This window comes from Nonomuraea sp. NPDC023979, assembly GCF_040639085.1.
Lineage (GTDB): Bacteria > Actinomycetota > Actinomycetes > Streptosporangiales > Streptosporangiaceae > Nonomuraea > Nonomuraea ceibae.
Window position 1 is genome coordinate 54,789 of sequence record NZ_JBEZZG010000031.1, and the last position, 55,878, is coordinate 110,666.

The 55,878-nt window shown below is 71.2% G+C and carries 54 protein-coding genes and 1 riboswitch (2 of these 55 running past the window's edge); of the genes, 26 read left to right on the forward strand and 28 right to left on the reverse strand.

The features are described from left to right. A protein-coding gene (locus tag AB0G11_RS37865; protein WP_357591464.1) for an alpha/beta hydrolase crosses the window boundary here: on the forward strand, positions 1 to 842 show its 3' portion. Its footprint begins 625 nt before the window's first position; only the last 842 of its 1,467 coding nucleotides appear in the window; its start codon lies beyond the left edge, outside the window; it ends in the stop codon at positions 840 to 842. 11 nt (positions 843 to 853) lie between these two features. Here the strand turns inward: AB0G11_RS37865 and AB0G11_RS37870 are convergent, their stop codons facing one another. From AB0G11_RS37870 to AB0G11_RS37885, 4 genes are all read right to left on the reverse strand, one after another. After that, positions 854 to 2,146, reverse strand: coding sequence for a DUF6596 domain-containing protein (locus AB0G11_RS37870; RefSeq protein WP_357591466.1), 1,293 nt, complete (start codon positions 2,144 to 2,146; stop codon positions 854 to 856). A 5-nt stretch (positions 2,147 to 2,151) separates the two neighbouring features. Further along, positions 2,152 to 2,499 carry a YciI family protein gene (locus AB0G11_RS37875; RefSeq protein WP_357591468.1) on the reverse strand — a complete coding sequence of 116 codons (348 nt, stop codon included), beginning with the start codon at positions 2,497 to 2,499 and terminating at the stop codon, positions 2,152 to 2,154. A 108-nt stretch (positions 2,500 to 2,607) separates the two neighbouring features. Next, entirely contained in the window at positions 2,608 to 5,649 is a 3,042-nt protein-coding gene (locus AB0G11_RS37880) for a hypothetical protein (RefSeq protein WP_357591470.1), read from the reverse strand. A gap of 77 nt (positions 5,650 to 5,726) precedes the next feature. Then, the gene (locus AB0G11_RS37885; protein WP_219506284.1) at positions 5,727 to 6,527 is read right to left on the reverse strand and encodes a DUF3027 domain-containing protein; all 801 of its coding nucleotides are present in this window, start codon (positions 6,525 to 6,527) and stop codon (positions 5,727 to 5,729) included. A gap of 191 nt (positions 6,528 to 6,718) precedes the next feature. Between AB0G11_RS37885 and AB0G11_RS37890 the strand changes: the two genes are divergently transcribed. After that, the gene (locus AB0G11_RS37890) at positions 6,719 to 8,224 is read left to right on the forward strand and encodes an MFS transporter (RefSeq protein ID WP_219506281.1); all 1,506 of its coding nucleotides are present in this window, start codon (positions 6,719 to 6,721) and stop codon (positions 8,222 to 8,224) included. On the opposite strand, the gene AB0G11_RS37895 is transcribed toward AB0G11_RS37890, so the two are convergent. Both AB0G11_RS37895 and AB0G11_RS37900 read right to left on the reverse strand, forming a co-directional pair. Beyond that, complete coding sequence (locus tag AB0G11_RS37895; RefSeq protein ID WP_219506279.1) at positions 8,221 to 8,616, reverse strand: cold-shock protein; 396 nt, start codon at positions 8,614 to 8,616, stop codon at positions 8,221 to 8,223. The genes AB0G11_RS37890 and AB0G11_RS37895 overlap by 4 nt on opposite strands. Positions 8,617 to 8,704: 88 nt before the next feature. Next, on the reverse strand, positions 8,705 to 9,325 hold the full coding sequence (locus AB0G11_RS37900; protein ID WP_219506277.1) for an HAD family hydrolase: 621 nt from the start codon (positions 9,323 to 9,325) through the stop codon (positions 8,705 to 8,707). Positions 9,326 to 9,424: 99 nt separating this feature from the next. On the opposite strand from AB0G11_RS37900, the gene AB0G11_RS37905 reads away from it, so the two are divergent. After that, complete coding sequence (locus tag AB0G11_RS37905) at positions 9,425 to 10,042, forward strand: TetR/AcrR family transcriptional regulator (protein ID WP_219506276.1); 618 nt, start codon at positions 9,425 to 9,427, stop codon at positions 10,040 to 10,042. Positions 10,043 to 10,045: 3 nt separating this feature from the next. On the opposite strand, the gene AB0G11_RS37910 is transcribed toward AB0G11_RS37905, so the two are convergent. Then, complete coding sequence (locus AB0G11_RS37910) at positions 10,046 to 10,783, reverse strand: hypothetical protein (protein WP_357591471.1); 738 nt, start codon at positions 10,781 to 10,783, stop codon at positions 10,046 to 10,048. 45 nt (positions 10,784 to 10,828) lie between these two features. On the opposite strand from AB0G11_RS37910, the gene AB0G11_RS37915 reads away from it, so the two are divergent. Continuing rightward, on the forward strand, positions 10,829 to 13,159 hold the full coding sequence (locus AB0G11_RS37915) for a helicase C-terminal domain-containing protein (RefSeq protein ID WP_357591473.1): 2,331 nt from the start codon (positions 10,829 to 10,831) through the stop codon (positions 13,157 to 13,159). Here AB0G11_RS37915 and AB0G11_RS37920 read toward each other — a convergent pair. Next, on the reverse strand, positions 13,137 to 13,817 hold the full coding sequence (locus tag AB0G11_RS37920; protein ID WP_219506271.1) for a hypothetical protein: 681 nt from the start codon (positions 13,815 to 13,817) through the stop codon (positions 13,137 to 13,139). The genes AB0G11_RS37915 and AB0G11_RS37920 overlap by 23 nt on opposite strands. A gap of 403 nt (positions 13,818 to 14,220) precedes the next feature. Here AB0G11_RS37920 and AB0G11_RS37925 point away from each other — a divergent pair, with 403 nt between their 5' ends. From AB0G11_RS37925 to AB0G11_RS37935, 3 genes are read left to right on the forward strand one after another with little or no spacing between them, the layout of a single operon-like run. Further along, the gene (locus AB0G11_RS37925; protein ID WP_357591475.1) at positions 14,221 to 15,720 is read left to right on the forward strand and encodes an AMP-binding protein; all 1,500 of its coding nucleotides are present in this window, start codon (positions 14,221 to 14,223) and stop codon (positions 15,718 to 15,720) included. Between the two features lie 26 nt (positions 15,721 to 15,746). Then, positions 15,747 to 16,106, forward strand: a complete 360-nt coding sequence (locus tag AB0G11_RS37930; protein WP_357591477.1) for a hypothetical protein — start codon at positions 15,747 to 15,749, stop codon at positions 16,104 to 16,106. Positions 16,107 to 16,165: 59 nt separating this feature from the next. Further along, positions 16,166 to 17,818, forward strand: coding sequence for a DNA repair helicase XPB (locus tag AB0G11_RS37935; RefSeq protein ID WP_219506264.1), 1,653 nt, complete (start codon positions 16,166 to 16,168; stop codon positions 17,816 to 17,818). Positions 17,819 to 18,017: 199 nt separating this feature from the next. Here the strand turns inward: AB0G11_RS37935 and AB0G11_RS37940 are convergent, their stop codons facing one another. Next, complete coding sequence (locus AB0G11_RS37940) at positions 18,018 to 18,356, reverse strand: hypothetical protein (RefSeq protein ID WP_219506262.1); 339 nt, start codon at positions 18,354 to 18,356, stop codon at positions 18,018 to 18,020. A gap of 124 nt (positions 18,357 to 18,480) precedes the next feature. Between AB0G11_RS37940 and AB0G11_RS37945 the strand changes: the two genes are divergently transcribed. The 3 genes from AB0G11_RS37945 to AB0G11_RS37955 all read left to right on the forward strand — a co-directional run bounded on the left by AB0G11_RS37945 (position 18,481) and on the right by AB0G11_RS37955 (position 21,563). After that, positions 18,481 to 20,481: an AAA family ATPase gene (locus tag AB0G11_RS37945; protein ID WP_357591479.1), complete on the forward strand. Its 2,001-nt coding sequence runs from the start codon at positions 18,481 to 18,483 to the stop codon at positions 20,479 to 20,481. Positions 20,482 to 20,560: 79 nt separating this feature from the next. Further along, positions 20,561 to 21,091: a YbhB/YbcL family Raf kinase inhibitor-like protein gene (locus tag AB0G11_RS37950; protein WP_219506258.1), complete on the forward strand. Its 531-nt coding sequence runs from the start codon at positions 20,561 to 20,563 to the stop codon at positions 21,089 to 21,091. Positions 21,092 to 21,134: 43 nt separating this feature from the next. Then, positions 21,135 to 21,563: a GNAT family N-acetyltransferase gene (locus AB0G11_RS37955; RefSeq protein ID WP_357591481.1), complete on the forward strand. Its 429-nt coding sequence runs from the start codon at positions 21,135 to 21,137 to the stop codon at positions 21,561 to 21,563. A gap of 350 nt (positions 21,564 to 21,913) precedes the next feature. Here the strand turns inward: AB0G11_RS37955 and AB0G11_RS37960 are convergent, their stop codons facing one another. Then, the gene (locus tag AB0G11_RS37960; protein ID WP_357591483.1) at positions 21,914 to 22,816 is read right to left on the reverse strand and encodes a LysR family transcriptional regulator; all 903 of its coding nucleotides are present in this window, start codon (positions 22,814 to 22,816) and stop codon (positions 21,914 to 21,916) included. A 91-nt stretch (positions 22,817 to 22,907) separates the two neighbouring features. Here AB0G11_RS37960 and AB0G11_RS37965 point away from each other — a divergent pair, with 91 nt between their 5' ends. Then, on the forward strand, positions 22,908 to 23,258 hold the full coding sequence (locus AB0G11_RS37965) for a DoxX family protein (RefSeq protein ID WP_357591485.1): 351 nt from the start codon (positions 22,908 to 22,910) through the stop codon (positions 23,256 to 23,258). Between the two features lie 7 nt (positions 23,259 to 23,265). Here AB0G11_RS37965 and AB0G11_RS37970 read toward each other — a convergent pair whose 3' ends face one another. Further along, positions 23,266 to 23,667, reverse strand: coding sequence for a MerR family transcriptional regulator (locus tag AB0G11_RS37970; RefSeq protein ID WP_219506250.1), 402 nt, complete (start codon positions 23,665 to 23,667; stop codon positions 23,266 to 23,268). A gap of 58 nt (positions 23,668 to 23,725) precedes the next feature. Here AB0G11_RS37970 and AB0G11_RS37975 point away from each other — a divergent pair, with 58 nt between their 5' ends. Beyond that, positions 23,726 to 24,019: an NAD(P)-binding domain-containing protein gene (locus AB0G11_RS37975; RefSeq protein ID WP_357591487.1), complete on the forward strand. Its 294-nt coding sequence runs from the start codon at positions 23,726 to 23,728 to the stop codon at positions 24,017 to 24,019. Beyond that, on the forward strand, positions 23,944 to 24,624 hold the full coding sequence (locus AB0G11_RS37980; protein ID WP_357591488.1) for an NAD(P)-dependent oxidoreductase: 681 nt from the start codon (positions 23,944 to 23,946) through the stop codon (positions 24,622 to 24,624). The genes AB0G11_RS37975 and AB0G11_RS37980 overlap by 76 nt, the downstream gene beginning before the upstream one ends. Positions 24,625 to 24,652: 28 nt before the next feature. Here AB0G11_RS37980 and AB0G11_RS37985 read toward each other — a convergent pair whose 3' ends face one another. The 6 genes from AB0G11_RS37985 to AB0G11_RS38010 form a co-directional block, all read right to left on the reverse strand. Further along, entirely contained in the window at positions 24,653 to 25,087 is a 435-nt protein-coding gene (locus AB0G11_RS37985; protein WP_357591490.1) for a nuclear transport factor 2 family protein, read from the reverse strand. Positions 25,088 to 25,274: 187 nt separating this feature from the next. Continuing rightward, positions 25,275 to 26,903: a chaperonin GroEL gene (groL, locus tag AB0G11_RS37990; protein ID WP_219506245.1), complete on the reverse strand. Its 1,629-nt coding sequence runs from the start codon at positions 26,901 to 26,903 to the stop codon at positions 25,275 to 25,277. Positions 26,904 to 27,197: 294 nt separating this feature from the next. Beyond that, the gene (locus AB0G11_RS37995) at positions 27,198 to 27,398 is read right to left on the reverse strand and encodes a cold-shock protein (protein WP_090947280.1); all 201 of its coding nucleotides are present in this window, start codon (positions 27,396 to 27,398) and stop codon (positions 27,198 to 27,200) included. A 247-nt stretch (positions 27,399 to 27,645) separates the two neighbouring features. Continuing rightward, positions 27,646 to 27,921 carry a MoaD/ThiS family protein gene (locus tag AB0G11_RS38000; protein ID WP_043633550.1) on the reverse strand — a complete coding sequence of 92 codons (276 nt, stop codon included), beginning with the start codon at positions 27,919 to 27,921 and terminating at the stop codon, positions 27,646 to 27,648. Between the two features lie 24 nt (positions 27,922 to 27,945). Then, entirely contained in the window at positions 27,946 to 29,175 is a 1,230-nt protein-coding gene (gene thrC, locus AB0G11_RS38005; RefSeq protein WP_219506243.1) for a threonine synthase, read from the reverse strand. Positions 29,176 to 29,188: 13 nt separating this feature from the next. Then, positions 29,189 to 29,329, reverse strand: a riboswitch (SAM riboswitch). 85 nt (positions 29,330 to 29,414) lie between these two features. After that, the gene (locus AB0G11_RS38010) at positions 29,415 to 29,969 is read right to left on the reverse strand and encodes an RNA polymerase sigma factor (protein ID WP_219506241.1); all 555 of its coding nucleotides are present in this window, start codon (positions 29,967 to 29,969) and stop codon (positions 29,415 to 29,417) included. 66 nt (positions 29,970 to 30,035) lie between these two features. Between AB0G11_RS38010 and AB0G11_RS38015 the strand changes: the two genes are divergently transcribed. After that, positions 30,036 to 31,460, forward strand: coding sequence for a trehalose-6-phosphate synthase (locus tag AB0G11_RS38015; RefSeq protein ID WP_219506239.1), 1,425 nt, complete (start codon positions 30,036 to 30,038; stop codon positions 31,458 to 31,460). A gap of 4 nt (positions 31,461 to 31,464) precedes the next feature. Here the strand turns inward: AB0G11_RS38015 and AB0G11_RS38020 are convergent, their stop codons facing one another. The 3 genes from AB0G11_RS38020 to AB0G11_RS38030 are packed head-to-tail and all read right to left on the reverse strand — an operon-like array spanning position 31,465 to position 33,200. Beyond that, on the reverse strand, positions 31,465 to 32,049 hold the full coding sequence (locus AB0G11_RS38020; RefSeq protein ID WP_357591492.1) for a hypothetical protein: 585 nt from the start codon (positions 32,047 to 32,049) through the stop codon (positions 31,465 to 31,467). A gap of 35 nt (positions 32,050 to 32,084) precedes the next feature. After that, positions 32,085 to 32,858, reverse strand: coding sequence for a trehalose-phosphatase (otsB, locus tag AB0G11_RS38025; RefSeq protein WP_357591494.1), 774 nt, complete (start codon positions 32,856 to 32,858; stop codon positions 32,085 to 32,087). 39 nt (positions 32,859 to 32,897) lie between these two features. After that, entirely contained in the window at positions 32,898 to 33,200 is a 303-nt protein-coding gene (locus AB0G11_RS38030; protein WP_219506231.1) for a DUF3263 domain-containing protein, read from the reverse strand. A gap of 117 nt (positions 33,201 to 33,317) precedes the next feature. Between AB0G11_RS38030 and AB0G11_RS38035 the strand changes: the two genes are divergently transcribed. From AB0G11_RS38035 to mycP, 3 genes are all read left to right on the forward strand, one after another. After that, complete coding sequence (locus AB0G11_RS38035; RefSeq protein ID WP_357591496.1) at positions 33,318 to 34,124, forward strand: SAM-dependent chlorinase/fluorinase; 807 nt, start codon at positions 33,318 to 33,320, stop codon at positions 34,122 to 34,124. 82 nt (positions 34,125 to 34,206) lie between these two features. Continuing rightward, a complete protein-coding gene (locus tag AB0G11_RS38040) occupies positions 34,207 to 34,833 on the forward strand; it encodes a hypothetical protein (RefSeq protein ID WP_219506225.1) in 627 nt (208 codons plus the stop codon). Beyond that, positions 34,830 to 36,023: a type VII secretion-associated serine protease mycosin gene (mycP, locus tag AB0G11_RS38045; RefSeq protein ID WP_357591498.1), complete on the forward strand. Its 1,194-nt coding sequence runs from the start codon at positions 34,830 to 34,832 to the stop codon at positions 36,021 to 36,023. Before AB0G11_RS38040 ends, mycP begins: the two co-directional genes overlap by 4 nt. A gap of 13 nt (positions 36,024 to 36,036) precedes the next feature. Here the strand turns inward: mycP and AB0G11_RS38050 are convergent, their stop codons facing one another. From AB0G11_RS38050 to AB0G11_RS38070, 5 genes are all read right to left on the reverse strand, one after another. Continuing rightward, positions 36,037 to 37,053: a dipeptide ABC transporter ATP-binding protein gene (locus AB0G11_RS38050; RefSeq protein WP_219506222.1), complete on the reverse strand. Its 1,017-nt coding sequence runs from the start codon at positions 37,051 to 37,053 to the stop codon at positions 36,037 to 36,039. Beyond that, complete coding sequence (locus AB0G11_RS38055) at positions 37,037 to 38,074, reverse strand: ABC transporter ATP-binding protein (RefSeq protein WP_308125795.1); 1,038 nt, start codon at positions 38,072 to 38,074, stop codon at positions 37,037 to 37,039. The genes AB0G11_RS38050 and AB0G11_RS38055 overlap by 17 nt, the downstream gene beginning before the upstream one ends. 12 nt (positions 38,075 to 38,086) lie before the next feature. Then, entirely contained in the window at positions 38,087 to 39,043 is a 957-nt protein-coding gene (locus AB0G11_RS38060) for an ABC transporter permease (protein WP_219506220.1), read from the reverse strand. Further along, a complete protein-coding gene (locus AB0G11_RS38065; RefSeq protein WP_219506218.1) occupies positions 39,036 to 39,980 on the reverse strand; it encodes an ABC transporter permease in 945 nt (314 codons plus the stop codon). Before AB0G11_RS38065 ends, AB0G11_RS38060 begins: the two co-directional genes overlap by 8 nt. Positions 39,981 to 40,103: 123 nt before the next feature. Further along, complete coding sequence (locus AB0G11_RS38070; RefSeq protein ID WP_219506217.1) at positions 40,104 to 41,744, reverse strand: ABC transporter substrate-binding protein; 1,641 nt, start codon at positions 41,742 to 41,744, stop codon at positions 40,104 to 40,106. A 471-nt stretch (positions 41,745 to 42,215) separates the two neighbouring features. Here AB0G11_RS38070 and AB0G11_RS38075 point away from each other — a divergent pair, with 471 nt between their 5' ends. From AB0G11_RS38075 to AB0G11_RS38085, 3 genes are all read left to right on the forward strand, one after another. Further along, positions 42,216 to 43,151, forward strand: coding sequence for an ABC transporter permease (locus AB0G11_RS38075; protein ID WP_219506215.1), 936 nt, complete (start codon positions 42,216 to 42,218; stop codon positions 43,149 to 43,151). Next, on the forward strand, positions 43,144 to 44,010 hold the full coding sequence (locus AB0G11_RS38080; protein ID WP_219506213.1) for an ABC transporter ATP-binding protein: 867 nt from the start codon (positions 43,144 to 43,146) through the stop codon (positions 44,008 to 44,010). Before AB0G11_RS38075 ends, AB0G11_RS38080 begins: the two co-directional genes overlap by 8 nt. A 178-nt stretch (positions 44,011 to 44,188) precedes the next feature. Next, positions 44,189 to 44,344, forward strand: coding sequence for a hypothetical protein (locus AB0G11_RS38085; RefSeq protein ID WP_219506210.1), 156 nt, complete (start codon positions 44,189 to 44,191; stop codon positions 44,342 to 44,344). Positions 44,345 to 44,596: 252 nt separating this feature from the next. Here the strand turns inward: AB0G11_RS38085 and AB0G11_RS38090 are convergent, their stop codons facing one another. Continuing rightward, positions 44,597 to 45,541, reverse strand: a complete 945-nt coding sequence (locus tag AB0G11_RS38090; protein WP_219518512.1) for a hypothetical protein — start codon at positions 45,539 to 45,541, stop codon at positions 44,597 to 44,599. Between the two features lie 405 nt (positions 45,542 to 45,946). Next, positions 45,947 to 47,263 carry a lysine 2,3-aminomutase gene (locus tag AB0G11_RS38095; protein ID WP_219518516.1) on the reverse strand — a complete coding sequence of 439 codons (1,317 nt, stop codon included), beginning with the start codon at positions 47,261 to 47,263 and terminating at the stop codon, positions 45,947 to 45,949. A gap of 171 nt (positions 47,264 to 47,434) precedes the next feature. Here AB0G11_RS38095 and AB0G11_RS38100 point away from each other — a divergent pair, with 171 nt between their 5' ends. The 5 genes from AB0G11_RS38100 to AB0G11_RS38120 all read left to right on the forward strand — a co-directional run bounded on the left by AB0G11_RS38100 (position 47,435) and on the right by AB0G11_RS38120 (position 54,585). Further along, positions 47,435 to 48,004 carry a DUF1707 domain-containing protein gene (locus AB0G11_RS38100; protein WP_308126229.1) on the forward strand — a complete coding sequence of 190 codons (570 nt, stop codon included), beginning with the start codon at positions 47,435 to 47,437 and terminating at the stop codon, positions 48,002 to 48,004. Between the two features lie 61 nt (positions 48,005 to 48,065). After that, positions 48,066 to 49,085: a phosphate acyltransferase PlsX gene (plsX, locus tag AB0G11_RS38105; protein WP_357591500.1), complete on the forward strand. Its 1,020-nt coding sequence runs from the start codon at positions 48,066 to 48,068 to the stop codon at positions 49,083 to 49,085. A 38-nt stretch (positions 49,086 to 49,123) separates the two neighbouring features. Next, positions 49,124 to 51,409, forward strand: coding sequence for an HAD-IC family P-type ATPase (locus AB0G11_RS38110; protein WP_357591502.1), 2,286 nt, complete (start codon positions 49,124 to 49,126; stop codon positions 51,407 to 51,409). Then, positions 51,406 to 53,133 (forward strand): arginine--tRNA ligase, encoded by a 1,728-nt coding sequence (gene argS, locus AB0G11_RS38115; RefSeq protein WP_357591503.1) that lies wholly within the window; start codon positions 51,406 to 51,408, stop codon positions 53,131 to 53,133. Before AB0G11_RS38110 ends, argS begins: the two co-directional genes overlap by 4 nt. Before the next feature lie 120 nt (positions 53,134 to 53,253). Beyond that, positions 53,254 to 54,585 (forward strand): hypothetical protein, encoded by a 1,332-nt coding sequence (locus AB0G11_RS38120; RefSeq protein WP_357591505.1) that lies wholly within the window; start codon positions 53,254 to 53,256, stop codon positions 54,583 to 54,585. 329 nt (positions 54,586 to 54,914) lie between these two features. Here AB0G11_RS38120 and AB0G11_RS38125 read toward each other — a convergent pair whose 3' ends face one another. Next, positions 54,915 to 55,298 carry a cell division protein SepF gene (locus AB0G11_RS38125; protein ID WP_219518525.1) on the reverse strand — a complete coding sequence of 128 codons (384 nt, stop codon included), beginning with the start codon at positions 55,296 to 55,298 and terminating at the stop codon, positions 54,915 to 54,917. Positions 55,299 to 55,464: 166 nt separating this feature from the next. Here AB0G11_RS38125 and AB0G11_RS38130 point away from each other — a divergent pair, with 166 nt between their 5' ends. Then, positions 55,465 to 55,878: the 5' portion of a PhzF family phenazine biosynthesis protein gene (locus tag AB0G11_RS38130; RefSeq protein WP_357591507.1), read on the forward strand. 351 nt of this gene lie beyond the right edge of the window; the window shows 414 of its 765 coding nt (coding positions 1–414); its start codon is at positions 55,465 to 55,467; its stop codon lies beyond the right edge, outside the window.

The following is a 55,878-nucleotide window of genomic DNA, read 5'->3' on the forward strand; positions in this document are numbered from 1 at the left end:
CACACCTCGGCGCCGTGTACGCCACCAAGTTCCCCGGCAACGTCGGCCGCTTCGTCCTCGACAGCGCCTACGACCCGTCCGTCACCTTCGAGGAGCGGGCCGTCATCCAGGCCACCGGCTTCGCCGACGCCTTCGACGCCTTCGCCGACGACTGCGTCGCCCAGGGCTGCGACCTCGGCAAGACCCCCGCCGCCGTGCAGCAGACCGTCGAGAAGCTCCTGGACGGCCTCAAGACCAAGCCGCTCAAGGTCGGCGACCGCGAGCTCACCTACGGCCTCGCCCAGCTCTCGATCATCACCCCGCTGTACGCCAAGGCCACCTGGCCCATCCTGGAGCAGGGCGCCGCCGCGGCGCTCAAGGGCGACGGCGCCATGCTGCTCACGCTCGCCGACTCCTACACCGGCCGCAAGGACGACGGCACCTACTCGACCATGATGACCAGCCTCCAGGCGATCAACTGCGTCGACAGCGCCGAACGGCCCACCAAGGCCGAGACCGCCGCCATCAACGAGAAGGTCAGCAAGATCTTCCCCATCCTGGCCGCCGACGGCGCCAGCTCCGCCTGCGCCCACTGGCCCGTCGAGGGCACCGACGACGCCAAGCGCATCGATGCCACCGGCTCCGCGCCCATCATGGTGATCGGCGGCAAGGGCGACCCCGCCACCCCGTACCAGTGGGCGGTCTCCCTCACCGAGAAGCTCAAGACCGGCGTCCTGGTCACCTACGAGGGCGAGGGCCACGGCGCCTACCTGAGCGGCAGCACCTGCATCACCCGCGCGGTCGACTCCTACCTGCTCAAGGGCACGATGCCCGGCTCCGGCACCACCTGCCCCGCCGCCTGACCCCTCCCTGTCTACGAGCCGGCGTGCTCGACCTCCCGCAGTCTGCGGCGCAGGAGGGCGCGGTCGGGGGCGGTGCCCGCCAGGGCGAGCGCCTCGCGATAGGCAGCGGCGGCCTCGGCGTGGCGGCCGAGCCGATGCAGCAGGTCGGCCCGCGCCGCCGGGTAGGGGTGGTGGCCGCGCAGCAGCGGCTCCCCGGCCAGCTCGTCGAGCAGCGCCAGCCCGGCCCGGGGCCCGTCGCGCATCGCCACGGCGGCCGCCCGGTTCAGCGCCACCACCGGCGACGGCGTGAGCGCGAGCAGCACGTCGTACAGCGCCACGATCTGCGCCCAGTCGGTGGCGGCGACGTCGGCCGCCTCGTCGTGCAGGGCGGCGATGGCGGCCTGCACCCCGTACGGCCCCGGCGGGCCGCCGGTCAGCGCCACCGTCGCCAGGGCGGCCCCCTCCTCGATCATCGGCCGCTCCCAGCGCCCCCGGTCCTGCTCCTCCAGCAGCACCGGCTCCCCGCCGGGCCCGGTGCGGGCGTCACGCCGGGCGTGGACCAGCAGCATCAGGGCGAGCAGCCCGGCGACCTCCCGCTCGGCGGGCAGCAGCCGGCGCAGGATCCGGGCCAGCCGGATGGCCTCCTCGGCCAGGTCGAGCCGTTGCAGGAGCGGCCCCTCGCTGGCCGCGTAGCCCTCGGTGAAGATCGAGTAGATCACCTGGAGGACGCCGGGCAACCGCTGCGGCAGCTCGTCCACGTCCGGCGCCCGGAACGGGATGCGCGCCTCGCGGATCTTCTTCTTGGCCCGGGTGATGCGCTTGGCCATCGTCGGGGACGGCACCAGGAAGGCCCGCGCCACCTCGGACATGGTCAGCCCGGCCAGGCAGCGCAGCGTCAGCGCGGTCCGGTCCTCGGCGGCGAGCGCCGGGTGCGAGCAGGTGAAGAAGAGCTGCAGCCGCTCGTCGGGCAGGTCGTCGTCGAGCCCCGCGGCCGGGGCGGGCCCGGCCCGCTCGGCCTCGATCTGGAGGATGGCCAGCCGGGCCGCGTACGCCTGGTCGCGCCGCAGCCGGTCGACGGCCCGCCGCCGGGCGGTGGTCATCAGCCACGCGCCCGGCTTGGGCGGCACGCCGTCGACGGGCCAGCGCTCCAGCGCCGCCTCGATGGCCTCGGAGGTGACCTCCTCGGCCAGGTCGAGGTCGCCGAAGCGCCGGGCGAGCGCCGCCAGCAGCCGGCCGCGCTCCTCCCGGAACACCGCCTCCACCGACGCCATCGGCCCCAGCCCGCCCCCGCCAGGTCCGGCCGGGGAGCCGGTGCCCGCGCTCATGGGAGTCAGACCCCGAAGTCGGCGACCGGCCGGACCACCACGGAGCCGTCGCGCGCCCCCGGGCAGCGGGCCGCCCAGTCGAGGGCGGCGTCGAGGTCGGGCACGTCGATGACGTAGAAGCCGCCCAGCAGCTCCCGGGTCTCGGCGAACGGCCCGTCGGTCACGGTGCGCTCACCGTCGGCGCCGACCCTGACGGTCGTGGCGGTGACCATGTCGGCCAGCGACTCCCCGGAGACCCAGATCCCGGCGTCCCGCACTTCCTTGTCGTAGGCCATCCAGTCCTCGGGCGTGCAGCCGGGGGCCTGGCCGCTGTCGTCGGCGGTGTTGGCCATGATCAGCATCATGTACTTCATGTTCGAACTCCTCGATGTCCCGTCGTGTCAGGTGCGGCAGGACCGCCGCATGCCATAACCACGAACGGGACACCGCCAGAAGGACACCTACCCGGAAAAACTTTCCGGCTACGACAGATCCGCCTCCGCCAGCAGCAGAGGAACGGCGGCCGGGTCGCGGAGCAGCGCCGCCACGGCGAGGCGGTCGTTCCACTGGCCGGTGGCCCAGGCGAGGCCGCGGGCCAGCCCGTCGACGCCGGTGCAGTGGACGGTGCCCTCGAAGAAGCGCCACGTGCACTCCGCGCCGTCGACCAGCAGCTTCTCGTGCTCGACGTACGTCTCGGGCGCCGTCGGCAGCAGGGAGCGCACCTGCGGCGGCACCGGCCGCGTCTCTCCGGACGAGGTGACCTCGCCGGAGGTCAGCTCGCCGGCGAGCGGCAGGTCGAGCAGCTCCGACAGCGACTCGGCCAGGTCGTACGGGGCCAGCACCAGCGGATGACGGGTCACCAGCTGGAGCAGGTCGGGGGCCTCGACCACGACGACGTCCTCGGCGTCGGCCACCACGATGTCGCCGCCGAGCACCGCCCGCAGCCTCGGCGGCGGCGCCACCCGGGACGGCTCGACCCCCGCCAGCGCGACCCACAGCGCCCGCAACTGGGCCCGGTCGACCACGATGGACTCGTCGGCCATCAGGTCGAGCAGCTCCTCCGGGCCGCCGTGGGAGTCGAGCAGCTCGGCCAGCGTGGTGCGCACGCCGAGCATCGCCAGCGCGCCTTCGTCCAGCCCGGCGGGCGCGTCACCGTAGAGGCCCTGGAGCAGCGGGTCGGCGCCCGGCAGCCGCAGCTCGCGCGGCTTGCGCCCGCCGAGCACCGGGTGGCCCGCCAGCCACCACGCGGTGTAGGAGGGCACCTCGACGCCCTCGACGCGCAGCGGGTGGAGCGCAGCGCGCAGCGGCGGCCTGGTCAGCAGCGTCAGCGCGGCCGGCCAGTCGGCCACCAGCTCCAGGTCGCGCACGGCGGCGAACTCCGGCACCACCGGCGGCACGTCCAGCTCGGGGAGCAGGTCGAGGACGTGGTCGAGCCATTCGTCCTCGCCGTCCAGGTCGTGGTCGCAGTCGTCGTGGTCGAGCAGCACGTCGGAGTCGTGCACGACGGCGAACCCGTCGAGCACCCCGGCGGCGGCCAGCACGCGCGGCCCGTAGGTCTCCTCCAGCTCGCCCGCGGCCACGCCGAGATGCGTGTCGGGCTCCAGCAGCCCGGCCAGCGCGCCGCCGGACAGCATCAGCTCACCGGCCGGGTAGAGCTCGCCGTCAGCGCCGCGCAGCGCCAGCGCGCCCAGCCACGGCGCCTCGCCGGGAGCCAGCCCGGCGGCCTCGACCAGCGACAGCACGGCACGCGCCACCGGCTCCGGGTCGGGGCTGTCGAGCGACTGGCCGACGGCGGCCTTGGTGAGCGGGTCTTCGAGGATGGTGCGCGGGCTCGCCTCGGCCGCGCCCAGCCGCAGCAGCACCGGGTGCGCGGCGTCGGGGTGCACGATCCGCAGCCCGAGCGGCGCCAGGTCGAGCCCCGCGTCGAGGCGTACGGAGCCGGGCTCCAGGATGAGCGTGCCGCGCGGGCCGCGCACCAGGCGGCCGTCGGTCAGCGGGACGGGCAGAGCGCCGAGCGACTCGGGGTCGTCGGCCGGCAGCACGTCGTAGAGGGAGCGCCACCACGACGGCTCCCTGCCCTCGACGACCTCGCCCGACAGCAGGTCGACCACGTCGGCGAGCTCCACGCGGCGCACGCCGAGCGAGGCCATCGCCGGATGGCGGGCGGGCCAGCCGGCGGGCAGCAGCCCGGGCACGAAGTCGGCGACGGCCGCCAGCAGCTCGCCGGACCCGGCGACCACGGCGGCCTCCTTGCCCGCGACCACCCAGCCGTCGGCGCCGGGCTCCTGCGCCGGGTGCTCGACCTGCCATTCGGCGTCGGGCTCGTAGACCTCGGCGTCGGCGAACGACGGCGTCTGCACGGCGGGCGCCGGGGCGGACAGCGCGGGCAGCAGCGGCGTGCCGGGCAGCCGCCGCAGCACGGCCCGCCGGATGCGGGCGTCGAGCTCGCCCTTGCCCATCAGCGCGGGCACCAGGTCGAGCAGCTTCGGGGTGCGCGGCAGCTCGCGCATCAGCCGGACGTAGGCGTCGGCGACCCGCTCGACCAGGAAGTCGGTCAGCGGCCCCGGCGCCACGTGACGCCGGTCGGTGGCCATCGGGAACGACGCGATGAGCAGCGCCGGCAGGTCGAGCGGCTCGTCGCTGGGCGTGGGCGCGTGCACGACCGGGGGCACCGTCGCGGGCGGCGCGGCGGGCTCGCCGCCGGCCGTGAGCGGCACCGCCCAGCGAACCGACCAGAACGGCCGGGCCCGCTCCTCGGTGGGACGGTCGGCGAACAGCTCGGCCACCTCGTCAGGGCCGAACTCACCGGAATCGGACACCACGTGCCAGCCGTCGGCCGACACCGTCCGGACCGTGCCGTCGAGGTCGATCTCGATGGCCGCCAGGGCCGGCATGCCGAGCGGGAGCGCCGGGCTCGTCTCCTCCAGCATGCGGCGCACCGCCACGGCCGACGCCTCGTCACGCAGCGGGAGCCGTACGAGCGTGTCGAAGCCCTCGGGGACGTCGAGCGGGTCGGCGGCGAACGGCAGGCGCAGCAGCGGCACGTGCCCGGAGCGCGAGGCGAGCTCGCCCGCGAGCTCCGGCACCGCGCCCACCAGCGCGGCCGTCTCGGCGCGCGACCAACGGACGGCGCCCGTCTCACGCGAGCCGATGGCGGGCTCGTCGCAGACGGACACCACGGCGGCGAACCCGACGCCGAACCGACCGGCCGCGCCCGCCTCGTCACGCTTGCCGGAGACGCGCAGCGTGGACAGGCCCTCCACGCCGGTCGCGTCCAGCGGCGCGCCGGTGTTGGCGGCCGTCAGCACGCTGCCGCGCAACGTCAGCCGGAGCACCCCTGGCACGCCTGCCCGCAGCGCCGCGTCGGCGGCGTTCTGCGCCAGCTCCACGATCAGCCGGTCGCGGTAGCCGCCGAGGGCGAAGTCCTCCTCGGCGTTGGCGTCCTCGCGGAACCTGGCGGGCGAGGCCGTCCACGCGGCGAGCACGGCGGCTCGCATCCGGTCGGCGCCAAAGGTGTCGGTCATCGATCACGATCCCGGGGTAGAGAGTTGGGGGCCACCGTAGGCTAGCGGCCCGCGCCGACACTCCCCGCCAGAAACGATCAGGAGTGGCCGAGCTCCTCGGAGGCGGATTCGTCGACCGAGCCGGCCTCTTCCTCCATCAGGTCGTAGCCCAGGTCGTCGAGGATGGGCGTGGCCTGCTCCACGGGCGGCGGCATGACCGCGGCCTCGGAGTGGGCGCCGCAGCCGTGGTCGGCGGCCACCACCTTGCCGTCGTCGGGCGCGTACTCATTGGCGCACACCCCGAACGTGCGCCGGAGCCCACCCGCGAGCGGCCAGTAGAAGCCGCAGGTGGAGCACTGCGCGGGCGCGGCGTGTGCGATCGGAGTGTGCGGCCCGTGCTCGCCCGAGTGCCAGCGTCTGGCCGCCCGGTCCTTGCCGACGGCCGAGAGCACACGTGCCCGGCCCAGGCCGTACTCGAAAATCATCTGGTGTTCGACGTCGTCGTCGGTCTCGGTGAAGCCCGGCTCCAGCCTGTCGTCGTCCTCGGCGGTCGGCAGCAGGTCGCCCACGCCGAGGTCGCCGGGCCGCAGCCGCTCGCTCCACGGCAGCCACTCGGGCGCCAGCAGCGCGCCGGCGCCGGGCAGCAGGACGGCCTCGCTGACCGTGACCTTCTTCGCCCGCGAGGCGCGGGTGACGGTCACGGCCCAGCGCCAGCCCCGATAGGCGCGGTCGAGGCAGGCGAAGTAATGGGTGACGATCCGGTCGCCCTCGCTCTCGAAACCGAGGTGCTCGCCCGGCTCGCCCGGACGCGCCAGCTCCTCGGCCGCGGTGCGCGCCAGATCGACGGCGGCGACACAGGCCTGGTCGGGGGCGGAGACGCGGGTCCTGGCACGGGTCATCGGCCCGCCTCCGCCGAAAGGTGCTGTTCGCTCACACTTCATTCTCACCCATGCCCGGACCTCGCGGGGCCGACTGACGCGGATCCGGGCACGAGATCCGCGCCCACCAGGACCCCGAGCGGGTGGGAGGGGACCCTTGTGGAGGGGATCCGGCGCGGAGATCGCCAAGGAATCGGGTAAGACTGGTAGGCGTGGAGGGAGGCTGGGAGCGAGCACGGGAGATCTCGCGGCGCGTGGGGCGCGGCGTCGCCGGCGCGGGCCGTGCGACCGCGCGCGCCGCGAAGGCGACCGCGGGCGGCACCGCGCGAGCCGGCCGGGCCACCGCGGGCGGGGCGCGCAAGGTCGGCCGGGCCACCCGGCGGCTCACCCACGCCAACGGCGCCGACCGCACCGGCCTGGGCCGCCTGATCGAGCTCACCGCCGGGCACAGCGCGGGTGACACGCTCGTCACGGTCGCGCTGGCCAGCACCGTGTTCTTCGGGCTCCCGGTCGGCGAGGCGCGCGGGCCCGTCGCCCTCTACCTGGTCATCACGATGCTGCCGTTCGCGCTGCTGGCGCCGTTCGTGGGGCCGATCCTGGACCGCTTCAGGTCCGGCCGCCGCTACGTGATGGCCGGCACGCTGTTCGGCCGCGGGCTGCTGTGCTTCGCGATGGCGGCGGCGGTGGGCCCGCAGGACCTGCCGACGCTGTTCGCCGGGGCGCTGGGCGTGCTCGTGCTGTCGAAGGCCTACAACGTGTCCCGCGCGGCGATCATGCCGAGCGTGCTGCCCGCCGACATCACGCTCGTCTCGGCCAACGCGCGGGTGGCGCTGTTCTCGCTGGTGACGGCGGGCGTGATGGTGCCGGTCGGCGCGGGCCTGACCGCGTGGCTGGGCAGCGCCGCGATCCTGCGGGTGGCGATGGTCGCGTTCCTGGTGGCGGGGGTCTTCGCCGTACGGCTGCCGCGGCACGTGGATTCGCCGGACCTGGAGGAGGAGACGCCGGCGGAGGGCCGGGCGCCGCGCTGGCGGACGCTGTTCAACGTGGGCCCGGCGGTGGCCGAGGCCGTGTGGGCGAACGTGGCCATCCGGCTGTTCTCCGGGTTCCTGCTGTTCTTCCTGCTGTTCCTGGTGCAGGACGGCGGGGTGCCGTGGCTGGCGGAGCCCGACCCGTTCTTCGACGTGCCGAAGACGATCGCGGTGCTGGCGGCGGCGGCCGGGCTGGGCGGCCTGATCGGGGCGGTGGTGGCCAACTGGGCGCGCAACCACGCTCCGGGCGCGCTCGTGCTCGTCACGCTGGCGCTGACGGTGGTCACCATGATCGTGTCGGCGGTGTTCTTCGGCCTGTGGGCGGCGGTCGCGATCTCGCTGGTCACCGCGTTCGCCCAGGAGCTGGGCAAGCTGGCCCTCGACGCGATCGTGCAGCGGGAGATCGGCGAGGAGATGCGCTCGTCCACGTTCGGCGTGGTCGAGGCGATGCTGCAGCTCGCCTGGGTGTTCGGCGGGCTGGTGGGGCTGGTCCTGTCGCTGACCGAGAGCAGCACGGCGGGCCTGGTCACGCTGGCCGTGACGCTGACCGCCGTGCTCGGCTGGCTGGTGGTGACCCGGCGCCGCCGCGTCCGGGCCGCCAAGCGGGCGGTCCGGGTCCGGCATCCCGAGCCGGAGCCGCGGACCGAGCCGCTCGACAGGACCAAGCCGCTGACGAACCCGAACGGCTAGGCGTCCAGGTCGTCGGCGACCGCCCGCAACACCTGCGCGATCTTCTTGGCGTGGGCCGCCTCGGGATGCTTGCCACGCTGGTAGGAGGTGGACACGCCGTCGAGCAACTTGATCAGGTCCTCGACGATGACCACCATCTCGTCCGGCTTCTTGCGCTTGCCCTTGGGCTTGGTCTTGGCCAGGGTCGGCGGCTGGTCGAGAATGCGCACCGAGAGCGCCTGCTGACCGCGGCGGCCCTCGGCGACGCCGAACTCGACTTTCTGCCCCGGCTTGAGTGGCCCGGCATTGGCAGGAAGCGCGGAGGAATGCACGAAGACCTCACCGCCGTCGTCGCGGGTGAGGAAGCCGAAACCCTTGTCGGCGTCGTACCACTTGACCTTGCCACTCGGCACAGGAGGACCTCGTTCAAACAGTCGTGATAGGGATGGACGTAGGTTATGCCCCGTAGAGCGACGGGGCGACCGGGTAAATGCCGATGAATTACACGAGTTCGGCGTGCGGGCGCCATCCGGCGAACCAGGTGGCGAATTCCGTCAGGTCGCCCAGGGCGACATCGGCGCCGTGCTCGCGCAGCTCTCCCGCGCTGTAGGGGCCGGTCGCGACCGTGACGCTGAACGCGCCTCCGGCCCGCGCCGCCGCGATGTCCGCCACATGGTCACCAACATAAGCCGCCGCGCCGAACCTCGCGAGCGCCGTTCCCTTGGCCGCGCCGAAGACGGAACCGGCCACCTCGTCGACGTCCAGCCCGAGGTGCCGCACGGTGCTGGTGGCGTCGCGCTCGTTCTTGCCGGTCACCACGATGACGCGGCCGCCGCCCGCGCGCACGCTCTCGATCGCCTCGTGCGCCCCTTCCATCGCCACGTGCGAGGGCACGCCGACGTCCTGGTAGATCTCCCGGTAGAGGTCGGCCGCGGCCGGGATCTCCTCCGGCGGCAGCCAGTAGGCCAGCTCCTGTTCGAGCGGCGGGCCGAGCCGCGTGACGACCAGCGCGCTGTCGATCGGGACGCCGAGCCGCGAGGAGAGCTCGTCGTAGACCGCCGCGATCCCCGCTCGCGTATCAGCCAGTGTCATGTCCAGATCAAAACCCACCGATGTCGCCACATGTGAAGGATGCCAAAGAACGGGGTGATACGTGTAACGGCGGTTGTTGTGGGACCGTAGGAAAGGAATTACTTATCTGCCGGAGGTAGCGGGAAACAGATGGCCACGAGCACGCGTGAGCGGATCATCGACGAGTCGTTGCGGCTGTTCGCCGAGCGCGGCTACGCCGCCACGTCCGTCGCCGAGATCGAGGCCGCCGCCGGGCTCTCCCCCGGCGCGGGCGGCCTCTACCGGCACTTCAAGTCCAAGTACGAGGTGCTGGCCGCGGCGATCAACGAGCACGCGGCCAGGACGAGCGGCCAGATCGCCGAGAGCCTGGCCGAGCTGAACGGCATGGAGTCCTCGGCCGGACTGGAGGAGCGGCTGTCGCTGCTGTGCCGGGCCGGGCTGGCCAAGGTGCGCGAGGAGTCGGAGCTGACCCGGGTCTTCTTCCGCGACCTCAGCCAGTTCCCCGAGCTGGTGGCGGTGGTGCGGCAGGGGCTGTTGCAGCCGATGTTCGACGCGATCGTCAGCTGGTTCGAGACCCAGCCGGAGTATCGCGACGTCAAGCTCGACTGGGCGGGTATCGCCGCCGTCCTGGGCGGGTCGGTCGTGCAGTACCGGCTGTTCCAGGAGACGGTGGGCGAGACGCCGGGCCATGCCGAGAAGGACCAGTTCGTCGCGGCCTGGGTGCGGCTGGCGGCGGGCCTGACGCCCACCCCCGCGCCCGTCACCTGAGGCTCAGCCGCGGTCGAGCAGCCGGAGGAACAGCCAGCACACCCCCGCCCCGGCGCCGATCATGAACATGATCCCGCTGGTGTTGAAGAACTCCCGCACGAACGCCTCCAGCCCCGGCCGGTCGCCGACCCGCAGGCCGCCCACGACCACGCCGCCCGCCGTGTAGCCGAGCATCGGCGCACCGGCGCCGATCAGCCGGTCGCGCAGCGTCCAGGTCTCGCTGGACATCACCAGCGCCGCCGCCACCCCCCAGGCGATCGCCGGCGGCCGGAAGATCGCGACGGCCGGCAGGTCGAACGGCACCAGCAGCGCGGCCACCACCAGGACCACCAGGGCGGCGGCCTCGCGCGGACGGTCCTTGACCACGGTCCTGGTCACGGTCCTGGCCGCGCGCCGGTAGTGCGCCACGCCCGGCGGCACGGCGTCGTCCACGGCCCTGAGGAAGGCCGCCGTCGTGCCGGACCGCGCGGCTCCCGTACCCGCTCCAGGCGAGGCCGGGGACGGCGCGGAGGCGTCCGCCAGGCGGCGCGCCTCGCGCTCCACCAGCGCCGCCGGATCGCCGAACCGGGCCAGCACCCTGGCCACGTCGCGGGCGTTCTGGCTGCCGCCGCGCTCCTCCTCGATGCGGGCGCGCAGCCGCCTGGTGAAGTCGAGCCGCTGCTCCGGCCTCAGCACGCCGTACGCCGCGTCAGCGGCCTTGCTGACGTAGTTGAGTATGAGCTGGTCCGCTCGCTCCATCACGCCAAGCAATGCTGCCTCAACGAGCAGGGACATACCATGGCAACGATGGAGTTCACGGAGTGGATCAGGGGGCGTTCCGACGAGGAGCTGCGGGCGCTGGTGTCAGCGCGCCCCGAGCTGATCACCCCGGTGCCGGCCCACCTGGAGGGTCTGGCCTCCCGGGCGGGCAGCCCGTCGGCGATCGCCAGGGTGCTCGACCGGCTCGACCGGTTCCGGCTCGCCGTCGTCGAGACGCTCGCCGTACAACCGGGCCCGATCAGGAAGACGGCGCTGCGCGAGCTGATCGGCGGCGCGCTGGCGGCGGGCAAGCCCGAGCCCGCGCTGACCGCCGCGCTCGACCACCTGCGCGGCCTGGCACTCGTGTACGGGCCCGACTCGGCGCTCGACCTGGCCCCGGGCGTGCGCAAGGCGCTCGACGACCCGGCCGGGCTGGGTCCGACGGCCGAGGCGGCGTTCCGGCACCATCCGCCGGAGCAGCTCGACGAGATGGCCGACGACATCGCGCCCGGCACCGAGGGGCCGGGCCGCGAGCGGCTGGCCGCCGTGCTGGCCGAGCCCGCCGCCCTGGTCGAGGCCGTCTCGCCGGAGGCCAGGGCCGCGCTCGACCAGCTCGCCTGGGGGCCGCCGACCGGCCGGGTGCCCAACGCCAGGCGCGAGGTGCGCATCGGCTCGGCCCGCTCGCCCATCGAGCAGTTGCTGGCGCGCGGCCTGCTGGCGGCGACCGGCGAGGAGAGCGTGGTCCTGCCCCGCGAGGTGGGCCTCTACCTGCGCGGCGGGCGCGTGCACCGCGACCTGCTGGCCGTGCCGCCCGCGCTCGACGGCGCCGCCCGTGACCCGAAGCTGAGCGACGGCACCGCGGCCGGGCAGGCGTTCATGTTCGTCCGGGCGGTCGAGGAGCTGTGCGAGCGGTGGAGCATCGACCCGCCGGGCGTGCTGCGCACCGGCGGCCTCGGCGTGCGTGACATGAAGCGCACCGCCACCGAGCTCGACCTGCCCGAGTGGGCGGCGGCGCTGGTCGTGGAGGTCGCCCACGCGGCCGGGCTGGTCGCGGCGGGCGGCAACGTCGACGGCGAGTGGCTGCCCACGCCCGGCTACGACCTGTGGCGGGTCAAGGGCACCGCCGAACGGTGGGTGACGCTGGCCTCGACCTGGCTGCACATGGACCGGGTGCCCGGCCTCGTCGGCGAGCGCGACGACCGGGACCGGCCGCTCAACGCCCTGCACACCGATCTGCGCCGCTCGTCGGCCCCGGCCGTACGGGCCGCCACGCTCGGCGTGCTCGCCGCCGCGCCCGGCCTGGCGCCCTCGCGCGACTCCGTGCTCGAACGCCTCGCCTGGGAGCAGCCGCGCCGCCGGGGGCCGCTGCGCGAGCAGCTCACCGAGTTCGCGCTGCGCGAGGCCGAGCAGCTCGGGCTGACCGGGCTGGGCGCGCTGTCCGGCCACGGCCGGGCCCTGCTCACCGGCGACGACCCCGCCTCGGCGCTGGCCCCGCTGCTGCCCGAGCCGGTCGACCACGTGCTGCTCCAGGCCGACCTCACCGCCGTCGCCCCCGGCCCGCTCACCAGCGAGCTCAACCGGTGGATGACGCTCGCCGCCGACGTCGAGTCCAAGGGCGGCGCGACGGTCTACCGGTTCGCCGAGAGCTCCATCCGGCGGGCCCTGGACGCCGGGCAGGCGGCCGAGGATCTGCTGGCCATGCTCGAACGCCACTCCGCCACCCCGGTCCCGCAGGCGCTGTCCTACCTGGTGACCGACGTGGCCCGGCGGCACGGGCGGATGCGGGTCGGCACGGCCAGCGCGTACGTCCGCTGCGACGACCCGGCGCTGCTCGACCAGCTCACCGCCGACCGCCGCTCGGCCGCCCTGCGGCTGCGCCGCCTGGCGCCCACCGTGATCGCCTCCCGCTCGTCGCGGGCGGCCCTGGTCGACTCGCTGCGCGCCATGGGGTACGCGCCGGTCCCCGAGTCGCTCGACGGCGACGTGATCATCACCCAGCTCGACAGCCGGCGCACCGAGGGCGGCCCGCCCGTCCGCCCGCTGAGCTCACCCAACGGCCTCGACCCCGAGGTGGCGGTGGCGGCCGTCCGCGCCCTGCGCGCCGGTGACGCGGCCCACCTGGCGCGCCGCGAGCCCGTCGACTCCCCCGGCGGCCAGCTCCCCCGCACCCCGGCCACGGCGACGATCTCCGCCCTCCAGGACGCGATCCGGCAGGGCGTGCGGGTGTGGATCGGCTACCTCGACTCCCAGGGCAACGCGACCTCCCGCATCCTGGAGCCGGCGCGCATGGAGGGCGGCTATCTGACCGCCTACGACGAGACGAGAGCGGCGGTGCACCGGTTCGCGCTGCACCGGATCACCGGGGTCTCGGGGATCTGACGTCGGCCGGCCCGGCGGGGACGAGCTCGGCGATCGGGGTGTCCAGGCGGGTCACCTGGGTCGCGAGCGCGACGATGGCGGCCGGTGAGGTGAGGGTGGCGGCGTGGTCACGGCCCGCCGCGAGGTCGGCCGCGCATCGGTGCGGCGGCGTGCCGAAGGTCGCCAGGCAGAGGTCGTAGAGGTCGCCTCCCGGCGGCGGCGCCCAGGGATGCTGCAGGTCGGTGGGGTGTGTGTGGGTGACGACGAGATACGCGCCGATTTCGGCCAGGGCGCGGGCCAGCGGGGTGAGCGGCTGCCCGGCGTGCGGCCAGTCGGGCAGCAGGTAGGCGCGGCCGGGGTCGAACGGCATCCGCGCGAGCAGGTCGGGCACGGTCGTGGCGGGCGACAGGATGGTGATGCTGCCCTCGGCCAGCGGCATCCGCGACAACAGGGCGATGGCGCCCAGCCGCCTGCCGGTCGCCTCGGGGCCGACCAGCGCGAGGAGGTGGCGTTCGGCCAGGCGGCGCACCGCGGGCGGGAAGCAGGCGGGCTCCAGGTAGGTGCGCAGCAGGTGCGCCACGTCGCAGGGCGTCAGCCGGGCGGCCGTCACGTCTGTGAGCGGCGGGAATCCGTCGGCGAGCGTCGTTTCGCCCTGGCGGGGTTCGGTGTCGTTCGTCACTGGACACCTCTGGAACTTTCACGGAAAGTCGCGACCGGTGCGGCGGTGTAATTTTCCTTCGTCAGTAATCGCGGGCCAACGGATTGTTCCGGTTTCCCGTCGGAGGGGCGTGACCAGGCACCTTCGGCGGCGGATGGGTGCTGGACCATGTCGATCATGCTCTCCCTTGCTCGGGACAGTCAGGGTTTGACAAGTACGGAGTTGCCTACCTGCGCCACATTATCCCCATAAGTCACCTCAAAAGTGGATCGGGCCCCCACTGGGCACACGAATCACGCCAGAGGCGGATTTATGCCTATTTAAGGGCAGGCGGACCGCACTCCACAATGACCAGTCAGGAAAGCCGTCCGGTCGATGCGGACAGGGTTGACTCCATGCCGAGGCGCGCAGCAAGTTGGGACCTGTGACCGAGCAAACGCTGGGCCGGTTGGCCGAAGAGTCCTGGAACCGGTTCGAGGACTACGACTCGCTGTTCTACGAGGGGAACTGGCACCGCAGCCACAGCCTGGCCGAGCGGGCCAGGAAGGTCTGCGGCGGCTTAGTGGCGGCCGGGATCCGGCCCGGCGACCGGGTCGTCGTCATGATGGCCACCTCGCCCGACGTGCCCGTCGTCTGCCAGGCGCTGTGGGCAGCCGGGGCGGTGGTGACGCCGGTCGTGTTCCTCGTCGGAGCCGCCGAGCTGCGCCACATCGTGCGCGACAGCGGCGCTCGCGCGATCGTCACCTCCCCTGAGCTCCTGCCCACCGTCGAGGCAGCCGAGGTGGACGTACCCATCCATGTCGGCACCGCCGAGCTCGAACGCGCGGCCGAGCACGGGCCGGTGCGGCGCGACCCCGGCGACCTCGCCGCGCTCATGTACACGGGCGGCACCACCGGCCGGGCCAAGGGCGTGATGCTCAGCCACGCGGGCCTGTGGCAGGTGGCCAAGGCTTCCTACGACATGTCACACCAGCCCGGGATCAACCGCGCCATCGTCCCCGTCCCGCTCTCCCACGCATACGGGCTGATCGTCACCGTCGCCGGGATGCACGCCACCGAGCCGCCCCAGGCCGTGCTCATGCGCTGGTTCGACCCCGGGCTGTTCCTGCGGCTGGCCGCCGAGGAGCGCGTGCAGTACGGCACCGTGGTGCCCGCCATGCTGCGGATGCTGCTGGCCGAGCCGCTGGACGAGCACCCGCTGCCCGACCTCGCCTTCCTCACCTGCGGCGCGGCGCCGCTCGGCCGCGAGACGCTGGCGGAGTTCGAGCGCCGGATGCCCGGCGTGCGCGTCCTGGAGGGCTACGGGCTGACCGAGACCAGCGCCGTCACCACCTTCAACCCGCCGGACCGCCCCAAGGCCGGCAGCGCCGGGCTGCCCCTGCCCGGCTACACGATCACGATCCGCGACACGGACGGCGAGGCCGTCGAGCCCGGCGACGTGGGCGAGATCTGCGTGGCCGGCGAGGCGCTGATGCTCGGCTACTGGGGCGAGCACGAGCCCGACCCCGACGGCACCGCGCTGGCCGGCGGCGAGCTGCGCACCGGCGACCTCGGCTGCGTGGACGACGACGGCTACCTGTACGTGGTCGACCGGAAGAAGGACCTGATCATCCGGGGCGGCTTCAACGTCTTCCCGCGCGACGTCGAGGACGCCCTGAACGCCCACCCCGACGTGGTCATGTCCGGCGTCGTCGGCCGGCCGGACCCGCGCCACGGCGAGGAGGTCGTGGCCTTCGTCCAGCTCGGGCCGGGCGCGACGGCGACCGCCGACGAGCTGATCACCTGGGCCCGCGACCGGGTCGGCCGGGTCAAGTATCCGCGCGAGATCACGTTCGTCGACGCCATCCCCGTCACCAGCGTGCTCAAGCTGGACCGCAAGGCCCTGAGGGCCCGCATTCGGGCAGGGCACCTGACCAATCCGTGATAAATGTTGACCGGACAGGAGGTGGCATGAGCCAGCAGGATCAGCCCGGCGGCTATCCGTACCAGCCCTACGGCGCAGACTACGGCTCGCAGCCACCTCCCGAATACGGCTATGGCTACGGCTATCCACCGCCGCCTCCGCGCAACCAGCCCAGCGCCAACGCGATCGTCTCCCTCGTCCTCAACCTGCTGGCCGTGGTGAGCTGCTGCAACCTGCTCGGCATCCCCGGCGCGATCCTGGCCGGCCTGTCGATGCGGGCCTCGGCCTCCCCCGAGTCCGCCCGGTCCATGGTCGTGTGGAGCTGGGTGCTGTTCGGGGCCGGGTTCGTGCTGACCGTCGGCCTGTTCGTCTTCCTCGGCGTCAACGGCTATCTAGAGGACGACTAGCCAGTCCGGGGACTGTATTGGCCTTCGCGCGTGTTGGATAGGCGTCAACCGTAGAAGGGATGCTGGTGAACGACGGCCCGCTCATCGTCCAGTCCGACAAGACGCTGCTGCTCGAAGTCGACCACGAGAAGGCCGACGCGTGCCGGAAGGCCATCGCGCCGTTCGCCGAGCTCGAACGGGCGCCCGAGCACGTCCACACCTACCGCGTGACGCCGCTGGCGCTGTGGAACGCGCGTGCCGCCGGGCACGACGCCGAGCAGGTCATCGACGCGCTGATCAGCCACAGCCGCTACCCGGTGCCGCACGCCCTGCTGGTCGACATCGCCGAGACCATGGCCCGCTACGGCCGGCTGCGCCTGGAGAAGGACCCGGTCAACGGCCTGGTGCTGACCTCGACCGACCGGGCCGTGCTCGAAGAGGTGCTGCGCTCGAAGAAGATCCAGCCGATGCTGGGCGAGCGGCTGGGCGGCGACTCGGTCGTCGTGCACCCGAGCGACCGGGGCAACGTCAAGCAGGCGCTGCTCAAGCTGGGCTGGCCGGCCGAGGACCTGGCCGGTTACGTCGACGGCGAGCACCACACGATCAAGCTCGCGCAGGACGGCTGGTCGCTGCGCCCCTACCAGCAGGAGGCGGCCGACGCGTTCTGGCACGGCGGCTCCGGCGTGGTCGTGCTGCCGTGCGGCGCGGGCAAGACGATCGTCGGCGCGGCCGCGATGGCCCACGCCCAGGCGACGACGCTCATCCTGGTCACCAACACGGTCAGCGCCCATCAGTGGAAGCAGGAGCTGCTCAAGCGCACCTCGCTGACCGAGGACGAGATCGGCGAATACTCCGGCTCGAAGAAGGAGATCCGCCCGGTCACGATCGCCACCTACCAGGTGATGACGACCCGGCGCAAAGGCGTCTACAGCCACCTGGAGCTGTTCGACGCCCGCGACTGGGGGCTGATCGTCTACGACGAGGTGCACCTGCTGCCCGCGCCGATCTTCCGGATGACCGCCGACCTGCAGGCCCGCCGCCGCGTCGGCCTGACGGCGACGCTGGTGCGCGAGGACGGCCGCGAGGGCGACGTGTTCTCGCTGATCGGCCCCAAGCGCTACGACGCGCCCTGGAAGGAGATGGAGAACCAGGGCTGGATCGCCCCGGCCGACTGCGTCGAGGTGCGGGTCACGCTGAGCGACGAGGAGCGGCTGGCGTACGCGATGGCCGAGGCGGAGGAGCGCTACCGGTTCTGCGCGACGACGCCGTCCAAGACGCACGTGACGGAGGCGCTGGTCCGGCGGCACCTGGGCGAGCAGGTGCTGGTCATCGGCCAGTACATCGACCAGCTCGACGAGCTGGGCGAGCACCTGAACGCGCCGGTCATCAAGGGCGAGACGCGGATCAAGGAGCGCGAACGGCTCTACCAGGCGTTCCGCGACAAGGAGATCCAGGTCCTGGTGGTGTCGAAGGTGGCCAACTTCTCCATCGACCTGCCGGAGGCGGCGGTGGCCATCCAGGTGTCGGGCACGTTCGGGTCGCGCCAGGAGGAGGCGCAGCGGCTCGGGCGGGTGCTGCGGCCCAAGTCCGACGGGGGCGGCGCGCGCTTCTACACGGTGGTGAGCCGTGACACGGTCGACCAGGAGTTCGCGGCGCATCGTCAGCGGTTCCTGGCCGAGCAGGGATACGCGTACCAGATCATCGACGCCGACGACGTGCTGGGCGGGGTGTGAGCCCGGCCGCTCCGTAAGAGCGGCCAGGCCAGGTCTAGTGCCTCACGTCCACGAGACTCCGCGGGCCGTCGACAATCGAACCACCCCCCTCACTGCGTCCTCTCATCGGCGCTGCCAGTCCGGCAGCGACATACCCTGATGATCCGACAAACGCACCTGGTATGCCCGGATTTTTCGGTATTTCCCAGCTTCGTTACAGCTAGGTGCGGAGCAGCAGGCCGCCGAGGAACAGCACTCCTTCGGCCGCGATCCACGCCGCGGCCCCCGCTCCCATCAGCCTGCCGAACAGCCGCGGGTCGCGCCGGGCCGCTCCGGCCAGCCAGGCCGCCAGCGTGCAGCCCGCGGCGGCGACGGCGAACAGCCCCGACACCGCGGACACCCCGGCGAGCCGGCGCGAGCAGTCGGCGGCGAGCTCGGTCCCCGAGCAGAACGCCTGCAGCCCCCAGCCCGCGAACACCGACAGCCCCCACAGCGCCGCCAGCAGGAAGCTCGCGACGGTGGGAATGATCGGCGAGATGCCGAGCCGGACGCGCGCCACGCCGGTTTCCTACCCCCTCGCGCGCCCGGCTAAATGCTTTTGAGGCCCACCGGCACGGCCACTAAACTGGCGGATTCGCTGCCTGTTACCACCACCTCCGACCACCACCGGGAGGCGCTTTCGCATGCCCACAGACCAACTGGCTCCCGACATACCCTCCGACGTGCTCGCGGCCGAACAGGCCCACCTGGCCGAGTCCCGCGCCGCGCTGAAGGCCATGCGCGCCCACGCGCAGTCGCTGTCGGCCGACGCCGCCGGCGACTGGGTGTCGCAGCAGATCCTCCAGTCGCTGCTCGACCAGCGGGTCGCCGCGCTGGCCGACCACCCCGACACACCGCTGTTCTTCGGCCGCCTCGACCGGGGCGCCGACGACGACCTGCCGCCCACCATCTACGTCGGCCGCCGCCACGTCCACGACGGCGGCAGCCGGCCCCTGGTGATCGACTGGCGGGCCCCGGTGTCGCGGGCCTTCTACCAGGCGAGCCCGGCCGACCCGATGGGCGTCGTGCTGCGGCGCCGCTTCGGTTATCACGGCGGGGCGCTGACCGCGTTCGAGGACGAGCCGCTCGGCCAGGGCGGCGACATCGGCCCCTCCAGGATCCTCACCGAGGAGATCGAACGCCCCCGCACCGGCCCGATGCGCGACATCGTGGCCACGATCCAGCCCGACCAGGACGAGATCGTCCGCGCCGCGCTCGCCCAGACCGTGTGCGTGCAGGGCGCCCCCGGCACCGGGAAGACCGCGGTCGGCCTGCACCGGGCCGCCTACCTGCTGTTCACCCACCGCGAGCGGCTCGCCAGGTCCGGTGTGATGATCGTCGGGCCGAACCGCGCCTTCCTGTCCTACATCTCCTCCGTGCTCCCCGCGCTCGGCGAGGTCAAGGTCGACCAGACGACGGTGGCCGGGCTGCTCGGCGAGCACGCCGCCGCCGAGGACCCCCTGGTCGCCGCCGTCAAGGGCGACGCCCGCATGGCCGCCGTCCTCGAACGCGCCCTGTGGCTGCACATCGTCAAGCCCGAAGAGGGCCTGGTGTTCACCAAGGGCGCCTACCGGCACCGGGTGGCCGACTACGAGGTGCGCGAGATCGTCGCCTCGCTGCGCGGCACCACCCGCTACGGTCCCGGCCGGGCGGCGCTGGCCCAGCGGCTGGCGCACCTGGTGCTCGTACGGATGGAGCAGCGCGGCGAGTCGCCCGACGACCGGGTGCAGGACGCGGTGGCCCGGTCGAAGCCGGTCAAGCAGCTCGTCGACGCGGTGTGGCCGAAGCTGACGCCGGAGCAGGTGCTGTATCGGCTGCTGTCGGACGCGGAGTTCCTCGCCAAGGCCGCCAAATCCGATTTGTCGCCCGACGAGCAGCAGATGATCCTTTGGCGGAAACCGTACCGGAGCTGGAAGTCCGCGAAATGGTCCGCGGCCGACGCCGCGCTCCTCGACGAGCTCGCCGACCTCGTCGAACGCACGCCCTCACTCGGCCACCTGGTGGTCGACGAGGCCCAGGACCTGTCGCAGATGCAGCTCCGCGCGCTCGGCCGGCGCTGCCGCAACGGCTCCGCCACCGTGCTCGGCGACCTCGCCCAGGGCACCACCCCGTGGTCCACCAGCTCCTGGGAGGACGTGCTGCGCCACCTCGGCCAGGACACCGGCGAGGTCACCGAGCTGACGCTCGGCTTCCGCGTGCCGCGCGAGGTCCTCGACTACGCCGCCCGCCTGCTCCCCTCCATCGCCCCCGGCCTGGCCGCCCCCCGCTCCCTGCGCCCCGGCGCCGGCTCACTCTCGGTACGGCCCGGCGGCGAGCTCCGCCAGGCCGTGACCGAAACCCTGGCCAAGGAGGGCTCGATCGGCGTCATCGTCCCCGACGCGCAGGTGGCGTCCGCGTCCGCCGCGCTCGACGGCGTCGCCCACGCCGTCCTCGACCCCGACGCGGCCGACGAGCACCGCCTGCTGATCGTCCCGGCGACGCTGGCCAAGGGCCTGGAGTACGACCACGTGATCGTGGTCGAGCCCGCCGACATCGTCGACGCCGAGCCCCGCGGGCTCGCCCGCCTGTACGTGGTGCTCACCCGTGCCGTGACGTCCCTGACCGTCCTGCACGCCAAACCCCTGCCCGCCCAGCTCACCGGCTGACACGGCGCGCGGGGCAGTGGCAGCGGCGCCGATCGCTCCTAGGATGACGGGGAAAAGCCATCACCCCTAGGAGGAAACCGTGCCGGCACCGCTGCCACACGAACACCTGCCGTCCGCCCCGGCGCTCGTCGTGCAGAGCGACGACATCACCGACGGCGACCGGCTGAACGACCTCCACGTCTTCAACGACTGGGGCATGACGGGCCAGAACCTGTCCCCCGCCCTGCGCTGGTCCGGCGCCCCCGACGGCACCAGGAGCTACGCCGTCACCTGCTTCGACCCCGACGCCCCCACCGGCAGCGGGTTCTGGCACTGGGTGCTGTTCGACATCCCCGCCTCGGTGACCGAGCTGCCCACCGGCGCCGGCACCGGCCCCGAGTTCAAGGGCCTGCCGCAGGGCGCCGTCCACGCCCGCAACGACTACAACACCAAGGAGTACGGCGGCGCCGCGCCCCCGCCCGGCGACCCGCACCGCTACGTCTTCACCGTGCACGCGCTGTCGGTCGACAGCCTCGGCGTCGACAGCGACACCTCCCCCGCCGCGGTCGGCTTCAACATCACCGCCAACACCCTGGCGCGCGGCCACATCATCGCCCATTACGGCGTCTGACCGGCTCTGATCGGTTCGCGGCCATTTGATAAGTTCGCGAACCATGAGAGACCTCGGGGTGGACATCCGGTTCGGCGGCCCGGGCGACGTGGAGCCCGTCCTGGACTTCTGGCTCCACGCCGCCGAAGGCACCGACCGCCGCGACTCCCCCGACAAGGTCACCGCCCTGCTCGAACGCGACCCGGAGGCGCTGCTGATCGCCGAGCTCGACGGCGCGCTCGCGGGCACCCTCATCGCCGGCTGGGACGGCTGGCGGGCACACCTGTACCGCCTCGCCGTCCACCCGGCCCACCGCCGCAAGGGCATCGCCACCGCGCTGCTCGCCGCCGCCGAACGCCGCTTCACCGCCTTCGGCGCCTTCCGGGCCGACGCCATGGTGCTGCACGACAACACCCTCGCCCACCCGGCCTGGTCCGCCGCCGGCTACTCACCCCAGCCAGAGTGGTCCCGCTGGGTCAAGCCCCTGCCCTGACCGCCCCACCGCCCGGACCGCCCCGCAGGGTCTCCGGCCCCCACCCCCAAGGTCCTCGACCCACGCGCTTCGCGCGCCGGCGGCTCGGGCCGCGTCCAAACGGGGGCAAGCCCCCGCACCCCCGGCAAGGGGCCTCCGGCCCCCTGCACCCCCGAGCGTTACGTACTTACCGCAACCACCAGAACGCCGGCCGAATCGGGACGTCCCAGCGATGCCCCGCCACATGCGGAGCAGGCAGTCCCAGGGCCTTGCACGCGACCACCGAAGCAGCCGCCCGAGAGGGAAGGCGCTGATCTGGCGAAGGCGCCGGCTCTTGTCCACCCTCCCACGGACATGGCCGGTGTGGACGGTCATCCGCAGTCGCTTCGCCTGACCGCCAGGCAGCAGCGGACGAAGTCCTGGACGACGGGGTTGGCGTCGTCGGCCGGGGTCCAGGCGACGCCCACGCGGGTGGGGCTGACGCCGCTGACGGGGCGGTACGTGACGCCTGGGCGGGCGTAGAAGCGGGCGGCGGACTCCGGGGCCAGGGCGACGCCGTAGCCGTTGGCGATGGCGCTGAGCCAGTCGTCGGGCTGGTCCGTGACGGCGCCGACGCGCACCGGGTGGCCGTCGCGCTCGTCCGCCGCCAGCCAGTAGTCCCGCCACGGGCCCGTTTCCACCGGAGCCGCCACGAACGGCTCGTCCCACAGCTCCTCGAAGGCGATCACGTCGCGGGCAGCCAGCGGATGGGCCGAGGGCAGCGCCACCCAGCGGGGCTCGGAGAAGAGCACTTCCACGCGCAGCGCGTCCTGGCCGGGGAACGGCAGGCGCAGCAGGGCGACGTCGACGTCCCCCGTGGCGAGCCCGGCCGTCGGGTTCGACCAGGCGGCCTGGCGCAGGTCGGCCCGCCAGCCCGGCCTGGCACGGGCGAACTCCGCCACGATGCGCTGGGTGGCCTCGTTGGCGGCGCTGGCCAGGAAGCCCACCCGCAGCACGCGGGCCGCCCGGCCGGCCGCCTGCCTGGTGCGCCGCAGCGCCACGTCCCAGTCGGCCAGCAGGGCGGGCGTCCGCTCCGCCAGCGCCAGGCCCGCCTCGGTCAGGGACATCCCGGCCCGGGAACGATGGAACAACTCGGCGCCGAGCAGCGCTTCGAGCTGCTTGATCTGCTTGGTCAGCGCCGGCTGCGACACGTACAGGCGAGCTGAGGCCCGGGTGAGGCTGCCTTCCTCCGCCACGGCGACGAAGTAGCGCAGCAACCTCGTGTCCACATCCATGCCCCCAGGTTATAGACGCAGGTATTGGACGCCGGTGGGGGCGCGGGACAAGGCTGGGATGCGGGAGGAAAGGAGGAAAGGGGGAAAGGCAATGTACGTCGCCTATGTGGTCGTCACGGTGGTCACGATCGTGATCAACCTCTGGGCCGCCGTCGCCGACTTCGCCCGCGCCGAGACCGTCCTGGCCAACGCCGCGGCTGTCGGCATCTCGCCGTCCTGGATACCGCTGCTGGGCCTGCTCAAGGCGGCCGGGGCCGTGGGACTGCTCCTCGGGCTGGTGGGGGTGCCGTTCGTGGGGGGCGCCGCCGCTCTGGGGCTCGTGCTGTTCTTCGTGGGGGCGGTGGCCCTACATGTCCGGCAACGGGTGTTCGGGAACATCGGCTTCCCGGGGGTCTTCCTCGCGTTCGCCGTCGCGTCCCTCGTGCTGGGGGCCGCCGGGTGACGCCCGGTCAGGTGGCCGGTGCGATCGCTTCGCACTCCGACGGGTCCACGGGATCGAGCGCCGAGGTGGTCGCGAGGATGGCGTCCAGCCGGTCACGGGCGGCAAGGAGGTCGGCCGCGGCGGCGCTGAGCCGCTCACGCTCGCGCAGCAGGTCGGGGATCATCCCGCCACAGGCCGGCGCCAGCATCTCGCCGTCGTCGACCATGCACGGGAGCACCTCGCCGATCGTCGTGGTGCTGAGCCCGGCGGCGAGCAGGAGCCGGATGCCCCGCACCGTGGCGGCGTCCTCCTCGCGATACTCCCGATAGCCGCTGGGCCGGCGCAACGGCCGGAGCAGGCCCTGTTCCTCGTAGTAACGCAACGAGCGCACACTGGCGCCCGTGAGCCGCGACAGTTCTCCGATCCGCATGTGACGACCGCCACTTCGAGTTGACTCTCACGCCGATGTGAGAGTCCAGCCTATGTGTATGACAGAACAGCATCCATCCGGACAGAACAGCACCGCGGTCACCGTCGTCGGCCTGGGCCCCATGGGCTTGGTCCTGGCGGAGACGCTTCTCGGCAAGGGCCTGACCCTGACGGTCTGGAACCGCACCCCCGGCAAGGCCGACGCCCTCGCCGCCAAGGGGGCGCGCCGCGCGGCCACCGTCGCCGAGGCCGTCGCCGCCAGCCCCGTCACGATCCTGTGCCCAACGACTACCCGACCACGCACCGCGTCCTCGACGCCGCCGGTGCCGCCTTCCAGGGCCGCACGCTGGTGAACCTCACCTCCGGGACGCCCGCTGAAGCTCGCGACACGGCGGACTGGGCGGCCAGGCGCGGCGTCGGCTACCTCGACGGCGCGATCATGGTGCCCCCGCCGCTCGTCGGCGAGCCCGGGTCGGTCTTCCTGTACGCCGGGCCGCAGGACGTCTTCGACCGCCACCGGGAGACGCTGGCGCTCCTGGGCGACCCCCGCCACCTCGGCGCCGACCCCGGCCTGGCCGTCCTGTTCAACACCGCCATGCTGGAGATGATGTACGCGACCGTGAACGGGTTCCTGCACGCCGCCGCGCTGGTCGGCTCGGCGGGGGTGCCGGCGGCCGAGTTCTCCGAGCTCGCGCTGGGCTGGTTCATGCCCGCGGTGCTCAACCCCGCCTGGCTCGCCCAGCAGGCGCCGAGCCTGGACGAAGGGGCGTATCCGGGGGATCTGGGGACGCTGCAGATGAACTTCAACGCGCTGGAGCACATCCTCCGGACCAGCGCCGAACAGGGCGTCCATTCCGAGCAGCCCCGGTTGATGAAGGAGCTCGCCGAACGGGCGATCGCGGAGGGGCACGGGAGCGAGAACTACTTCGCCATGTTCGAGATCTTCAAGCAGGCGTGAGGGCGGTCCCCGGTCCCCGCGCCGCCTCTCAGACCGCAGGGTGACGACGGCTCCCCACAGGCGGAGGGCAGGCGTCGGCGATGGCCTGGGGGTCCCAGTAGAAGGGCCGGCATTCGAGCATGCGCCCGTCCCGTACGGTGATCAGCTGCATGATCAGGGCGTCGACGTCCCGCCCTGTGGCGCGGGCGCGGAAGCGGACCCGGTTGCGGACGACCACCGTGCTGTCGTCGCCCCAATGCTCCTGCTCCAGGAATTCCATCGACTCCCACACCTCGCTGAAGGCGGCGAGAAAGCGTTCCATCCCGTCATGCCCGCGCCAGGTTCCCGTTCCGGTGAAAGGCAATCCCGGCGCCTGGTGCAGCACCACTTCAGGGTCGAGGTGTACGGCGACGTCGTCGTACGACGCCTTGCCGAATCCGCCGGCGGCGACGTACGCGGCCTCGGCGGCGTAAAACTTCTCCATGACTGCCCAAGCGCTCATTGCCCCAGAGTTCCACCCGGACCGGAACCTGGCTGGCGTGGATCAGACCTGTTTGTCGCGCACAAGAGAAGAAGCCGCCCCTATTTAGGGACGGCTCCGATAAACACATCAGCCCGAGCCGGAAATCCGGACCGGGCTGACGCTATCGCCACGTGGAACGCGATCGGACCTAGAAGTCCATGTCGCCGCCGCCGGGCATGCCAGCGGGAGCGGCCGGGGTCTTCTCGGGCTTCTCGGCGATGACGGCCTCGGTGGTGAGGAAGAGCGCCGCGATGGAGGCGGCGTTCTGCAGCGCCGAGCGCGTCACCTTGGCCGGGTCGAGGATGCCCGACTCGAACATGTTGACGTACTCGCCGGTGGCCGCGTTGAGGCCCTCACCCGGGGTGAGGTTGCGCACGCGCTCGACCACGACGCCGCCCTCGAGGCCGGCGTTGACCGCGATCTGCTTGAGCGGCTCCTCCAGGGCCTTGCGGACGATCGCGGCACCGGTGGCCTCGTCGCCGGTCAGCTCCAGCTTGTCGAAGGCCTTGGCGCCGGCCTGCAGCAGCGCCACGCCACCACCGGGGACGATGCCCTCCTCGACGGCCGCCTTGGCGTTGCGCACGGCGTCCTCGATGCGGTGCTTGCGCTCCTTGAGCTCGACCTCGGTGGCCGCGCCCGCCTTGATGACGGCGACGCCACCGGCGAGCTTGGCCAGGCGCTCCTGGAGCTTCTCGCGGTCGTAGTCGGAGTCCGTGCGCTCGATCTCGGCGCGGATCTCGTTCACGCGGCCGCTGATCGCGTCGGCGTCACCGGCGCCGTCGACGATCGTGGTCTCGTCCTTGGTGACGACGACCTTGCGGGCGCGGCCGAGCAGGTCGAGGGTGGCGTTCTCGAGCTTGAGACCGACCTCCTCGGCGATGACCTGGCCACCGGTGAGGATGGCGATGTCGCCGAGCATGGCCTTGCGGCGGTCACCGAAGCCCGGGGCCTTGACGGCCACGGAGCGGAACAGGCCGCGGATCTTGTTGACCACGAGGGTGGCCAGGGCCTCGCCCTCGATGTCCTCGGCGATGATGAGGAGCGGCTTGCCGGACTGCACGACCTTGTCGAGCAGGGGCAGCAGGTCCTTGTTGGCCGAGACCTTCGAGTTGACGATGAGGATGTACGGGTCCTCGAGCACGGCCTCCATACGGTCGGAGTCCGTCACGAAGTACATCGACGTCATGCCCTTGTCGAAGCGCATGCCCTCGGTGAGCTCGAGCTCGAGGCCGAAGGTGTTGCTCTCCTCGACGGTGATGACGCCTTCCTTGCCGACCTTGTCCATCGCCTCGGCGATGAGCGAGCCGATCTCGGGGTCGGCGGCGGAGATGGAGGCGGTGGAGGCGATCTGCTCCTTGGTCTCCACGTCCTTGGCCAGCTTGGACAGCTCCTCGCTGACCCGCTCCACGGCCGCCTCGATGCCCTTCTTCAGGGCCATCGGGTTGGCGCCGGCGGCCACGTTGCGCAGGCCCTCACGGACGAGCGCCTGGGCGAGCACGGTGGCGGTGGTGGTGCCGTCGCCCGCGACGTCGTCGGTCTTCTTGGCGACTTCCTTGACCAGCTCGGCGCCGATCTTCTCCCACGGGTCCTCGAGCTCGATCTCCTTGGCGATGGAGACACCGTCGTTGGTGATCGTGGGGGCGCCCCACTTCTTCTCCAGCACGACGTTGCGGCCCTTGGGCCCCAGGGTCACCTTGACGGCGTCGGCGAGCTGGTTCATACCGCGCTCGAGACCGCGCCGGGCGTCCTCGTCAAACGCGATCATCTTGGCTGCCATAAGGCTAGACCTCCCAGACACAGGGTGGCTGCTGCGATCGAGCCGACGCCCGCGACGGCATGTGGGCCCGCAGCTCCTTCGGCGGACCCCATCGTCTCGATCCCAGGGTTGGCACTCTGCGACAGAGAGTGCCAACGAATTGTTTAGCACTCTACCCGGTCGAGTGCAAGCCGACAGCACCCCGCCCCAGGTCACGTCGGTACGGCGGGCCCGTGAGCCCGCCGTACGTGAGGGGACGAGAGGTGGCGGTTCGCACGTACTGCGCTGACGTGCGAGCCGCCCGTGCTCACCACGTCAGACCGAGCGGACGGACTCCGCCTGCGGTCCCTTCTGGCCCTGCGTGATCTCGAACTCGACCCGTTGGCCCTGCTCGAGAGACCGATACCCGTCCATCAAGATTGCCGAGTAATGGACGAATACATCCTTACCACCGTCTACCGCGATGAAGCCGTAGCCCTTGTCCGCGTTGAACCACTTGACGGTGCCCTGCGCCACTTCCGACTCCTCTTACTGGGCTCATAGATCCCGCCCATTCCTCCGCGAGACCCACAATCGCCTGACTAATGGATATCAGCCGTACGATCGCACTCGACCATACCTGTGGGAAGGCGTTTGGCAACAGAGTCAATCGGCAAATCGGGTATTTCACCTCACGCTAACTGGTTCAACCTTGTATTTCACAAAAGAGAAGGCGCCCGCATGGGGCGCCTTCTAGAGGGTCGTTCTGGAGATCGGGGGGTTCTCAGCCGCCAGCGACCGCCGGGATGATGGAGATCTGAGTGCCCTCAGGGGCGGGAGTGTCGAGCCCCTCGGCGAAACGGACATCCTCTTCGCCAACGTAAACGTTGACAAAACGACGAATCTTGCCCGATTCATCAAGAATGCGCGCGCCGATGCCCGGGTAGTCGGAGTCGAGCTTGGCAAGCACGTCACGCAGCGTCGCGCCCTCTCCACTCACCTCCGCGTTACCGCCGGTGTAGGTGCGCAGGATGGTGGGAATCCGCACAGAAACGCTCATGGTAAATCTCGCCTTTCCTGGTTGTCAGACAGTCGCGCGGAACGCGTCGAGAGAGGGCCGGATCACGGCCGTGGGGGTGACGTCGGTGACCGCGTCGAGCGTCTTGAGCCCGTCACCAGTGTTGAGCACCACGGTTTCGGCCTCGGGGTCGAGCTGGCCGGTCTCGACGAGCTTCTTCAGCACGCCGACGGTCACACCGCCGGCCGTCTCGGCGAAGATGCCCTCGGTCGAGGCCAGCAGTTTGATCGCGGCGACGATCTCGGCGTCCGTGACGTCCTCCACCGCCCCGCCGGTGCGGCGCGCGATGTCGAGCACGTAGGGGCCGTCGGCGGGGTTGCCGATGGCCAGCGACTTGGCGATGGTGTCGGGCTTGACCGGCTGGACGACGTCGTGGCCGGCCTTGTAGGCGGCCGAGACCGGCGAGCAGCCGAGCGCCTGCGCCCCGAACACCTTGTACGGGCTGTCCTCGACCAGGCCGAGCTGGATGAGCTCCTTGAAGCCCTTGTCGATCTTGGTGAGCTGGGAGCCGGAGGCGATCGGGATGACGATCTGCTCGGGCAGCTTCCAGCCGAGCTGCTCGGCGATCTCGTAGGCGAGCGTCTTGGAGCCCTCGGCGTAGTAGGGCCGCAGGTTGACGTTGACGAATCCCCACTTGTCGCCCAGCGGGTCGCCGATGAGCTCCGAGCAGAACCGGTTGACCTCGTCGTAGGTGCCGTCGATGCCGATCAGCTTGCCGCCGAACACCCGGGCCATGGCGATCTTCGCCTGCTCCAGGTCGGCGGGGATGAACACGCAGGCCTCCAGGCCGGCCCTGGCGGCGGCGGCCGTCACCGCGCCGGCCAGGTTGCCGGTGGAGGAGCACGACAGCGTGTGGAAGCCGAAGTTGCGGGCCGCCTCGACGGCGATGGCCACCACCCGGTCCTTGAAGGAGTGGGTGGGGTTGCCCGAGTCGTCCTTGACGTACAGGGACTTGATGCCCAGCGCCCGGCCCAGGTTGCCCGCCTTGACGAGCTTGGTCCAGCCGGGGTTCATGTTGGGCTTGGACGCGACGTCGACCGGCACCGGCAGCAGCGAGCGGTAGCGCCAGATGTTGGCCGGGCCCGACTCGATGTCGGCGCGGGTCACGTTCCCGAAGGAGTAGGCCGCCTCGAGCGGCCCGAAACACTCCAGGCAGGCGAAGCTGGGGCCCAGCGGGTAGCGGGTGCCGCACTCGCGGCAGGAGAGAGCGACGGCGGGACCGAAGTCGAGCGACATGAAGCGAGGCCTTCCCTCATCTTCGTCCGCGGCCACCCTGACCACGGACCGGAATTGGCACCCTGTCCCGGTCGGCCTCGCAGGTCGCGAGTCACAAGCCGGGAGGGTTGCCGGGGCTTCGCAGGGCCGGTCCCTCCACCCCTCTGGATGAGCAATATTCAGTTGGAGTTGCTGACTCGGACTCTACCCAATCCGAGCCGTGAACTGACCAGTCGTCTCACTCCGCGAGACAACCGGTCTCACCGATAGTCCTCGCCGAGCGCCGCCTGCACGTATTTGCGGGCCTGGTGGATGCGCGACTTGGCCGTGCCGAGCGGGATGTTGAGCTGCTCGGCCACCTCGCTGTAGTCGAGCTGGACGATGTCGCGCAGCACCAGGGCCTGCGCCAGGTCGGGCTTGTCGGCCTCCAGCGCCTCCATCGCGTCGAGCAGGTCGAGCCGCGACCCGGCGATCACGCTGACCCGCCGCACGTCGGGCTTCTGCATGGGCAGCTCGTCGGAGCTCTGCTCCGCCGCCCTGCGCTTCAGCGACCGGTACGTGGTCCGCGCGCAGTTGGCGGTCACGATGTGCAGCCACGTGCTGAACCTGGCGCGCCCCTCGAACCGCCCGATGTTGCGGGCGACGGCCAGCAGGGTGTCCTGGGCCGCCTCCTCCGCGTCCTGGTGGTAGGGCAGGATGCGGGCGCAGTGCCGCAGCACGTCCGGCTCGATCCGGCGCAGGAGCTCGCCGAGTGCGCGATGATCTCCTACGGCGGCCGAGCGGGCGAGTTCTTCGGTTGCCTCATCTAGCGCCATAGCTGGGATCCTAAGGTCGGGAGACACCTCCGTGACATCTCCTCGTCGTAACTCCTGGGAGCGTCGATGAACAGCGTCCTGCTCGCCTCCAACAGAGGCCCGGTCTCGTTCACCGTCTCCGACGACGGCGAGCTGACGATGAGACGCGGCGGCGGCGGCCTGGTGTCCGGCTTGTCCGGAGTCGCCCGGGACGCGGGCGTGCTGTGGGTATGCGCGGCGCTGTCCGACGGCGACCGCAGCGCGGTGCGGCAGGCCCCCGGCGGCCGGCTCGACCAGGCGGGCTACGACACCGGGGCGCTGCGGATGCTCGACATCGCGCCGGCCACCTTCCACCGCGCCTACAACTCGATCGCCAACTCGACGCTCTGGTTCGTCAACCATCTGCTCTACGACATCCCCAACGCGCCGGTGTTCGGCACCAGGTTCCAGCGCGACTGGGAGTCCTACCGCGACTACAACGGCGCGTTCGCGCTGGCGCTGGCCGAGGAGGCGGGCCACGGGGCGCGGGTGATGGTGCAGGACTACCACCTGACGCTGACCCCGGCGATGCTCCGGGCCGAGCGGCCCGACCTGCGCATCGCGCACTTCAGCCACACGCCGTGGGCGCCGCCCGAATACTTCTCGCTGTTGCCCGACGAGGTGGCCCGCGAGGTCCTGGAGGGCATCCTGGGCGCCGATCACGCCGGGTTCCTCACCGGGCGGTGGGCGGAGGCGTTCATGGACTGCTGCGCGGCCCTGCTCGGCGCCGAGGTCGACGGCGCGGCCCGTACGGTCACGCACGAGGGGCGCGTCACCCGGATCGGCGTCCACGGGCTGGGCGTCGACGGCAAGGCGCTGTGGGCGCGGGCCGGCGAGCCCGACGTCGAGTCGCACATGGCCGCGCTGCGCGAGCAGGTCGGCGACCGCAAGCTGATCGTCCGCATCGACCGCACGGAGCTGTCGAAGAACATCGTGCGCGGCCTGCTCGCCTACCGCGAGTTCCTGGACGCGCATCCGGAGTGGCACGGCCGGGTGGTGCACCTGGCGTTCGCCTACCCGAGCCGCCACGACCTGCCCGAATACCGCGAGTACACCGCCTCGGTGCAGCGCTGCGCGCAGGAGATCGAGGACGCCTACGCCACCGAGGACTGGGACCCGCTGATCCTCAACGTCAACGACGACTACCCGCGCTCGCTGGCCGCCTACAGGATGGCCGACGTGCTGCTGGTCAACCCGATCCGCGACGGCATGAACCTGGTGGCCAAGGAGGGCCCGGTGCTGTCGCCGCGCTGCGCGCTGGTGCTGTCGCGGGAGGCGGGCGCGGCAACCGAGCTGGGCGCCGACGCGCTGCTGGTCAACCCCTACGACGTCAGCGGCACGGCCGGCGCGCTGCACCGGGCGCTGGTGATGCCCGAGGAGGAGCGGACGCGCCGCCGGGCCCGGCTGGAGGCGGCGGCCACGGCCCTGCCGCCGCAGCGCTGGCTGGCAGCCCAGCTCGACGCGCTGGGCTGACGGGTCACCGCCAGTCGGCGTTGCGCAGCGTGTCGGTCAGGCCCGGCGTCTTCCACTCGTCGACGACCAGCACCTTCGTGGCAGGCAGATACCACTCGCGGGTGGTGAACCTGGTCCTGGTGCTCTTGCCCGAGTGGGTCCGGCAGCGGGTGGTGAACTCGTGGTAGTGGGCCTTGTGGCCGGGCCCGACCTGGCGCAGGCCCTTGACGTGCCTGCCGATGCGCTCGCCGCGCAGTAGCCGCCCGTCGGCCGGGCAGCGCTGCACGTCGGAGGCCGGGTAGTAGCCGCCCCGCTGGGCGTTGTAGGGCCCGAAGCCCTCGGCGCCGCTCTTGATGGCCTTCGGACCGAAGATCCAGAAGCCCTTGCAGTCGGGGGTGAAGAAGCCGCCGCCGGGGTGGGCGCACTTCCCGGTCACGACGTGCACGTAGTCGGTGCCGCCGCCGTACACCTTCCACTTGATCGGCACATAGAGGGTCAGGCCGCCGCGCAGCTTCAGCTGCTGGGCGGGCGCCGCGTTCGCGGCGGCGGCGGGGACCAGGAGGAGGGCGGAGGCGGCGACGGCGGTTACGGCCAGTGAGCGCTTGAGCATGATCCCGACGGTAGCCGAGCCGACTTGCAAGCCACTCATGAACGGCTGAAAGCCGACGTCAACTCCTTGAGCAGGGCGACCACGCCGTCAGGCCCGTCCACGACGATGTCGGCCCGTTCGGCCAGCGCCGTCACCTCGGCCGAGCCGCTGCAGACGGTCACGCCGGGCACGCCGGCTCCCCTGACCGCCTCGAACGCGGCCAGGTCGCCGAGGTCGTCGCCCGCGAACAGCACCGACCGCGCCTCCCGCTCGGCCAGGAACAGGCTGAGCGCCTGGCCCTTGTCCATGCCGGGCGGGCGCAGCTCCAGCACCAGCCTGCCCGGCTCGACGACCAGCCCGTGCTTCTCGGCCAGCTTGGCCATCGGCTCGCGCAGCTTGGCCAGCGTCCCTTCGGGGTCGGAGGCGCGGCGGGTGTGCACGGCGACGGCGCGGCCCTTGTCCTCGACGGCGACGCCCGCCGTCAGGCCGAGCGCGTCGAGCACGAACGGCAGCTCGGCCTCGGCCCTCGGCACCCCGGGCGGGGGCGGCGGCCCGGTGATCTCACCCTGCTCCCAGCGCTCGAACCCGTAGTGGCCGAGCACCACCAGGCCGGGCACGTCGGCCAGCCCGGGGCCGAGCCGCAGGGCGGTGGCCACCGGCCGGCCGGTCACGATGGTGATCGCCTTGACGTGGCGGCCCAGCTCGGCGAGAACGGCGGCGGCCTCGGGGTGGATCCGGGCGGCCGCGGGGTCGGGCACGATCGGCGAGAGGGTGCCGTCGAAGTCGAGCCCGATCACGGCGCCCGCCGGATCCTTCAGTATCGCTTCCATTCCAGGGATGTTCTCCACGCGCCTGCCGTACCCAACAGGTCAGGGGCGCATGCCAAGCCGTCTGGCCGCGCGCTCGCGCTGTCGCGTGGCACGCAGCCTGCGCAGGCGCTTGACCAGCATCGGGTCCTGCTCCAGCGCCTCCGGCCGGTCGATGAGCTCGCCGAGCAACTGGTAGTAGCGGGTGGCGGAGAACCCGAAGGTCTCCTTGATGGCCTGCTCCTTGGCGCCCGCGTAGCGCCACCAGTGGCGTTCGAAGGCGAGGAGCTCGAGTTCGCGGTCGGTGAGGGGCTGTCGAACGGGTTCCTGGGCAGCACTGTCACCGCTGACCGGTGCAGTGTCCATGGTCTCCTCCTCGGGATGAGCGCGTGACGATCACGTCGCGCGCACGCGGCCCGTGGCCATCGTAATGTGCCGAGTGCGGCTGTTCACGGCGGATTGGGAGACGTACAGTCACCAAGTGTGACCTCAGTCATCACACTTCTCACCGACTACGGCCTCGAAGACGGCTATGTCGCGGCGTGTCATGGCGTGATCGCGGGCATCGCCCCGGAGGTCCGGGTGATCGACGTGTGTCACCTGGTTCCTTCCGGCGATGTACGGCGTGGCGCGGCGATTCTCGCCCAGACGATCCCGTACGTGCCCCAGGGTGTGCACATCGGCGCGGTGGATCCGGGCGGCGGCGGGGTGCGGCGGCCGGTGGCGATCGAGGCGGGCGGCCGGGTGTTCATCGGGCCGGACAACGGGCTGCTGTCGTGGGCGGTGGCCGCGAACGGCGGCGCGTCGGCGGCGTACGAGATCAGCAACGACGAGCACTTCCTGCACCCGGTGTCGCCCACCTTCCACGGGCGTGACGTGTTCGCGCCGGTGGCGGCGCGGCTGTGCGGCGGGCTGCGGCCGGCCGACCTGGGGCCGGAGGTGCCGCTCGACCGGCTGATCTCGCTGCCGGAGCCGACCTCGGTGGTGCGCGGCGGCGCGGTGGAGGGCGAGGTGGTCTCGGTCGACCGCTACGGCAACGCGCAGCTCTCGATCCCGGCGGGCGACCTGGAGGCGCTGGGGCTGCGGGTCGGCGGCACGGTGGGGGTGTGGCTGGGGCGGCGCCGGCTGTCGATGCCGTACCGGGAGACGTACGCGGCGGTGCCGCCCGGGGAGCTGGTGGCGTTCGCGGACTCGGCGGGGCTGATCGCGTTCGCGGTGAACTCGGGCGACGCGGCCCAGCGGCTGGGACTGCCTCCGGGAGCGCATGTCCGGCTCGCCCCCGTCAGCTAGTACGAAAGCCGCAGAACGGAATTACTCCGCGTATCGGACCGTTTACCGAAGCATCACATCGAATCGTCGGCCGCGTGTCAGAATGCAGGGCAGTTCGGCGCCTCCTCCCTCCGAGGTCGACGTGTACTACCTGTCCGTTGCCCTGCTCGCCCTGCTGACCGCGGCCTGGCCCACTGCCGGACCGCCCGTTCCCGATCGCTGGCGCTCCTGGCCGGTAACGCGCGTCTTCCCCCCGGCCGTGGCCGGCACCAGCCCCTCGGGCGCCCGGGTCACCTACGTCCTGACCGGCGTCGCGCCCGAGGCGCCCTGCCCGGCCGCCTTCCAGCCGGGCGCCGTCCTCGCCCTGCCCGCCTGCGTCACGGCGCTGCGCGCCACCTACGCCGACAGCACGTCCACGTTCGTCGCCACCGTCGGCATCGCGGTGCTCGCGCGGCAGCGCGCCCCGATCGCGGCCGCCGCCTCCACCGTCATGGGCCAGCGACCGCCCACCGTCCGGCCCGTCGCCTTCCCCGGCGGCCCCGCCGAACGGTTCGGCGAACGCCAGTACTTCACCGGCGCGCTGATCTCCACCCACGAGCGCTACCTGGTGGCCACGGCCGCCGGGCACGCCGACGGCAGGCCCTACCGCCCCGGCGACCCGGCCACCGCCCGCTTACGCGGCATCGCCCTCCAGCTCGCCACCACGCTGCACCGGAGCCTCACCCGGTGATCCGATCCCTGCTGCTGCCGTTCATGCCGCTGCTGCTCCTGGTCGGGGTGGCCGCGTTACCCGCGGGTGGCGCGGCGCTCAGCCCCGCCGACGAGCTGGCCGTCGCGGCACGGGCCCGGCAGTGGCAGCTCGACGCGCTGCGGCTGCCGGAGGCGTGGCGCTCCAGCAGGGGCGAGGGCGTGCTCGTCGCCGTCCTCGACACCGGCGTACGCGCCCACCCCGACCTGGCAGGCGCGGTGCGGCAGGGCCCCGACCTGACCGGCGTCGGCAGGCGGGCGGGCCTGTGGGGCCACCACGGCACGGCGATGGCCAGCCTGATCGCCGGGCGTGGCCACGGCGACGGCCGCAGCCAGGGCGTGCTCGGCGTGGCCCCGGCGGCCCGGGTGCTGTCGGTCCGCGTCACGCTGGAGAGCTCCGACCCGATGCGCGAGAAGCAGCGCGGCGGCGGCAGGGACGCGCTCGCCCGGGGCATCCGCTACGCCGTCGACCAGGGCGCCGACGTCATCAGCATGTCGCTGGGCGGCGGCAGCGGCGCCTGGGAGGGCTCGGCCGCCGAGGAGGAGGCCGTGCAGTACGCCGTCTCCAAGGGGGCGGTGCTGGTCGCCTCGGCCGGCAACGACGGCGAGGGCGCCAACAGGAAGAACTTCCCCGCCGCCTACCCCGGCGTGATCGCCGTCGGCGCGGTCGACCGCAGGCTCCGCCCCGCGCCCTTCTCCAACCGCCGCGACTACCTGTCGGTCGTCGCCCCCGGCACCGGCATCGTCACCGCCGGCCCGTCCGGCTCGTACGTGGTGGGCGACGGCACCAGCTCGGCGGCGGCCCTGGTGGCGGGCATCGCGGCGCTGATCAGGGCGGCCCACCCGGAGCTGTCACCCTTCCAGGTGCGCCGGGCGATCGAGGCGGGCACCCGCAGGCGGCCCGACGGCGGCTACGACCGCTCCTACGGCCACGGCGTGGTCAACGCGGCCCTGGCCCTGCGCCAGGCGGCCCGGCTGGCCGGCCCGGCCCCGCCGCCGCCGATCCCCGGCGCCCACTTCGGCGCGGGCCTGCCGCCGCCCGAGCGGCCCTGGTCGCGCACGCCGGTGGTGGCGGGCCTGCTCGTGCTCGCCTGCGTCCTGGCCGCCCGCGTCGTCGTGCGCCACCGCAGACGCGCGAGGCCCTCCGCGGACCGGTCCGCGGAGGGCCTCTGAAGGCGGAGTGCGCCTAGCTCACGTGCACCACGTCGTGCGTCTCGGCGAAGTGGCACGCGCTCTCGTGCGTGGTCCCCGGCCGGATCTGCAGCAGCGGCTCCTCGGTCGCGCAGATCTCCTGCGCCTTCCAGCACCGGGTGCGGAACCGGCAGCCGGACGGCGGGTTGGCCGGCGACGGCGGGTCACCCTGGAGGATGATCCGCTCGCGCTGCTCCCGACCCTCGGGGTCGGGCACCGGCACGGCCGACAGCAGCGCCTGCGCGTAGGGATGCGCGGGCTTGTCGTAGATGTCGACGTCCTTGCCGATCTCCACGACCTTGCCCAGGTACATCACCGCGACCCGGTCGGAGATGTGGCGCACCACCGACAGGTCGTGCGCGATGAAGATGTAGGCCAGGTTGAACTCGTTCTGCAGCCGCTCCAGCAGGTTGATCACCTGCGCCTGGATCGACACGTCCAGCGCCGAGACCGGCTCGTCACAGACGATGATCTCCGGCTGGAGCGCCAGCCCGCGGGCGATGCCGATGCGCTGCCGCTGACCGCCCGAGAACTGGTGCGGGTAGCGGTTGATGTGGTCGGGGTTGAGGCCCACGACCTCCAGCAGCTCCTGCACCCTGCGGGCCCGGTCGCCCTTGGGCGCGACCTCGGTGTGGATGTCGTACGGCTCGCCGATGATGTCGCCGACCGTCATCCGGGGGTTCAGCGAGGTGTACGGGTCCTGCATCACCATCTGGATGTTGCGCCGCATCCGCTTGAGCTCGGCGCCCCTGGCCTTGGCGATGTCCCGGCCGTTGATCTTCACCGAGCCGGACGTCGGCCGCTCCAGCGCCATCAGCACCTTGGCCAGCGTGGACTTGCCGCACCCGGACTCGCCCACGATGCCCAGCGTCTCGCCCCTGTCGAGATCGAACGAGACCCCGTCGACGGCCTTGATCGCGCCGATCTGCTTCTTGAACATGATCCCCTGGGTCAGGGGAAAATGCTTCACCAGATCGCGGACCTCGAGGATGCGCTCACCTTTGGTCGCCATCGAGGACCTCCCTCCAGTAGTGGCAGGCGCTGTTGCGCGTACCGCTGATCTCGTGCAGCGGGGGGACGTCGGTCACGCAGTTGTCCTGGCGGTACGGGCACCGCGGGTGGAAGGCGCAGCCGGTCGGCATGTCGAGCAGGTTGGGCGGCAGGCCCTTGATCGCGTAGAGCTCCTGGCCCTTGAGGTCGACCCGGGGGATCGACTCCAGCAGCCCCTTGGTGTAGGGGTGGGCCGGGGACTTGTAGATCTCGTGCACGGTGGCGTTCTCGACGATGCGCCCGCCGTACATGACCGCGATCTTGTCGGCGACGTCGGCGACGACGCCGAGGTCGTGCGTGATCAGGATCATGCCCATGTTGCTCTCGCGCTGCAGCTCGGCGAGCAGCTCCATGATCTGGGCCTGGACCGTCACGTCGAGCGCGGTCGTCGGCTCGTCGGCGATCAGCACCTCGGGGTCCAGCGCGATCGACATGGCGATCATGATGCGCTGCCGCATGCCCCCGGAGAACTGGTGCGGGTAGTCGTTGACGCGCTGCTTGGCGGCGGGGATGCGGACCTTGTCCATGAGCTCGACGGCCTTCTTCATGCCGTCGCGCTTGGACATGCCGCGGTGCACCCGGAACATCTCGCTGATCTGCCAGCCCACGGTGAACACCGGGTTGAGCGCGGAGAGCGCGTCCTGGAAGATCATCGCGATGCGCTGGCCGCGCACCTGGGTACGCGCCTCCTCCGACAGTCTCAGCAGGTCGGTGCCGTGGAAACGGATCTCCCCCTTGGGGATCCGGGCCGGCGGCATGTCGAGGATGCCCATGATCGCCTGGGCGGTCACGGACTTGCCCGAACCCGACTCACCCAGCACGGCGACCGTCTCACCGGGGTTGAGCGAGTAGCTCACCCCGTTGACGGCCCGCACGAGGCCCGCGCGCGTGGCGAACTCCACGTGCAGGTTGTCGACCGCGAGCAGCGGCTCGTTGCTGCGCCCTCCCTCGGCGAGCAACGTGTCCAGCGATGTCTTTCTCACTTATCCCCCCTCCTACCTGAGCTTCGGGTCGAGCGCGTCGCGCACGGCGTCGCCCAGCATGATGAACGCGAGCACGGTGATGCTCAGGAACACCGCGGGGAACACCAGCGGCAGCGGCGCCTCCAGGAACCGGCTGCGCGCGTCGGCGATCATCAGACCCCACGAGATGTCGGGCGACTGCACGCCGACCCCGAGGAAGGACAGCGCGGCCTCGGCCGCGATGAACCCGCCGAGGTTGATGGTGGCCACGACGATCACCGGGGCGACCGCGTTCGGCAGCAGGTGCTTGAACATGATCCGGCTCTGGCTCGCGCCCAGCGCCCGCGCCGCCATGACGAAGTCCTGGCTCCTGGCGGTGATGACGGCGGCCCGCATGATGCGGAACGTCATCGGCCAGGCGATGATCGACAGGGCGAAGACCACGATCCAGATGCCCAGCTCGGCGTCCCGGAAGGTCGCCGTGATGAGCAGCGCGCCCAGGATGGACGGGATCGCGAAGAAGACCTCGGTGATGCGGGAGGTGATCGTGTCGGTGATGCCGCCCCGGGTGCCGGCGATGAGACCGAGCAGCCCGCCCACGATCGCGGTGATGGCCATGGTGGCGACACCGATGATGATCGAGTTCTTGGCGCCGTAGATGGTCCTGGCGAACACGTCGCAGCCGAGGTTGTCGCGGCCGAACAGGTGGCCGGGGCTCGGTCCCTGACGGGCCGTCGACAGCTCGCAGGTGCGGGCGTCGAACGGGTCGATCGAGGTGAACAGCGACGGCCAGAAGGACATGACCAGCAGGATCGCGATGAGGACCAGCGAGAAGATGAACATCGGCCTGCGGCGCAGGTCGTGCCAGGCGTCGCTCCACAGGCTGGCCGACCGGGCTTCCTTCTTGCGGTGCTTGACCGGGGGCGGCGGCGCCGGCTTGGCCTGGTCCGCCGTCAGCGTCTGGGTGTCCGGGCTTGGTGTGTCACTCATAGCGGATCCTCGGGTCGAGCACGGCGTACAGCATGTCGACGATGAGGTTCGCCACGATGTACACCAACACCAGGATTGTCACGATACCTACGACGATCGGCTGCTCTCGCAGGTAGACGCCATCGTAGAGCTGCTTGCCGATGCCCGGCAGGTTGAAGATCGTCTCGGTGATGACCGCGCCACCCATCAGCGCGCCGAGGTCGGCGCCCAGATAGGTGACCATCGGGATGAGCGCGTTGCGCAACCCGTGCCTGCCGACGACCCGGCGCCTGGACATGCCCTTGGCGGTGGCCGTGCGGATGTAGTCGGATCTCAGCGTCTCGACGAGGCTCGTCCTGGTGAGCCGGGTCAGGTAGGCGATCGACGTGCCGGCCAGGACGAACCCGGGCAGCAGGTACGACTTCAGACCCTGGGTGGCGCCCGCGATCGGGAAGATCTCGGTGCCCACGGCCTGCTTGAGCCAGACGCCCAGCCAGAGCTGCAGCACGAATCCGGTGACCAGGGTCGGCACGGAGATGAGCAGCAGGGTCGAGGCCAGGATCGCGGTGTCGGTGGCCCGCCCGCGACGCAGCGCCGCCCAAAGACCGAGCACGACGCCGATGATGGCCTCGAGGGTGAGCGCCACCAGCGCGAGGTTCAGCGTGACCTGGAGCTTGCCGGCCAGCAGCTCGGTCACGGGGACCCCGGCGAAGGTCTTGCCGAAGTCGCCTTCGAAGATGATCCCGGTGATGTAGTGCCAGTACTGCACCAGAAGCGGATCGTTCAGGTGGTACTGCTCCCGGATGACGGCCAAGATGGCCGGGTCCTGGCGCTTCTCGCCGGCCAGCGCTTCCACGGGGTCACCGGGAAGTGCGAAGACGATGGCGAAGATGAACAGGGTGGCGCCCAGCAGGACTGGTATCGCCTGGATCAGGCGCCTGATGACATAACGGCCCATACAAGCCTCCCGTACATGCCTGAAGGCAGTCCCTGGGAACCTGGGGTAAAACGGCCCAAGCGACTGCCTTCGAGGCGGGCTCTCAAGGGGTGGACGAGCGCGCCGCCCACCCCTGGATCAACGTCAGGCCTTCTGGACGTCGGCCCACTCGACCTGGTTAAGAAGGTTGATCTTGACGTTCTTGACCTTGGTTGAGTACCCGGAATTGTTCCGGTAGAAGTACACCGGAATGTAGGGGAGATCCTTGATCAGGACGTCATCCGCCTGCTGGTAGAACTTCAGGCCCTCTTCGGCCGTCGGCGCCTGGTCACCCTTGGCCACCAGCTCGTCGAACTCCTTGCTGGAGTAGCCCGAGTAGTTGGAGCCGGTGGTCATGGCGCCGGTGGAGAAGATCGGCGTCAGGTAGTTCTCGGCGGACGGGTAGTCGATCGCCCAGCCCATCCGGAACATGCCCTTGTACTTCTTGGCGTCCAGGTCGTCCAGGATCGCCGCGAACTTCTCGAACGGCTTGACCGTCACCTCGACGCCGAGGTTGGCGCGGAGGTTGTTGGCGACGGCCTCGATCCACTCCTTGTGGCCACCGTCGGAGTTGTAGCCGAGCTCCAGCTTCTTCGGGCCGTTGGCCGCGGCGTACTGCTCCTTGGCCTTGCCCGGGTCGTACGTGCAGGCCGCGCAGGCGCCCTGGCGGTAGCCCGCGATGGCCGGGTTGATGAAGTCGTCGGCCGGGGCGCGGGTGCCGGAGAAGACCGTCTCGGCGATGGTCTTCCGGTCGATGGCCATGGAGATGGCCTCGCGGACCTTGATGTCCTTGTACTCGTCGTTGTACTTCAGGGGGAAGCCGACGTAGCCGATGCCGGCGTCGGGCTGGTCCTGGTAACGGTCGCCGAGCGCGGTCTTGGCGCTGGCGATCGCCGACGCGGGCAGCGAGTCGTGGATGTCCACGTTGTCGGCCTGGAGGTCGTTGTAGGCCGTCTCGGAGCTGTTGTAGAGCTTGAACTGCAGCTTGGTCCAGCCGGTCGGCTTGGTGCCGGGGTACTTGTCGTACACCGTCAGGTCGACCGTCTGGTCGGTGCCCTTCTTGTAGGGCTTGTCCAGCTTGAACAGGCCCTGGCCGATCGGCTGCTCGCCGAAGGCGTCGGTGACCTTGCCGTCGGGGCCGAAGGCCGCCTTGGGCAGGGGGTAGAACGCGGTGTAGCCGAGCATCACCTTGAACTGCGAGAACGGCGCTGCCAGCGTCACCGTGAAGGTGGTGTCGTCGACGACCTTGAGACCCTTCATCTCCTTGGTCGTGACTTCCTTGCCCTCACCGGGGGCGAGGTCGCTGTAGCCGTCGACACGGCCGAAGAAGTAGCCGGCGCCCTGGGCGTTGTCCTGGTTGGCGGCGTAGTTCCACGCGTCGACGTAGTTCTGCGCGACGACCGGCTCACCGTTGTGCCAGGTGTAGCCCGGCTTGAGCTTGATCGTCCAGGTGATGTTGTCCTCGGTGGTGATCGACTCGGCAGCGGCCTCGACGGCCTGCTTGTTCTCGTCGTAGTTCACCAGGGGCTCGAAGACGGCCGCGAGGAGCTCGGCGCCCTCGGACTCCGTGGTGTTGGAGGGGACCAGCAGGTTCTGCGGCTCGCCCAGCTCCATGCGGACCGGCGTCTCCCCGCCGCCCGCAGTGGGGTCTCCGCCGGACGGAGTGGCGCCGCCGCCACACGCGGCGACCGCGAGAGCGAGCAGCGCGGTACCGGCGACGATTCGTGCGCCTCGAGTAACACGCATGGTGAAAAACTTCCTCCCTCTACAAGTGGGCGTAAGCGCTGAGCTGCGATGATCGTGAGCAGCCTGACGGGGGGTTCCTTGTAATCCCCCGGGTTTGGCTGACCTGGTCAAACCAGCCGACGCCCTGCCAGTCGATCGCGACTATCCCTTACTACTTGCCACCAGGGAGTCTCTGGCGCGTTGCAGTTCGGTCACACGTGCGCCTATCCCACGTCACACCCATACAACGCACGCCGCGACAAAGGTCATGAAACGGTCATGTGAGCACAGGAGTGGACGTGAACAGTTGATGAAAAATACCTCCTACCAAACAGTGCTCGCGCCGTTCCGGGCAGAGTCGTTCTAGCTGAGCTACGGTTGAGCGAGTCTTGACGGTGCCTTGGAACCGGGCACCCGGGACGACCGTCCAACAGTCGGCCACAGTCCCCGTGGCAGCCACCCCAACGACCCGGATCCAATAGAGTCCTTGCCATGAGCCAGCCGGAATCCGCTGTCGCGGACGCCCAGGCGGGCGGCCGAAGCGGGCAGGAGCCGCTGGCCAAGCTCGCCGAGAGATACGGTCTTCGCCGTGCCATCGCGCGGCCGAGGTTTCCCGTATACATGCGCCAGCTGTGGGAGCGGCGTCACTTCGTCATGACCTACGCGACCTCGCGTAACGTCTCGAAGTACTCCAACTCGGCGCTGGGCCAGCTGTGGCAGGTGCTGACCCCGCTGCTCAACGCCGGCATCTACTACGTGATGTTCGGCCTCATCCTGGGCGGCAAGGGCAACATCGAGAACTACCCGGCGTTCCTCATCACCGGGATGTTCGTCTTCACCTTCACCCAGCGCACGGTGACCGCGGGCGCCAAGTCGATCTCCGGCAACCTGTCGATGATCCGCGCCCTGCACTTCCCCAGGGCCACGTTGCCGCTCGCCTACACGATCCAGGAGCTGCAACAGCTCGCGATCTCCATGGGCGTGCTGGCCGTCATCGTGGTGGCCACCGGTGAGTTCCCGACCTGGGCCTGGCTGATGATCCCCGTGGTGCTGCTGCTGCAGACGATGTTCAACATCGGCGCGGCGCTGATCATCGCCCGGCTCGGCGCCTCCATGCGCGACCTCAACCAGTTGCTGCCCTTCATCACCCGCACCTGGCTCTACGCCTCCGGCGTCTTCTTCGCCATCCACGACAAGGTCGTCAACGTCGCCAAGCTGCCCGAGTGGGTCGCCACCGCGATGTACCTCAACCCGGCCGCTTCCTTCATCGAGTGGATGCGCGAGATCATGATCACGACCTACAACCCCGACTACGGGCACCACCCCCCGACGATGGTCTGGGCGTCTTGCGTATTCTGGGCAGTGTTCGCACTCGGATTCGGCTTCTGGTACTTCTGGCGAGCCGAGGAGAGGTACGGGCGTGGCTGAGCTGACCAAGGAGCTGTCAAAGGTGAAGGGCGAGGAGCCCGCCGTCCCCGGCAAGGACGTGAGGGTGCACCCCAACCCGGAGCCCGCGACCAAGGGCCCCTTGGACGCACCCACCGGGACGCCGACGGTCATCGTCGACGACCTGCACATCATCTACCGGGTCTACGGCGCGGCGTCGGACAACGAGAAGGGCAACGCGGTCAACGCCCTCACGCGCATCCTCAAGCGTCAGGGCCGGCCGCAGATGAAGGAGGTGCACGCCGTCAAAGGCGTCACCTTCGTGGCCTACCACGGCGACGCCATCGGGATCGTGGGCCGCAACGGCTCCGGCAAGTCCACGCTGCTGCGCGCCATCGCCGGCCTGCTGCCCCCGCACTCCGGGGCCGTCTACACCGACGGCCAGCCGTCGCTGCTGGGCGTCAACGCGGCCCTCATGCGCGAGCTGACCGGTGAGCGCAACATCGTGCTCGGCTGCTACGCCATGGGCATGTCGCCGGCCGAGGTGCGCGAGAAGTACCAGGAGATCGTCGACTTCTCCGGCATCGATGAGTTCGTCCAGCTCCCGATGTCCACCTACTCCTCCGGCATGGGCGCCCGCCTGCGCTTCGCCATCTCCTCGGCCAAGACGCACGACGTGCTCCTCATCGACGAGGCCCTGGCGACGGGCGACCGCGAGTTCCGCAAGAAGAGCGAGCAGCGCATCCGGCAGATCCGCGAGTCCGCCGGCACCGTCTTCCTCGTCGCCCACGACCTGCGGGTCATCGAGCAGACCTGCAACCGCGTCATCTGGCTGCACAAGGGCAAGATCAAGATGGACGGCGACCCCAAAGAGGTCCTCGCCGCCTACACCAAGGGCTGACGCCCGCCCTCCCGCCCGTGCGCCCTCCCTCCGGAGGGTGCCGTCGGCATGCCCGCGATCGCTCGTGTGTACGAAAAGCGCCGTGACACGTGAGGCAAGAGACTGACAGCGAGACGGCCGGTCCGATAGGATTCGAACGTCGGTTCGAGCTGTTGACGGCGATGGAGTGGGGGGCGCGATGGGTGAGCTCTCGGCCGCGATCGACCACCTGGCCACCGAGGATGTGTCCGAGATACCCAAGACGCAGCTGGTCGAGCAGCTGCTCGAGTTGCACTGGCAGATGGCCCGGCTGCAGGCGCAGATCGCCCGCCGCACCGGCGTGCGCCTGCCCTGACCACACACACGCGCACACGAAAAGGCCGCCGGCCCGGTGAAGGGGCCGGCGGCCTTTGACGAGCGGCTCCGCGGGCGCCGCCGCCCTGCAGTGGCGGCGGCTCCGGCGAGCCGGGGCCGGGGTGACACCCCGGCGGGGATGAGCCTCCGAACGGGCCCCGGCATCTCAAGGGGCGTTCGAGAAGGTCTCAGGCGGGCCGCAGACGCGGGGTCGGCACCTCAAGGAAGACTCCCGCCGCGACCACGCGGGGTGTCAGTTCGTGGGCCAGGCGTCGGCCGCGTGGCGGGTGAGGGCGGCGGTGGACCAGCCCAGGGAGGTGATGGTCTCGTTGTAGGACCCGGTGGCCTTGGTGCCGTTGGTCGACAGGACGTTGGAGACGTCCTCGACAAGCGGCGACACCTCGTCGACCGCCGCGATCTGGGTGGTGCCGGGCAGCGACTCGATGAGCGGCGCGGCCTCGGCGGGGGTCAGGTGGCCGATGAGCGGCGACAGCTCGCCGCGCGAGGCGTGGGGCAGCGCGTGCTTGGCGGCCGCGCCCAGGCCGGCCATGGTGCTCTCCAGCGACAGGTTCTCCAGCCCCTGCGTGGTGCCGTTGAGCGTGTCCGTGGTGGTGTTGCTCGCGTCGACGACGCTGGTGGTGCCGCCGGGCAGCAGGCGGGTGGTCGACAGCTTGGCCATGGCCCCGCTCAGGGAGCCCTCGACCAGGTCGGCCACCGACGCGAACGCGCCGTGCAGGGTGCCGTCGACGTTGGGCTTGACCTTCGCGTTCTGCGGCACGGCCAGGCGGGAGGCGCCGGGCACGACGCCGCCCAGCGGGAGGCCGCCGGCCAGCGGCAGGCCCTTGCCGAGGCCGCCGAGCAGCGGCAGGCCGGCGACCCTGGGGGCCAGCTCGGGCCGCGGCTCCGACCAGCGGGTGGCGTCCTCGTAGGAGTTGGGGCCGATCGGGCCCCGGGGCTCGGCCTGGCCTTCGTACTTCTCGGCGGGCGCGGACTTCTTGCCGCCGCCCAGCAGGCCCCCGCCGCCCCCGAGCAGGCCGCCCAGCAGGCCGGTGACCGGGCTGAGCAGGCCGCCCAGCGGCCCGCCGCCCTTGCCGCCCGGCTCGTCGGCCTGGGGGGCGGCCCGGTGACCGAGCTCCTGGACGTCGGCGTGCACCGGCGGGGCCAGCGCCGCCGCAAGCCCGAATGATGTGACAGCCACGGCCGTCTTGATTGCGCGTTTCATGATTGCCTTCCCGGCTCGTTGATCGATCGCTCTCGAATGCAGCGAATAATGCGAATCGATAACCCCCGAATGCCGAGTCGTCCGCGCTATGGGCACCACACGAAGCGCGACGTCCCGGCTGAGCTACTAACGCAGTTCTATCACCCCGTACGAGCCCGGGGCAGCTGCTGGAAGCCCGCGTGACACGGGCTTTGTGGGTAAGTTACCGAGCGGCGGAAAGGTAATGCGCGGCCGGACAAAGCGGGAAATACCAGGAGGCGATTTCGGATATTCCCGGGACAAGGAAGTGCGCCCGCACGGCCCGCCGGCATCATCGTCAAAACGAAATGCCAGGGGCCGGGGGCGCAGATTTTCCGGTTGCGGTAGACGCGCTTGAACCGGTCAGACCGTCAGCAGGGCCTGCTCAGCCTCGAACGGAAAACGGTCGGCGAATGCCGGACGCAGATCCGTCAGCCACACCGCGGTGGGGTCGTACCGGGCGAAGAACGGCCGCCCGACCAGGCCGGGATCGCGAGCCTGGATGAAGTGGAGGACGAACACGCGCTGCCCGTCGATCTCCGTGACTCCGTCGACGCACACTTTGCCCGGCGTCGCCGACATCGAGGGCCCCCGGACCGTCCGGCAGAGCCCGGAGACGCCGGCATAGGCGTCCCTGAAGACCTCGTACGCCCGCGCGAGCGGCACCGCGAAGTAGTCCTGCGGGCCGGTGTCCCGCTCGATGAACATGTAGTAGGGGATCATCCCCATCCGGAGCTGCCGCCGCCACATGTACGACCAGATGTGCGGGTCGTCGTTGATGGACCGGATGAGCGGCGCCTGGGTCCTGATCGTGGCCCCGCTGCCGAGGATGCGCTTGACCGCCGACTCCACCAGCGGTGACTCCAGCTCGCGCGGGTGCGAGAAGTGGGCCATGAAGGCGAGGTTCTTGCCCGACTCCACCACCTGCTCGAACAGGCCGAGCGTGGCGTCGGCGTCGGGGTCGGTGACGAAGCGCTGCGGCCAGTACGCCAGCGCCTTGGTGCCGATCCTGACGGATTCAAGCTGGTCGAGCTCCAGCAGCGGCTCGATGTAACGCCGGATCACCGGCTCGCCCATGATCATGGCGTCGCCGCCGGTGATCAGGACGCTGGTGACCTCCGGGTGCCGGCGGATGTAGCCGACCATCTGGTCGATGTCGTCCGAGGCGAACTTCAGGTCGGCGTCGCCGACGAACTGGGCCCACCGGAAGCAGTAGGTGCAGTACGCGTGGCAGGTCTGCCCCTGCTTGGGGAAGAAGAGCACCGTCTCCGGATACTTGTGCTGCATCCCCGGCACCGGCTCGTCCCCGATGCGGGGGACGTTGAGCTCCTTCTGCCCGGCGGGGTGCGGGTTGAGCTGCGCGCGCACGCGGTTGGCCTCGGCCTGGATCTCCGCGTTGGGCGCCTCGGCCTTGAGCAGGTCCGCCAGCCGGGCCACGTCGGCCGCGGGCAGCATGTCCTCCTGCGGGAAGACCAGGCGGTACATGGGGTCGTCGGGCGCTGCCGACCAATCTATGAGTTCATCCACGACGTAGGCGTTGGTCCGGAAGGGGAGCACCGTGGCCACGGCGCGTACCCTGAGCCGCTCCTCGTCGTCGAGCCCGGCTCGCAGCAGGAGGTCGTCGAGGTGCTTGGACGTGTACGCCTTGAAGCGTCGGGTTCCTGCTTGGTTCAAGATCACTAGGCCGTTCCCATCTTTTTTGTTCGATCGTGTAAACCTGATGCCTCCGTCGCGCGTCTAACGCTCTTATATCGGGACGCGGCATGCCGGGGCTACGGTTCCGCGTGGGCTCCAAGTTTCTCTGGAGACTTCTTCTCGCGACATATCGCGTTCTGACCTAGACTGGCGGGCGTGACCGACGACCCGACGATGCGCGCCTCCGACGCCGACCGTGACCGCGCGGCCACGGTGCTCGGCGAGGCGTTCGCCAGTGGACGACTCACCAGCGTCGAGCACGCCGACCGGCTCGAAGCCATCTACACCGCCAAGACCGTCGGCGAGCTCGTCCCCCACACCAAGGACCTCCCCCAGACCCCCGCCTCGGGCGGCGCCCCGGCCACCGTGGAGCACCAGCAGGTCAGCGCCGTGTTCAGCAAGGTGATCAAGCGCGGCCGCTGGATCGCCTCCCGCCACACCCACCTGGCCGCCACCTTCGGCGCCCTCATCGTCGACCTGTCGCAGGCCGTGCTCCCCGGCCGCGAGATCACCGTCTCCGTCAGCGCCTTCTGCGCCAAGACGATCGTCAGGGTGCCGCCGAACGCCCAGGTCATCGACGAGGTCGGCGCGGTGTTCGCCAAGCGCCAGGTGTCGGGCGGCTCCGGCGGCGACGGCCCGGTCATCAGGATCACCGGGCGGGTCACGTTCGGCAAGGTCATCGTCGCCCGCACCGTCACGGACTGGAACCTGCACGGCGACGCATAGTGCGACTACTGACCGGTTAACCTGGTAGTGGCCTGTGAAGACATGCCGTACGAGGTGACCATTGTCCGACAGCAGGCCGATCGCGGTCGACGCCATGGGCGGCGACCACGCGCCGCACGAGATCGTGGCCGGCGCCGTCCACGCGGTGCGTGAGCGGGGGCTGCAGGTCGTGCTGGTCGGCGCGCCGCGCGTGCTCTACGAGTCGCTGGCCGACCACGGCGCCACCAACGAGCTGCCCATCGTGCGCGCCGAGGAGGCGCTGGCGATGGACGAGGGCGCGCTGGCCAGCCTGCGCCGCCCCCGCTCCAGCATCGCCGTCGCCTGCCACCTGCTGCGGCGCGGCGACGTGTCGGCTGTCGTGTCGGCCGGCTCGACCGCGGGCATCGTGGCCACCGGCAAGCTCCGGCTCAAGGCCCAGCAGGGCGTGCTGCGCCCGGCCATCGCCGTCGCCCTGCCCACCCTGCCGCACCCCACCGTGCTCCTCGACGCCGGCGCGAACGCCGAGGTCAAACCGGAAGCGCTGGTGCAGTTCGGCCACCTGGGCGCCGCCTACGCCGAGCTGGCCCACGGCGTCGAACAGCCCCGGGTCGGCCTGCTGACGATCGGCAGCGAGGCGGGCAAGGGCAACAAGCTCGTCCGCCGCGCCCACGAGCTGCTGGAGGCCGCGCCCGGCCTGCACTTCGCCGGCAACGTCGAGGGCTACGACCTGCTGACCGGCAAGGCCGACGTGATCACCACCGACGGCTTCACCGGCAACGTCGCGCTCAAGACCATGGAAGGCGCGGTCCGCTACGCCTTCGACGAGCTCAGGCAGTCCATCGGCGACAGCCCGGTGGCCAGGCTGGGCGCGCTCATGCAGCGCAACCGGCTGCGCGAGCTGAGCCGGCGGCTCGACGCCGAGGCCCACGGCGGCGCGGTGCTGCTCGGCCTCAACGGCACCGTGGTCATCGCGCACGGCTCCTCCCGGGCCGCGGGCATCAGCGCGGCCTGCCGGCTGGCCGCCGACCTGTCCGAAGGCGGCCTGGTGACCAAGATCGGCGAGCGGATCGCGCACGCCGGCCGGTCCCACAGGTCGCGCTAGGGTGTGGCAGGGCCAGGGGGATGGCGGGGGGAGCTGTCGTGACAACGGGGCAAGGGCTGACGGCTGCGCAGGTGGCCGCGGCGAAGCCCAACCACGTGCCCAAACGGTCGAGCAGGTCGCTCGCCGCGATCGTACGGGCGAACTTCTGCACGCTCTTCAACCTGGTCATCGGCGTCTTATGGCTGCTGATCCTGATCTTCGGCGAGTGGCAGGACAGCGTGTTCGGCCTGATCATGCTGGCCAACGTGCTCGTCGGCGTCGTGCAGGAGCTGCGCGCCAAACGCACCCTCGACCGGCTGGCCGTCGTCAGCCAGAGCCCGGTCACGGTCCGCCGCGACGGCCGCGAGCAGGAGATCGCCCCTGACCGGGTGGTGCTCGGCGACCTCGTCCTGCTCTCCCCCGGCGACAACCTGCTGGTCGACGGCGAGGTGGTCGAGTCCGCCGGGCTGGAGGTCGACGAGTCGCTGCTGACCGGCGAGGCCGACCCGGTGCTCAAACGGCCCGGCGACCGGGTGCTGTCGGGCAGCTTCGCCGTGGCCGGCACCGGCGCGTTCACCGCCACCGCCGTCGGCACCGACGCCTACGCCGTGCGGCTGGCCGAGGAGGCGGCCAGGTTCCACCTGTCGCACTCCGAGCTGCGTGACGGCATCAAGAAGTTCATCCGTTACGTCACCTGGCTGGTCATCCCGATCGGCGCGCTGCTCATGTACAGCCAGCTGCGCCACTCCGTCGACTTCGGCACCGCCATCACCGGCGCCGTCGCGGGCATCGTCACCATGATCCCCGAAGGGCTCGTGCTGATGACCTCGATCGCCTTCGCCATCGGCGTCGTACGGCTCGGCCGGCGCCGCTGCCTGGTCCAGGAGCTGCCCGCGATCGAGGGCCTGGCCAGGGTCGACGTGCTCTGCCTGGACAAGACCGGCACGCTCACCGCCGGCGGCATGGAGCTGGACCAGGTCCTGCCGCTGCGCGATGGCGAGCCGGTCGGTGACGCGCTCGCCGCGCTGGCCGCCGCCGACCCCCGTCCCAACGCCACCGCCCGGGCCATCCTGGAGCGCCACCCGGCCGCGCCCTGGCGGGCGCGCGCCGCCGTCCCGTTCTCCTCCGCCCGCAAGTGGAGCGGCGCCGACTTCGGACCGCACGGCGTCTGGGTCCTCGGCGCCCCCGACGTCCTGCTCTCCGACGGCGAGGAGGGGTACGCGCGAGCCGCCGGGCTGAGCGCCACCGGTGCCCGCGTGCTGGCGCTGTGCCGTACGGACAAACTCCCGGAAAGCGGCACACCCGAGGTCGAGCCCGTCGCACTGGTGACGCTCAAGCAGCGGATCAGGCCCGACGCGCGGGAGACCCTGCGCTACTTCGACAAGCAGGGCGTCACCGTCAAGGTGATCTCCGGCGACAGCCCGGCGGCGGTCTCCGCGATCGCCGTCGACCTGGGCATCCCGGGCGGCGAGCGCGCGGTCGACGCCCGCACGCTGCCCGACGACCCGGACGAGCTGGCCGAGACGCTCGACGCCAACACCGTCTTCGGCCGCGTCACCCCGCAGCAGAAACGCCTGTTCGTCGGCGCGCTGCAGGCCCGCGGCCACACCGTGGCCATGACCGGCGACGGCGTCAACGACGTGCTGGCGCTCAAGGGCGCCGACCTCGGCATCGCGATGGGCGCGGGCAGCCCGGCCACCAAGGCGGTCGCCCAGGTGGTGCTGCTCGACAACACGTTCGCCACGCTGCCGCACGTGGTCGGCGAGGGGCGCCGGGTGCTCGCCAACATCGAACGCGTGTCAGGACTTTTCCTGACCAAGACGTTCTTCGCCATCGTGCTGGCGCTCACCACCGGCGTGGCCGGGATGATGTTCCCCTTCACCCCCCGCCACTCGACGCTGGTCAACGCGCTCACGATCGGCATCCCGGCGCTCTTCCTGGCGCTGGCGCCCACGTTGGAGCGGGCCAAGCCCGGGTTCGTCCCGAGAGTGCTGCGCTTCGCCGTGCCCGCCGGGGTGTTCTGCGCCCTCGCCGTGCTGGCCGCCTACGCGGCGGCGGCCACCGGCTCGCTGGAGCAGGACCGCACCTCGGCCGTGCTCGCCCTGTTCCTGACCACCTGGTGGGTGCTCGTGCTCGTCGCCAGGCCGCTCACCCGGGGCCGGATCGTGCTGGTCGCCGCGATGGCCGGGCTGTTCGCACTGGCCCTGGCCATCCCCGCCGTACGCGAGCTGTTCACGCTCGAACCGGGCGGCGTACGGGCCGATCTGATCGCCGTCGGCGTCTCCGTCGCGGCGGCCGCCGCGCTCAGCGCCGTGCTCAAGGCCACCGGTACCCTTAGGACATGACCGACCCGCAGCTAGTGCTCACCGAGCGCGTCCAGCAGGCGCTGGCCGCCGCGTTCGGTGCGGAGCACGCCGACGCAGACCCGCTGATCCGGCCCTCCCAGTTCGCCGACTTCCAGGCGAACGTCGCGATGAGCCTGGCCAAGCGCCTGCGACGGTCCCCGCGGGAGGTCGCCGAGGCGATCAGGGCAGAGCTGTCCGACTTCCCCGGCACGGTCGAGGTCAGCGGCCCCGGCTTCCTCAACATCACCCTCGACGACTCCTGGATCGAGTCCGAGGTCAACCGCATGGCCGCCGACCCGCGCACCGGCGTGGGCACGATCGCCCCGGCCCAGACCATCGTCATCGACTACTCCGCGCCCAACGCGGCCAAGGAGATGCACGTCGGCCACCTGCGCACCACGATCGTCGGCGACTCGCTGGCCCGCGTGCACGAGCACCTCGGCAACCAGGTGATCCGGCAGAACCACCTGGGCGACTGGGGCACCCCGTTCGGCATGCTCATCGAGCACCTGCTCGACATCGGCGAGGAGGCCGCGGTCCAGCAGCTCGAAGCCGGCCAGGGCACCGAGTACTACCAGGCGGCCCGGGTCAAGTTCGACAACGACGAGGCGTTCAAGTCGCGGGCCCGCGCCCGGGTGACCACGCTGCAGTCGGGCGACCCCGAGACGATGCGGCTCTGGCACGTCTTCATGGACGCCACCGTCCGCTACTTCAACAAGATCTACGACCTGCTCGGTGTCACGCTCACCGACGCCGACATCGCCGGCGAGAGCATGTACAACCCGATGCTGGAGAAGACCTGCCGCGACCTGGAGGACGCGGGCACGGCGGTGATGAGCGAGGGCGCGCTCTGCCTGTTCCCGCCGGGCTTCACCGGCTCCGACGACAAGCCGCTGCCGCTCATCATCAGGAAGAGCGACGGCGGCTACGGTTACGCCTCCACCGACATGGCCGCGATCCGCTACCGGGTCCACGACCTCAAGGCCGACCGGATCCTCTACGTCGTCGGCGCCGACCAGGCGCTGCACTTCCGGATGGTGTTCGCCTCCGCCCGGATGGCCGGCTGGCTGCCCGACACCGTCTCGGCCGAGCACGTGCAGATCGGCATGATGCTGGGCAAGGACGGGCGCCGGTTCAAGACCCGCTCGGGCGAGTCGGTCAAGCTGATCGCCCTGCTCGAAGAGGCCGTCGACCGGGCCCAGCAGAAGCTCGCCGACCGCGAGTACGACGAGGCGACCCGCCGGGAGATCGCCAACGACGTCGGCATGGGCGCGGTGAAGTACGCCGACCTCTCGGTCAGCCACGACACCGAGTACGTCTTCGACTTCGACCGGATGCTGGAGTTCCACGGCAACACCGGCCCGTACATGCAGTACGCCACGGCCCGGATCCGCTCCATCTTCCGCAGGGCCGAGCTGGAGCCGTCGCAGGCCACCGCCGGCATCGTGCCCGCCGAGCCGGCCGAGCGCGCGCTGGTGATGCACCTGCTCGGCTTCGGCCAGATCGTCGAGCAGGTGGCCGAGCACTCCGAGCCGCACCGGCTGTCCACCTTCCTGTTCGAGGCCGCCAAGCTGTTCAGCGGCTTCTACGAGGAGTGCCCGGTCGTCAAGCCGGGCGTCGACCCGCAGATCCGGGCGCACCGGCTCGCGCTGTGCGCGCTGACGCTGCGCGTCCTCGAAACCGGCCTCGACCTGCTCGGCGTCCCCGTCCCCGAGCGCATGTAACAGGCGGTTAGCGCGAAAGACCCCTGTTCCGTTGGGGCGCGCCTCCACCTCGAAGGCGCGCTCCAACGGTTAGGCTTTACGCGGTCATGAACTGAGGCCGAAATGGGGGAGTTCTCTGCCTTGAGCACGGACCTGACTGCGAGCCCCCAGACAGCGGCGGAGCTGCGCCGCTACGCCGAGGCGCTGCTGGCCCACCTGGCGGCCAACGGCTCCGCGCCCCCTGCCCCGCCCGGCTTCGCCGACATCCCGGGCAACTGGCTGCCGCCCGCCGTCGAGGCGCTGGTGGCGATCCTGGCCGGCGACGACCCGCTGGAGCCGCTGAGCAAGGCCGCCGGCCGCGACCAGCAGCAGACCGCGCTCTTCCTGTGCCTGGCGCTCGCCGTGGCCGGCCACGGCAGCCGCATCCACGCCTCCTGGCTCGGCACCGCGTTCGGCGACCTGTCACTCGACCAGCCCGTCAGCCACGGCCAGCGCTCGCTCTGGCTCGCCGCCGCCCGCGGCGCCTACGGCCCGGCAGGCAAGATCTTCGTGCTGCGCAAGCTCGACGCACTCGCCGTCCAGGAGCACGCCGACCCGTCGCAGTGGACCCAGGCCCTCGTGCCCGGCGAACCCTCGGTCGTGGTGCCCGCCTCGCTCGTCGACTTCCCGGAGATGGCCGAGATCCCCGAGCTGGCCCGGCCCGCCCAGGCCGCCGCCCGGCTCGACCGGCTGCGCGCCCGCTGCGCGGAGATCACCTCCACCCCGCAGGCCGGGCAGAGCGCGTCGACGCCGCTCACCAACTCCGACGCCAGCCCTGCCGCGGCCTGGCAGGAGGACGAGCCGCTGGCCGTCCTGCGCACCCTCATCGGCCTGGGCGGACCGCCCGGCCCGATGGCCTCGCTCAGCTCCCACCTGCTCGACGACCTGCGCCCCGGCGCCGACCCGCACCTGGCGGCGATCGCCCTGCACGTGGCCGGCCCGATCCTGCGCGGCGTCGCCGAGGAGCTGGAGGCCGACACCCGCCTGGAGCCGCCCGCCACGGTCACCGTCGCGCTGCTCGGCCACCACATCAAGCTGCACCCTGAAGGGCCGGACGAGAGCTCGATGGCCGCCGCCGAGGCCGCCATCGTCAGTGCCGGCACCACCCCGCGCCGCCGCCCGTGGGACGTCGCATTGCTGGTCCTGGCCGGGCTGGCGTGCTTCGCCGGCGCGGTGCTCGGGCCGCCGCTGCTCGCTGTGGCGGGCGCCGGCCTGCTCGGCGCGGCGGCCTGGCTGCTCTGGCGGCGGCGCAAGGCCGCCGAGGCCGACGCCCGCTGGGTGGCCTCCCAGGTCGCCGAGCTCAAGGAGCTGGCCGACGGGGCCGTGTGGGCACTGCACGCCTACGCGCACGAGGCGGAGGGGCGTGCCAAGCAGGCCAGTGAAGACTGCGCCGAGCTCACCCGCCTGATCCGCCGCGGCCCCCGAGCCGCCTGACCCAGGCTCTTTTTGTCGGAGGGGCCTGAGCCCTTCTCACTCCTGGTCTCTTCTCCCTGGAGGCGCCTGAGCCCTTCTCGCTTCTGGGCTCTTCTCGCTCCTGGACCCTGCTCGCGGAGCAGCCGGCGGAGCCGAGCGCCCGCTTAGGCTCGGAAGGAGTGCCCGAAAGTGGGGATGGAGGCGTGTGAGCGCCTGCTCGCCCGCCCGAGACGGCGGAGGCGCATGAGCTGAGCATCCGGCCCCACGGCATGACGCCCGAGGCGCGTGGCCACCTTCTCCCCCGAGAAGGCGGCGGAGGCGAGCCGCCCCGGCTTCCCCTGAAGCCGGGCTCAGCTCGTCTCGATCTCCACGTGCGCGGGCGCCAGCAGGAAGACCCGATCGGCGATGCGCTCGATCCGCCCTTCACAGCCATAGGCCAGGCCGGCCGCGAAGTCGACCATCCGGGTCGCCTCCGGCATCGCCATGCCCGTCACATCCATGATCACCGTCTGGCCCTCGCGGAAATACTGGCCGATCAACGGTGCGTCGTTGTACTTGAGCGGCTGCACCATCACGATGCGCGACGACTCGATCGTGGACCGCCACCTACGCGCGGCCCGCTCCGTCGCGGGCATGTACTCCTCTTCGTACTGCCCGTCGTCGTCGTAACCCTCGTCGTAGTGATCGATCCCGCCCAGGCCAAGGTATCCCGCAACCTTACGCACTGCCCCCATCGGCTTGTCCTTTCCTCAGGAACTCACCGCAATCGGCACGTCCCGACACATTGGACGGTAACCGACGATTCCGCGTTCGCCATGCGACACGCCCAGCACTAATTCCATTTTGTACGGCTAGCGTCCTGGTTTCACCCCGATATCCGGCCCCGTATAGCATCGAGCCATGCGCCTGTTCATCGTCGATGCCTTCACCAGCACCGCATTCAAGGGTAATCCCGCGGCCGTGTGCCTGCTGGAGGATCGAGTTCCGGACGAGTGGATGCAGGCCGTCGCGGCCGAGATGAACCTGTCGGAGACGGCGTTCCTGCTGGGCGATTCGCTGCGCTGGTTCACGCCGAAGGTCGAGGTCACGCTGTGCGGCCACGCCACCCTGGCCACGGCCCACGTCTTGTATTCGACGGGCGCGGCGACGGGTCCGGTGAAATTCGCCACGGCGAGCGGTCCGCTCACCGTGAATCGCATGCCGGACAACATGATCACTATGGATTTTCCGGCCAAGGAAGTGACACCCGCCACAGTTCCGGACGGCTTGGAAAAAGCACTCGGGGCTTCCCCGGTGAGCGTCGGCAGGAGCTCT

Excerpts from the sequence above, each read along its gene's own strand:
- AB0G11_RS37905 (WP_219506276.1), top strand. The coding sequence starts at position 9,425 with ATGGCCACGAGCACGCGTGAGCGGATCATCGACGAGTCGTTGCGGCTG.
- AB0G11_RS38010 (WP_219506241.1), bottom strand. The coding sequence starts at position 29,969 with ATGGCGCTAGATGAGGCAACCGAAGAACTCGCCCGCTCGGCCGCCGTA.
- AB0G11_RS38040 (WP_219506225.1), top strand. The coding sequence starts at position 34,207 with ATGCAGGGCAGTTCGGCGCCTCCTCCCTCCGAGGTCGACGTGTACTAC.
- AB0G11_RS37965 (WP_357591485.1), top strand. The coding sequence starts at position 22,908 with ATGTACGTCGCCTATGTGGTCGTCACGGTGGTCACGATCGTGATCAAC.
- AB0G11_RS37875 (WP_357591468.1), bottom strand. The coding sequence starts at position 2,499 with ATGAAGTACATGATGCTGATCATGGCCAACACCGCCGACGACAGCGGC.
- argS (WP_357591503.1), top strand. The coding sequence starts at position 51,406 with ATGACCGACCCGCAGCTAGTGCTCACCGAGCGCGTCCAGCAGGCGCTG.
- AB0G11_RS37935 (WP_219506264.1), top strand. The coding sequence starts at position 16,166 with ATGCTGGTGAACGACGGCCCGCTCATCGTCCAGTCCGACAAGACGCTG.
- AB0G11_RS37960 (WP_357591483.1), bottom strand. The coding sequence starts at position 22,816 with ATGGATGTGGACACGAGGTTGCTGCGCTACTTCGTCGCCGTGGCGGAG.
- AB0G11_RS37915 (WP_357591473.1), top strand. The coding sequence starts at position 10,829 with ATGGAGTTCACGGAGTGGATCAGGGGGCGTTCCGACGAGGAGCTGCGG.
- AB0G11_RS37970 (WP_219506250.1), bottom strand. The coding sequence starts at position 23,667 with ATGCGGATCGGAGAACTGTCGCGGCTCACGGGCGCCAGTGTGCGCTCG.
- AB0G11_RS38065 (WP_219506218.1), bottom strand. The coding sequence starts at position 39,980 with ATGGGCCGTTATGTCATCAGGCGCCTGATCCAGGCGATACCAGTCCTG.
- AB0G11_RS37975 (WP_357591487.1), top strand. The coding sequence starts at position 23,726 with ATGACAGAACAGCATCCATCCGGACAGAACAGCACCGCGGTCACCGTC.
- thrC (WP_219506243.1), bottom strand. The coding sequence starts at position 29,175 with ATGTCGCTCGACTTCGGTCCCGCCGTCGCTCTCTCCTGCCGCGAGTGC.
- AB0G11_RS37955 (WP_357591481.1), top strand. The coding sequence starts at position 21,135 with ATGAGAGACCTCGGGGTGGACATCCGGTTCGGCGGCCCGGGCGACGTG.
- AB0G11_RS37945 (WP_357591479.1), top strand. The coding sequence starts at position 18,481 with ATGCCCACAGACCAACTGGCTCCCGACATACCCTCCGACGTGCTCGCG.
- AB0G11_RS37885 (WP_219506284.1), bottom strand. The coding sequence starts at position 6,527 with ATGACCCGTGCCAGGACCCGCGTCTCCGCCCCCGACCAGGCCTGTGTC.
- otsB (WP_357591494.1), bottom strand. The coding sequence starts at position 32,858 with ATGGAAGCGATACTGAAGGATCCGGCGGGCGCCGTGATCGGGCTCGAC.
- AB0G11_RS38000 (WP_043633550.1), bottom strand. The coding sequence starts at position 27,921 with ATGAGCGTTTCTGTGCGGATTCCCACCATCCTGCGCACCTACACCGGC.
- AB0G11_RS37930 (WP_357591477.1), top strand. The coding sequence starts at position 15,747 with ATGAGCCAGCAGGATCAGCCCGGCGGCTATCCGTACCAGCCCTACGGC.
- AB0G11_RS38015 (WP_219506239.1), top strand. The coding sequence starts at position 30,036 with ATGAACAGCGTCCTGCTCGCCTCCAACAGAGGCCCGGTCTCGTTCACC.
- AB0G11_RS37880 (WP_357591470.1), bottom strand. The coding sequence starts at position 5,649 with ATGACCGACACCTTTGGCGCCGACCGGATGCGAGCCGCCGTGCTCGCC.
- AB0G11_RS38125 (WP_219518525.1), bottom strand. The coding sequence starts at position 55,298 with ATGGGGGCAGTGCGTAAGGTTGCGGGATACCTTGGCCTGGGCGGGATC.
- AB0G11_RS38070 (WP_219506217.1), bottom strand. The coding sequence starts at position 41,744 with ATGCGTGTTACTCGAGGCGCACGAATCGTCGCCGGTACCGCGCTGCTC.
- AB0G11_RS38060 (WP_219506220.1), bottom strand. The coding sequence starts at position 39,043 with ATGAGTGACACACCAAGCCCGGACACCCAGACGCTGACGGCGGACCAG.
- AB0G11_RS38050 (WP_219506222.1), bottom strand. The coding sequence starts at position 37,053 with ATGGCGACCAAAGGTGAGCGCATCCTCGAGGTCCGCGATCTGGTGAAG.
- AB0G11_RS37870 (WP_357591466.1), bottom strand. The coding sequence starts at position 2,146 with ATGAGCGCGGGCACCGGCTCCCCGGCCGGACCTGGCGGGGGCGGGCTG.
- AB0G11_RS38030 (WP_219506231.1), bottom strand. The coding sequence starts at position 33,200 with ATGGACACTGCACCGGTCAGCGGTGACAGTGCTGCCCAGGAACCCGTT.
- AB0G11_RS38020 (WP_357591492.1), bottom strand. The coding sequence starts at position 32,049 with ATGCTCAAGCGCTCACTGGCCGTAACCGCCGTCGCCGCCTCCGCCCTC.
- AB0G11_RS38085 (WP_219506210.1), top strand. The coding sequence starts at position 44,189 with ATGGGTGAGCTCTCGGCCGCGATCGACCACCTGGCCACCGAGGATGTG.
- AB0G11_RS37985 (WP_357591490.1), bottom strand. The coding sequence starts at position 25,087 with ATGGAGAAGTTTTACGCCGCCGAGGCCGCGTACGTCGCCGCCGGCGGA.
- AB0G11_RS38075 (WP_219506215.1), top strand. The coding sequence starts at position 42,216 with ATGAGCCAGCCGGAATCCGCTGTCGCGGACGCCCAGGCGGGCGGCCGA.
- groL (WP_219506245.1), bottom strand. The coding sequence starts at position 26,903 with ATGGCAGCCAAGATGATCGCGTTTGACGAGGACGCCCGGCGCGGTCTC.